We start from the raw sequence: 57,671 nt of genomic DNA, 5'->3' as shown, positions 1-57,671 counted from the left end.
GTCGCTCGACGCTGCGATCCACTCCTTTGCCGGCGATCCGCTCACCGACATCCTGCGGCTCACCCAGGCCACCTCGGTCATGGCCGGGGGCATCGCCGCCGGTGGCCGCTGGGCCGTCCACTTCCCGCCGCCCGGCGAGATGAAGATCTCGCTCGTCGCCAAGGGCGGCTGCTGGTTCCGCCTGGACGGCCACAAGAAGGCGATCCGCGGCGAGGCGGGGGACGCGGTGCTCCTGCCCGGGCGAAAAGGGTTCCTCGTCGGCAGCGACCTCTCGGCCGCACCCCTGGACGTGAGGTGCCTGCTGGCCCAGAAGCGCCACCTCTTCTCCACCATCGGTGACGGCTCCGAGGTGCTGCTCCTCGCCGGCGGCGTGACCCTCGATCCGCGCCACGCCGACCTCGTGCAGGGCGCGCTTCCCCCGTTTCTGCACGTGCGCGCGACCGCACCCGAGGCAGCCCCCATCCGCTGGCTCATCGAGCAGCTGCTGGCGGAGCAGACCGCGCGCGGCGCGCCGGGCGCCTTCCTCTCGGCGTCGATGCTGGCGCAGCTGCTGTTCGTCCAGATCCTGCGCGCCCACCTGGCCACGGCGCCGCGCCTGCCCGCGGGCTGGCTGCGGGCCCTCCGCGACGAGCGGCTGGCGGCGGCGCTGCGCCTCCTCCACGGCGAGCCGGCGCGCGACTGGAAGCTCGAGGAGCTGGCCCGCGCCGCGGCCATGTCGCGCACCACCTTCGCCGTGCGCTTCAAGGAGGCCGCAGGGATGGCGCCGCTCCAGTACCTCACGGCGTGGCGCATCCGGCTGGCGGAGCGGCGGCTGCGGGACGAGACCGCGCCGATCTCGCAGATCGCCGCCGCGCTCGGCTACTCGTCGGAGAGCGCCTTCAGCCACGCTTTCAAGCGCGTCACCGGCAAGCGGCCGCGGGACTACCGCAACGAAGCGCGCGGCTGACGCTCGTCCGATCGTTCCGTACGCTCGCGACAGTCATCGGCACGCTCGCGCATGGTGCGTTCGACATGCCCTCGCTATCGATGAGGACATGCGAACCGTGCTCGTCCTCGGCGGCACCGGGCTCACCGGCCGCCGCCTCGTCGAAGCGCTGCTCCAGGAAGGGTTCCTGGTCCGCTGCGCCGTGCGCAACCTCGACGCCGCCCGCGCCAGACTACCCGCCGCCGCCGAGCTCGTGCGCGGCGACATCGCCGACCGCGCCTCCATCGAGGAAGCGGTTCGCGGTTGCGAGGCCGTGTTCAACTGCGTGCACACGCTCTCGCCGCAGAAGGGCGCCGCGCCCGGCGAGACCTTCGTGGACACCGAGCTGCGCGGCCTGGAGAACGTGGTGGCAGCCTGCCGGATCCACGGCGCGCGGCGCGTGCTCTACGTGACCTTCCTGGGCATCACGCCCGACACGCGCTCGATCTGGGCACGCGGTCGCTGGAAGGCCGAGCAGATGCTGCTCGGCAGCGGGCTCGACGTGACCATCCTCCGGCCGGGGCAGATCGTCGGACGCGGCGGCTTCGGCTTCGACACCACGCTGGCCAACGCGCGGCGGCGCGTGGCGCTGATCCTCGGCGGCGGCCGGAACCGCATGCAGAACATCGCGCTCGACGATCTCGTCCATTACCTCGTGCGCAGCCTGGACGAGCCGCGCACCTTCGGCCGGGCCTTCGACGTGGGCGGCGACGAGGCGTTCACCACCGACGAGATGGTCGACGTGGCGGCCCGCGTGCTCGGCCGGCGCCCGCCGTGGAAGCTGCACCTCCTGCCCTGGCTGCTGGCGCCGTTTGCCGGGCTCTTCGAGCGCCTGGCTGGCCTGCCCCGCGGCGCCTTCGCCGACCTGCTGCTGGGCCTGGACGCCGACCTCGTCGGCGATGTGGGGCCGATCCGCGCCATCATCCCGCTCACACCCATGCCCTACGCGCAGGCCGTCGAGCGGGCGCTCGCCGACTGAGCACCTGCACGGGCGACCGGGGCGGCGTACCACGCGATATGCGGCTTCGCGACCGACCACGCCGGCAGGTTCGTCTATCCGGCGTCAACGTGGCTTGCGCTTGGTCCGGTCGTGTCGCGACGGGATCTCGTCCCTCCGTACGCCCGGGGGGGAAGCCGGGCCGTTTTGGACGAGCTCTTTTGGGCTGTGGAGTGAAGGCTGCCTCATCGTCGATGCATGGATAAGTCGCTAATTATTATCGCGCACTCCAGCCACGTCATGCGCGGTCAGGATCGCGCCACCCCCCGGGAACCTCCTGTCCACGCTCCCGGCCCCACGCCCGCTGGCACACGACGCCAGGGCCGGCTCCCGGGAATCACTGCGCAGCCGGCCGGAACCGTGTAGGATGGCGCTGTACTCAGAAAGCGGGTGAATTTGAGCTTTTCCGATTTCTTCAAGTCGCCGTTCGGCCGTCGGTCCGACATTTCGTCGCTGCCCTCGCCGCCGCTGGCACCGGAGGAGGACGTCATCGCGCCGCCTTCTGAGGTCGATTTCGCGGCCATCCTGCTGGCTGCCGGCGTGACCCCGGAGCAGCGGAGCAAGATCCTGAAGGCGCAGGAGCTCCTGAGGACGCTGCCGAACGAAACCCCCGTTCCGGTGAAGCGGGACATCGTTGAAGCGGCATTCAGGGCCTTCGACGTCTCGACTCAGGAGATCGTGGCCGCAGCGTCGAAGCAGATCGAGGCGCTGCGGGCGTTCACGCGCACCGGCGAGGAGCACACGCAGCGGGTGCTCGCCGAAGGAAACCAGCAGATCACGCTGCTGGAGTCCAAGATCGCCGGTGTGAAGGCGTCGATGGACCGGGAGGTCGCCGCGCAGGCGTTGCGCACCAGATCCACGCTCGACCAGATCAACGAGGTGCAGCCGGTGCTGCAGTTCTTCGCACGGGATGGGATCGCCCCGAGCCCCCCGGAAGCCCACGCCACCGCGTCAGGGCCGGGGGAGGGGTCCCAGGGAGAAAGCGTGGACGTCCAGTTCGACGCGGGCCGGTGAGCCTTGTCGGGGCGCGCCCTCTCCTGCCCGCCGCCGGAGCGGACTCCACGGCGTCGCGCGTCGCGGGCCCCCGGCGCCAGCGTCGAGCCTCCTGGCCGCAGGGAGCGTGACGTAGGTCGGCTCGGCCTACCGCTGCCTCGAGAACAACGCGCTCCATGTAGGCGCGACGTCCGCGATGATCTCCATGAACCGCGGCGGGATGTCGGAGGCATCCGTCATCTGCTGGATCGTGAGCACCTCGGCGGTGCCGAGCCCGACGGGGCACCGCAGCGCCCACGCGATCGCCTCTTCCTTCGAGCTCACCTCGATCAGGTAGAAGCCACCGACCAGCTCCTTCGTCTCGACGAAGGGCCCATCGAGCACGACGCGCTTGCCCCCGGAAATGCCGACGCGCGCGCGGGCCCCACCGGGGTTGAGGCCCTCGGACGCGATCAGCACGCCGGCCTTCATCAGCTCCTCGTTGTACTTCATGTAGGCGGCGAAGAGCTCCTCGCCCGGTGCCCCCTCCGCCTCTGCGTTCGCGTCGCTGTTCCCCGGCGCTGCTGTCTCGCTGGTCCCCGGTGCTGCGGTGATGATGAAGCGCATCGTCGTGTCTCCTTCTCTCGTCGTGCGGGCGCCCGGCCGGTCCCGACCGGCTGAGCCCTAGCTCTACCGTCACGACGAACGAGGGGACGCGCGAGCGACACGCCGGGCGATCTTTTTTCCTCGCCGCCAAGTATCGAGAACACAGGATTTATGTAGCCGAGCGCGCAACGAGGACGAACTCCGCCTACCGCGCGCTACTGCGCGCCCGCCCGTCCGGGTCTTGCGCTGCTACCCGCGCCCCCGGGCGCATCGAGAGCGCATAGGTCACCCCGCGCTCCAGCGTCGCCCGCGTCACGATCCCTCCCAGATCGGCGCCCAGCTCCACGAGCGCCTGCGCCACGCTCGGCCGGATCCCGGTGAGCACCACTTCGGCCCCGAGAAATCGCGCGCTCCGCGCCGCCCGGATCAGCGCGTCCGTCACCTCCGGCCCTGCCTGCGGCACCGCCGTCACGTCGAGGATCGTGATCCGGGCTTGCTGGCGGGAGATCCCCTCCAGCAGCGTCTCGGTGAACTGAGCGCCCCGCTCGCGCGTCAGGTCCCCGACCAGCGGCGCCACGAGCACCCCGTCCGCGATCTCATCATCCCTCAGAAGCCCGTCAATCTTGCTTAGCAAATCTCGCGTGACCCGCTGTCCCGGTGAAATGCTTGCCCTCGCCCGCGGCGCCTCCCTCCCGCGCAGCCCACCTTGCACCAGCTACACGATCGTGTAGCCGGGTCGCTCCGCCGAGAGCACGCGGGTCGACGACCCGCGCCGCCCCTCCCGCTGCCGAGGACGCGCAGGGAGCGGGCGCATGCGGCGAGAGGATCTCGTAGAGCCACGCGCTCTGCGTGCCCTCCCCCAGCACCGCGTTTCTGTCGCCAGGGATCGTCGTGAGGCGCTCCATGAGAGCTTGTCCGTTGGTCTCCACGATGTACGTCCCCAGCCGCTTGCCGCTCTCGCTGCGCACGGCAAACGTCGTGCTGGTCCTCGGCGCTCTTCTCGAAAACGCCGCCCCGCGCGAGGCGTAAGCCGCGTGTCCGTTGTCACCGGGTCGGGTCAGCGTAGCATTGCCGTCGCAGCGCGCCGCCTCGGCCCGCTGCGTTCGAAAAGGGGAACATCGTATGCACATGCAACTGGCTCACACTTGTTTTCGCGTGCTGTCGGTCGCTTCGGTCGTCGCCCTCCTGGGGTGCAACGTCGAGGTCGAGAGCCCGGATCAGGGCAACGGCGACGTCGACGGGGGCGAGGACGAGGCGATCGGCACCGCCGAGCAGGCGTTTGCCGCGTTCGGGTACAGCAGCGCCACCGCGACGTCGGGCAACGCCTTCCAGAACCTCGGCACCTGGAGCGGGAACGCGGCCTACATCATGGGCGTGACCGGAAACCTCCGGGACGGTGGCAACGTCGCGATGTACAGCTGGCTCGGCACGGCGCGCGTGTTCGCGCACGCCGACTCGGGTGTGTCGGTTCGTGCCTACGGTGGGCTCGCCAACCCCGGCACCATGATCACGCAAGTCGGTTACTCCAACAACAGCTATACCACGACCAATCCCAGGGTGTTCCTCGCGTCGACCAGCAACAACCGACGCTGCTTCCTGACGCAGGTCATCAACTACGAGGGCGGCGACAACTTCGCCGACGCGTCGGACTACATCGGCGTGGAGAAAGACGGCGGCTCTTGGTACCTCCACGGGCAGGGGAAGGTCGCCGGCTACGCGAGCTGTGTACAGGTGACGGACTACCTCGGCGAGGCTTACCACGGCATCCAGCCAGGGTCGGTGGACCTCGGCCCCGCGGTAAACGGCAAGACGTGCTGGCTCAAGGGGATTGGCGGCATTCTCCGCGGCGGCGTCTCCACCGGCGTGGTCGTCCAGTACGACGCCGCCCAGTCCAGGTGGGAGATGAACGTCTCCACGAACACGCAGGGCTTCGTGGAGTGCAGCATCTGATCGGCCGAGGTCCGGCGCCGGCGATCCTCTCGAGGACCGTCCCGCGCTCGGCTTCGTTGGCCGCTCGCGCGCAGGCGGTCGCCTTCTTGCGCTTTCGCGCCGGGAGCGCACGGCCGCTCCGAGGAGTCTGAATTTCAGATAGCAGCTCCTGAGCTGCGGCCCGCGGTCACGACCCGACGCCTCGCGCGTTGGGGCGAATGGACAGGAGGTACCGATGGACGAGCCCTGTGGACGCGATCTGGCGAACAACGCGGCGGTTGCCGAGCGGCTGGCGGAGCTGTTCCGACACGTGGCCGACAACCTGGAAGCCCACGCGCGCTGGGTGGGCAGCGCCACGCCCGAGGCCCGCCTCGAACACGACGCGATGCGCCGGGTGGCCGCCGGCTACCGCGAGATCGGCGAGGCGGCGGGCCGCGCCGCGGAGACGATGCGGGCTGCGGGCGATTTGCCCGCCGCCCCCCACGACCTCGCGCGCTTCGACCGCGGCGCCTTCGAGGCGTGGATCGCCTCATCGTCGATGGTTGGAAAACTTTTTCTTCTGATACGGCGCCACTTTTTCAGGAGGAAGGTCGATCGTGTAAGGGGTTCTAAGTTCATCAACGTGTGCAACGTAGCTGTACGGTGGACGGCCGCCACGACGAGATTGACTTCCAGATCGCTCTCCGATTCTATGGATCCCATCATGCGCCTATCCTTCCGCTGCCTTGGGATCCTCGCGTCCAGTCTTTGCTCCGGCTGTTTCATCGACGGTGGGCAGCCTGGGACCGAGGCCACTGACCACGTGGGCGGGCATTACGAGTCCGGCGAAGATGCGGCTCCAGAGGAAGAGACGACGCCCACCCCCCCACAGGAGGGTGAGACAGATACGAGCGAGTCGAACGATGAGGCTGACTCGCCTCCGATGGAGACGGAGGGTCAGGCGGGCGGTCCGATAGAGCCGGAGGGTGAGGCCGAAGGTCCGATAGAGGATGGTCCGACAGAGCCGGAGGGTGAGGCCGACGGTCCGATCGCGCCGTTGCAACTCGACCGGCCGACAGCAGTGCACGACCCGGGGACGTGTTTACCCTCCACGGTCCAGGAGGGTGACGATTTTTGTTCGGCGCGCCAGGTGTGCACCGGCAACACGATCGCGGCGAGCTGCACGACTACCGGTGGGGTTGCCAGCTGTGTTTGTCAAGATAGCTTTGGCGGGCTTGCCTTCTCGCTTCCGGGCCTGTCTGCCGGGGTATGCGGCTCGATCCTCGAGGCATGCAAGGTGGGGGATATCGTCTACGGCGAGCCCGTGTGCGCCGAGCCGATCACGCGGGTCTTTGACCGTGTTTGCCAGACCGACCGTAGGTGTGAGATCCCGCTGATGGTGGGAGCGATCGGCGCTTTTGCCTACGACGACCAGCAATCTTTCTGCACCATCAGCAGCGCTGGTGGGATGAACTGCACCTCTTCCACCGCGACCCGTTATTCATCGTACCACCTCGCGGAGAACGACCTGCAAGCGGGCTGCGAGCAAGCCCTCGCGGTATGTGCCTCTGGAGGCGACCCGTCGCCCTTCACCGAATCTCCGAGCTGTGCGTCGAGTGACCAGGGGCGAGCCGAGGATTCCTGCATCATCGCTACGTCCTGCATTTACTCGGCAGACCTCGGGGAAGGTGTCACCCAGACCGCGGCGGCTGGTTACGTCATCAACTGCGGCGCAGACACCGGAGGTAGCGCTTGGGGATGCAGGTGTACGGACAACCGAAACAGCGTGTATTTCGACATTCCCAGCAATGCGTCCGGCTCGGAGATCTGCACGAACCTGGCAGAGCCGTGCAAGTCGCTTCATCCCGAGACGGTCTTTCGCGATGCCACATGCAGCCGGGTTCCCCGAACTGCGAGCCGTGGCGTCTGCTATGCCGAGCTCGATTGCCAGCGGCCGTTCAGCCTGGGAGGGCTGGATGTCGTGTTGCACGCGCCGTTGGGCATCAGCTGCAAGCAGGCAGATCCGGCGTTGGGGTGGCAGTGCGAGTGCAGCGCAGCGGACCATCACGTCATCACGGTCGACGCCGAAGACGCGCTGGGCGCCTGTGACACCGCCGCCGCGCCGTGCCAAGAACTGGCAGAGCTGAGCGCGACCTCTGCAACCGCTGAGTGACGCGTCCGGCGTCAGGGATGCACCGCTGGCCCGCCACCCGCGCGATAGCAGCCGATCGGCGACCGGATCCTCGAAGCCCGGGACATCGGTCAGGCCCCTGAGAGACCCCCTCATTTCGTGGAAATTTCTGGCAGTGCGTGTATTTGAGGGAGGGTGGTCGAGGGTCACATGAAAAAACATCAGCACGTCGTCGGTAACAGGAAACACGCCGCGGTCTTCGTCACGCTCGCCCTTACCGCTGGCGCGGTCGCCTTCGGCTGCGACGGGAGCGACTCTCCCGAAGAGCCCACGGGCGGCGCGGGGGGAACGTCGAGCTCGGGCGGAACGGGGAATGGCTCTGCAGGAACGGGCGGCTCCCCCTCCACGCAGGGATCCCCTTGCCCGGAGCCGACGGGAGCTGGCACCGTCCACGACACGTTCCTCATCGAAGCGGACGAGACCTGGACGGCCGAGGCGAGCCCGCATCACGTCCCCTCGAGCATCGCCATCCGCGGAGCAACCGTGACGGTCGAGGCATGCGCGGTCGTCGTCATCGGTGAAGACCAGACCATCGAGATTGGCGATTCGTCCGGCGAGCCCGCCGCGCTGCGCGCCGCGGGAGAGGTCGACGCAGGCACCCTTCGCCCCGCCACCTTCACCTCGGAGAGCGAGGGCTCCTACTTCGGCAGCCTCTGGGTCGACGTGACGGGGGCGCTCGAGCTCGAGAATACCGTCATTGTCAGAGGCGGCAGCGTGAATACGGGGACCACGAACGGTGCCATCGTCGCCATCGGCCCTCTCGGCCTGCCAGCGAACGACAGCGTGCACCTGGTCGACGTCACCCTCTCGGACTCGGCCGGGATCGGCGTCCATCTGGGCGACTTCACGGCATTCTCGGCGGCCTCGGATGGCCTCGTCATCGAGGGTGCCGGCGCCGTGGCGCCGGTCGGCAACGAGGACACCCTCTACCCTCTGGCGGTGACCACGGCGGCGCTGAGCTCGATCCCGCGCGGAGACTACGTGAACAACGCGCGCGACGCGATCCTGGTCGACGCGGCCGATCGGTATCCCGCCGACGTCGCGCTCCGAGATCGCGGCGTGCCTTATGTCTCCTCAGGCGACTTCCACCTCGAGCCTGACGACGCGAACGCCCTCGATTTCACGATCGAAGCGGGGGTCACCGTGGCATTCCCGGCCGATTCGCGTCTGGCGCTCGGCTCGCCCTCGGGCCCCGTGCACGTCGTCGCGCAGGGTACGGCGGCCAAGCCCATCGTCTTCACCTCGGCGAACGACACGAAGGCCGCCGGTGATTGGGTGGGCGTCGATTGGGGGGGCGCGCCGGCAGGCGGCAACGTGCTCGACTTCGTGCGGATCGAGTACGCGGGCGCTCCTTCGCAGATCTCGAGCTTCGGATGCGGCCCGGGCGCCAACGACGCGGCGCTCATCCTCACCGGCTGGCGCCCCGACGGCGCCTTCATCGAGAACTCGAGCTTCGTCGAATCGGCGGGGGGCGGCATCGTGAGCGGGTGGGACTCGGACCAGGCGGGTCCCGATCTCACGTCGAACAACGTATTCGAGGGCCTCGCAGGGTGCAGCGTCACTCAGCCGAAGGTCAGCGGGGCTTGCCCCGGCGGCGACGCCACGCCGGACTGTTATTGACGCCTTGGGCAGAAGTCCGATTTCATCATGGAAACACGAATATGGGTCGAGCCATTCACCGCGCGGCGGGAAGCGCCGGCGGCCTGGCGCCGAACCGGACGCGACGTGGCGCGGGCGGCTGTTCCTTTCGCCGCGCCGGGCGCTGGCCGGCGCGGCGCGACCTACTTGGTCGCCTGGGCCGCCGGCTCGACGACGCAGCGGATGCCGAGGAACCCGCAGCGGTACGTCGCCTCGAAGCCGCCCGGCCGCGCGGTCCTGACGAGCGGCGCGATGCCGTCGCGCCAGCTGCCGCCGCGGGCGATGCGCATCTTGCCCTTGCCGTCGTTGGCGTTGGTCGTCCACTCGAAGACGTTGCCCGCCAGGTCCTGGATGCCCTGCGGGCTGGCGCCGGCAGGGAAGCTCCCCACGTCGCACGCGGTCTTGCGGACGGTGCCGCCGCCGGACCAGCAGAGCTGATCCTTCGGCGCCTCCTCGCCCCACGGATACGGCCGCGCCTCCTCGCCGCCGCGGGCCGCCCACTCCCACTCGTCGTCGCGCGGCAGCCGCTTGCCCTGCGCCGCGCAGTAGGCCTGGGCCTGCGAGAAGTCGACGCAGACCATCGGCTGCTTCTCCTTGCCGGCCACGCCGTAGGTCGACGCCTCCTTGGCGCAATTGGCCAACGTATCCGTGCACTTGCCATCCTTGACGCACGCCGCGAAGGCCTCCGCGGTGACCTCGGTCCTGTCGACGCAGAGGTCACCCACGGTGGCCTTCACCTTGAGCGGGCCCATCACGAAGCTGCCGCCCGGGACCCGGGCCATGCCGTCGGGGCAGCCGTCCGATGGCCTCGCCGCCTCGGCGGGCGCGGCGGGCGGCTCGGCGCCGGGCTGCCCGGCGGTCGCCTGCGCCGAGGTCGCCGTCGGCTCGGGCTGGGGCGACGCCGGGGCGAGCGCCGCCCCGGTCGGGGCGGGGCCCGTGGCCGCAGGCTGCGCAGCGGGCGCCTGATCGGCGGGCGGGCCGCCGGGGGCCGCGGGGGCGGCGCCGCACGCGACGACGAGGACGCCGCTCGCAGCGGCAAGGAGGAACAGCGAGGAGATGGCGCGGAGCGTGGTGTGGGATCGCATGGTGTCTCAGGAGGCGGTCACGGTCGGCGCCGGCTCGTCTTCCAGCCATTGCTCCTGGATGACGATCGCCGGCAACAAGGTGAACGGCCCGTCGTAGCCCGGGCCGAACGTCAGGATCTGGATCACCCGCCGATCGCCGCGGCGGATCGGGAACATCACCTCGCCCCCGCGCGGGAGCTCGCTGCCGCCGCGGGGCGGATCGATCCAGAAGGCCACGCCCTCGGTCTTCCCGCCGAGCAGCGAGATGGCCGAGACGGTGAGCTCCGGGCAGCGGATGCGCAGCCACTCCCTCGCCCTGTACGCGCGGCAGCCCGCGGCCGCGGGGCCGGCGCGGGAGAGGCGGACGCGGGGCGCCGCCTTCCACTCGGCGGCCGTGGGCTGCCTGGACGGCTCGGGCGGGAAGGGCGCGGCGTCGAGGGGCAGCTCGTCGCCGGCATCGGTCGCGGCGGCGTCGGTCGCGCCGGCGTCGGCCGTGGCGCTCGCCGCGGCCTTGGACGCGCCGCCGGGCTGCGCGGCGCCCGCCGCGGTCTTGGACGCGCCGTCAGGCTGCGAGGCGCTCACCTCGGCCCTGGGCGTGCCGCCTGGCTGCGCGCCGGGCGCCCCCGACGCCGCGGCCACGACGGAGGCCACGCCAGCGACCATCAAGGCGAGCAGCATGGAGCGCGGCCTCATAACGTCTCCAGGAACGCCACGAGCGCCGCCCTGTCCTCGGGCGACAGGTGGCTTGTCTTGCCCATCCAGTCGGCGTTCTGCTCGATGAGCTCTGCCAGCGTGCCGGCGCGCCCGTCGTGCAGGTAGGGCGGCCGGCCTCCGACGAAGCGCAGCGACGGCGTCTTGTACTCGGGGCGCGGATCCTCGTCGTAGCCCGGCGGCGGCGGTCGCTTCGGCATCGGGTACGCCGTGCGATCGGTGAAATCGCTCGTGGGGACGTGGCAGCGGGAGCACTTCGCCTCGTCGCTGTGGAAGATGTCCCGGCCGCGCTTCACGCGCTCGTCCGGCGCCTTTTCGGCGCCTGGCGGCGTGACGAGGCCCCGGCGGAGGAACATCGCGAGATAGGTCGCCCGCGCCGCGAGGCTGGTCGGCGTATGGTCGATCGGCAGCCCGCCCCAGCGGTGCAGCCCCATGCCCGTCTGGAGCCTGCTCACGAGGTCCTCGCTCTCGCCGTGCCAGCCGTACGGCCCGGCCGCGCCCACGTTGCCGGCGAGCATCGGGGTGCGCCGCGGGACCCCTCGCTTCCTGGCGACCTCGGGGATGTTCTCCGGCCGCCCGACGAAGTTCGCGTGCTCGCCGTCGGCGGTGCTGAAGGTGGCCTCGCGCCAGACGTACCCGTCGTCGCGCCCGTCGGGGTGGCATCCCGCGCAGCCCAGGTTGCCGCTCACCGTGGCGTCGAGCGCGCTGTAGAAGAGCCGGCGGCCCTTCGCGACCTCCGGCCCGAGCGGATCGTCGGCGAGGTGCACGAGCGCCGACGGCCCTTCCGCCGCGCCCGCGGCGGCCGACGCCGGCGCGGGGCCGGCCGAGCCCGCCGGGCCCGCCGCTCCCACGGGCGCGACGGTCGAGCCCGCCGCCGCGTCGTGCAGCCGGAGCGCCGCCACGTCGCCTGTCGATCGGCAGAAGACCCACGCCGTCGCCTCGTCCGCGGAGAGCGCGAGGCCTGTCGGCGCGCCGCACGTGCCGGCCACGCGGATGTGCGGATCGTAGCGGCCGCCGACCGGGTAGCTCTTCACGATCGCGAGCGTCGGATCCACCGCGGTCGCGTCCACCTCGAGCACGAGATCGTCGCCCTCGCCCGCGACGAGCAGCGTGCGCGCGCGCTTGCGGTACGCCATGGCGCGCGGCTGGGTGACGGGCGTGACGCCCGCGCCGGGCAGGGTGATCACGCTCTCCGGGGTGATCACCTGCTCCGCGAACGCCGACCGGAGCACCGGCAGGTTGCCGTGGTGCGGCGGGGCGAGCGGCTCGTCCCGGCCGGTGATCAGCACGTCCACCGTCGCGGCGCCGAACCACGCGGCGTGGCCCATGGCGCCGAGCGCGTGCCGCGCCGCGAACAGGCGCCGCCCGTCCTCCGAGAGCGAGAGCGCATACCCCAGCGACGCGGCGAGCCGCTCGCCCGACGGCGCGCGCAGCGGCGAGGCGGGCAGGGCGACGCGCCGGACCTTCGGCGCCCCGCCGAGATCGTCGATCCTCGTGAGATCGGCGCCGACGAGGTGGCTCACGTACGCGGCGCTGCCGTCGGGCAGCACCGCCACGCCCCGCGGCTCGCGCGCCACGTCGACGGTCCACCGCGTCTGCCCGGCCTCGAGGTCGACGGCCGAGACCTTGTGGGTCCACGCCGAGGTCACGATCGCGGTCTTCTCGTCGGACGTGACAGCGATGCCCCACGCGTCGGCGGGCAGCGGTACGCGGCCCACCTCGACGAGGCCGGCCGCAGGATCCGGCCGGAAGATCAGCAGCAGCCCCGGGTCGCGGACGGTGGCGAGCACGCGCGCGTCGTGCTCGCCGCGCCCCCCGAGCGCGAGCACCTGCGCGGGCCTGCCCGGCGCGGGCACCCCTGCGCCGGGCCGGGCGGGGTCGAGCGGCAGCGGCACGACGCGCACGACGCCGTGGTCCTCGTCGGCCACATAGAGCACGTCCTCGCGCGCGGCGCGGGACAGGGCGCCGCCCTCGCGGACCGGCGCGCGCAGCGGCGCGGCCGCGGCCGGAGGCAGGGGAGCGGCCGGAGCGCCCGCGCCGCTGGCGCCGCTGACGCCGCTGACCGAGGAGCTCGCGCTGCCGGCCGGGCCAGGCCCCGCGTCCGTGCCGGGCGCGGGGCCGCGGGAACAGGCGCTCGCGGCGAGCGCGAGGAGCGCGGCGAGGTGGCGTGTCGCGGGGAGGGTCGGCAAGGGATCGCCGGATGTTCGCGCGCCCTCGCGCCCCCGGTCAACGGCCGCGCTGCGGGAGGGCGCGACGGCGCTGCTCCCTCATGCTCCTCCGGTTCCGGTTCCGGTTCCGGTTCCGGTTCTGGTTCCGGTTCCGGTTCCGGTCATGGAGTCATGCGGTCATGCCGTCATCCGGGGGCGCCCGCCGCGCCCAGATCAGGTCGCGGCTCCGGCATCCGAGCGCGGCTCGGCGTCGCGCCACACGAGCGCGCGCCACGCGCCCCGCTCGAAGATCTCCGGTCGACGGTCGGTAAGGAGCGGCGCATAACGCGCCACGAGCTCCGGAACGTCGGTGGACACGAGCCCCGAGAGGATCAACGTCCCGCGGGGAGCCAGGCGCGCCACGATCCGAGGGGCGAGCGCCGTGAGGACGTCGCGGAGGATGTTGGCCACGACGATGTCGAACGTCCCGTCCGGCCACGTCGCCGAGAAGCTCACGCGCGCTTCCACCCCGCTCCGCCGCGCGTTGTCCGCCGCGATCGCGTTCGCGGCGGCGTCGATGTCGACGCCGATCGCCTCGCCGCCGAGCTTCGCGGCGCCGATCGAGAGGATCCCCGTCCCGCTCCCCACGTCGAAGAGGCGAAAGCCGCTGCGTGGCGCGAACGACGCGAGCGCCTGGAGGCACATCCGCGTGCTCTCGTGCCGGCCGTCGCCGAACGCGTGGCTCGGGCCGAGGACGATGGTGCGGTCGTCGACCTCCGCGCCCCGTGGATCGGTGATCACGCGAAAGCGAGGCGGCACGTCAACGAGGCTCGAACGGTCGCTCATGCGTCGTCGAAGTCTGCCACCGCGGCGGCCCGGGTGTCAGCTCCCCGGTGTCGATGCCCTCGGCGGTCGCCCGCATCACCTCGGCGACGCCCACCCCCACCACCGGCGCCCCCGCCCGCCTCCGGGCGGTAGGGCCCATCGAGCGCGGCGAGGGACGTACACCCGCACGCTGAAACCGACGACGAAGGCGACGCGACGAACGAAACGAACATGACGGACGCAACGAACGTAACGAACGCAACGAACGCAACGAACGCAACGAACGCAACGAACGTGATGAACGTGATGAACGTGAAGTGAATGAAGAAAAATATCCTATAGAAACTTCATAGAAACACGCGCCCATGCATCGTCCTTGGCAAATCCTGGGCCCATGTATGGTTGAGACCATCCAGGGCGCACGCCCGCGGCGAGAGCGCGCTCACCCTGCCGATCTCGCCGCGGAGCTGGCCTAGCTCACCCTCGAACGAACAGGCGGTTTCACGGACGGCGCCTCGGAGCGCAGCCCGTCCAGTCTGCCCCGACCGGCGGGCGTGTCCCTCTCCATGCGTCCGAGGCTCCACGGTCATCCCAGCAAAGGATCTTTGCAATGAAGAGACGAGAACCTGCGAGCGAGGCCCCGAGCGCCACGCCCCTTCACCGCCGGCGCTTCCTCGGCGGTGCGCTCGCGCTCGGGGGAGCCGCGCTCCTCCCCGCTTGCGAATCGCGGTCCGAGGCGTCGGCGAAGCCCGCGGCGAACGCCGCGCCCCTCATCCCGGACGCCGCCAGGCCCGAGGTGCCCGATCTGCGCTTCGGCATCATCGCGCTGACCGACTGCTCTCCTCTCGTGATCGCCCACGAGAAGGGGTTCTTCAAGAAGTACGGCATCAACGCGACCATCGTGAAGGGCGCGAGCTGGGCCGCGATCCGCGACTCGCTCACGAACGGGGATCTGCAGGCGACGCACATGCTCTTCGGCATGCCCGTCGCCTCGACGATGGGGCTCCTCGGATCGCCGAAGATGCCGATGGTCATCCCGTGGCTGCTCAACCGCAACGGCCAGGCGATCACGATGAAGAGCGACCTCCGGGGCAAGGTGGCCGGCGATCCCAGGGCGCTCAAGCCGTTCGTCGAGGAGGCGAAGGAGAAGGGGGCGCCCATGACCTTCGCGATGACGTTCCCGCCTGGAACGCACGCCATGTGGACCCGCTATTACCTGGGCGCGGGCGGCGTCCACCCGGACAAGGACATCGCGCTCGTGACCATCCCGCCCGCCCAGATGGTCGCCAACATGAAGGTGGGCAAGATGGACGGCTTCTGCGTCGGCGAGCCGTGGAACGCCAGGGCGATCTCCGACCAGATCGGCTACACGGCCATCACCACGCAGGAGCTCTGGAGGGACCACCCCGAGAAGGTGTGCGCGTTCACCGCGGAGTTCGCCGACAAGAACCCGAAGACGGTGAAGGCGGTGATCAAGGCGCTCCACGAGGCGAGCGTCTGGCTGGACAAGCTCGACAACCGCCCCGAGCAGGCGGACATCGTGTCGAGGCCCACGTACATCAACTGTCCGCCGGAGCTCATCCTCGGCCGGCTGCAGGGCCGCTACGACTACGGCGACGGGCGCAAGAACGAGGACAAGGACTACATGATCTTCAGCGAGCGGGGCTGCAACTACCCGCAGCCCAAGTACGCTCTCTGGTGGCTCAGCCAGTTCCGTCGGTGGGGCATGGTGGAGGGGAAGCCGGACTACGAGGGCGTCGTCAAGCAGGTCATGCGCCCCGATCTCTACGAGGAGGCGATGAAGGAGCTCGGGGTCGCGCACGGCGGCCGGAGCGACGCGCCCGAGACGCTGTTCGACGGCGTGACGTTCGATCCGAAGGACCCGGAGAAGTACGCGACGTCGTTCCCGGTCCACGCCCTGAGGGGATGAACCGACATCGCCATCGCCGCGCCGGCGAGAGGCGCGGCGGCGGAAGCGGAAGAAGCGGAAGAGGAGTGCTGCATGAGCGAGGCGAAGGCGATCTCTCCGAGGATTCGAGTCGACCACATGATCCTCCCCTTCTTCGGGGTGGCGTGCGTGATCGGGCTGTGGGCCGCCGCGAGCAGCCTGTGGACCCAGGCGCTGCCCTCTCCGCTCAAGACATGGGAGGTGAGCAGGCCTTACATCTTCGAGCCGTTCGAGAAGCGGGGAGAGCTCGACCAGGGCATCCTGCGCTTCACCTGGTACTCGCTCCAGCGGGTCGCCAAGGGCTACACGCTGGCGATCCTGCTCGGGACGCCGATCGGCTTCTTCCTGGGCGCGTCGAGGCTGTTCAGGTCGAGCTTCGATCCCATCATCCAGATCCTCCGCCCGGTCTCGCCCCTCGCGTGGCTCCCGCTCGGCCTCGTGCTCTTCCAGAAGCCCGACCCTGCCGGCGTCTTCACCATCGCGATGTGCTCGATGTGGCCGACGGTCCTGAACACCGCGCTCGGGGTGCGATCGATCCCGCAGGACTACATGAACGTCGCCCGGGTGCTCCGGCTGTCGCGCATGAAGACGCTGTTCAAGGTGCAGCTCCCCGCGGCGCTCCCCTACATGTTCACGGGCTTCCGGCTCAGCCTGGGAATCGCCTGGCTGGTCATCGTCGCCGTGGAGATGCTGACCGGCTCGCCCGGGGTCGGCGGCTTCCTCTGGCAGGAGTACAACAGCCTCATCTACGAGCACATCATCCTGTGCATCATCACCATCGGGGTCGTCGGCTTCCTCCTGGACGCCCTGATGAGCCTCGTCGAGCGCCGGCTCAAGCTGGCGGGAGCGTGACGTCCATGCCGCTGGTCGAGCTCTGCAACGTCGGGAAGAGCTACGGTGGCGGGGCCACCCGCACCGAGGTGCTCAGGGACATCCACCTGGAGATCGAGAAGGGAGAGTTCGTCGCCGTCGTCGGCTATTCGGGCGCCGGCAAGACGACGCTCATGTCCCTCATCGCCGGGCTCCTCAGGCCGGACACCGGGGAGGTCAAGCTGAACGGGAAGGTCGTCGAGGGGCCGGGCCCCGACCGCGGCGTCATCTTCCAGAACTATTCTCTCCTGCCCTGGCTCACGGTCTACGAGAACGTCTACCTGGCCGTGGACCAGATCTTCGGCTCCTGGTCCACAGAGAAGAAGCGGGAGCACACCGAGCGCTACATCGCCATGGTGAAGCTCACCGAGGCCCGCGAGAAGAAGCCGGCGCAGCTCTCCGGCGGCATGCGCCAGCGGGTCTCGGTGGCGCGGGCGCTCGCCATGGATCCGGAGGTCCTCCTGATGGACGAGCCGTTCGGGGCGCTGGACGCGCTCACGCGCGCGACGCTCCAGGACGAGCTCGCGCGGATCTGGCGCGCCACCCGGAAGACCGTGCTCCTCATCACGAACGACGTCGACGAGGGCATCCTCCTCGCCGACCGGATCCTCCCGCTCAGCAAGGGCCCCCGGGCCACGCTGGGGCCAGGGATCACCGTCGATCTCGAGCGCCCTCGGGATCGCAAGGCCCTCAACCACGACCCGCGGTTCAAGGAGATCCGCGGCGCGGTGATCGGCTACCTGCTCGGCCCGGGCGCCGGGCCCAAGGCGGGCGAGGGCGCGCCCGATGCAGCGCGGAGCGCGGAGGCGGTCGCATGAAGAAGTACCTCGAGATCTGGAACGTCACGAAGACCTTTCCCACGCCGAAGGGCCCGTCGGTCGTCGTCAGGAACTTCGATCTGAACCTGAGGAAGGGAGAGTTCCTGTCCCTCATCGGCCACTCCGGGTGCGGCAAGTCCACCGTGCTGTCGATGGTCGCGGGCCTCTCCGAGATCACGAGCGGCGGCATCGTCCTCGCGGGCAGGCAGATCCAGGGGCCGGGCCCGGACCGCGGGGTCGTGTTCCAGTCGCCCTGCCTCCTGCACTGGATGACGGCGCTCGAGAACGTCCTGCTCGGGGTCGAGCAGGTCCACCGGCAGAAGAGCAGGAACGACTGCATCGAGATCGCGACGCACTACCTCGAGCTCGTGGGGCTCGAGGAGTCCATGCACAAGAAGCCGCGCGAGCTGTCGTCGGGGATGCAGCAGCGGGTCGGGCTGGCGCGCGCCTTCGCCCTGTCGCCCAAGATGCTCCTTCTGGACGAGCCCTTCGGCATGCTCGACTCGCTCACCCGGTTCGAGCTCCAGGAGGTGCTCATGAACCTGTGGGCAGAGGACCAGAAGACGGCGCTGATGGTCACGCACGACGTCGACGAGGCCCTGTTCCTGTCGGACCGCATCGCGATGATGACGAACGGCCCGGGGGCGCGGGTCGGCGAGATCCTCGAGGTCCCGTTCCCGCACCCGCGGGACCGTCAGGAGGTGCTGGAGGACCCGATGTACTATCCCCTTCGAGAGCGGCTGATCACCTTCCTCGAGGGCCAGGCCCACAAGGAGAAGCCCGCCGAGGAGAGCGCCCGAGAGTCCGTCCCGGAGGGCGCCGTGAAGACGGGGCGGTTCTGGAGCGCGCTCTGGAAGGGGACGAGGACATCCGCGTAGAGCGGGGGAGAAGGGAGCGGACGGCCGCCGCCGGGCTGCCCCCATGAACGTGCCTCTCCAAACAGCCTGCATGTCCTCTCCTCTCGAGGACCGTACAGCGTCGCTTCCTCCGTCGAGGGCTCTTTGCGACGAACCTCACCAAAGCGCGGAGCGCGGTCTCGCTGACCGCTCTGGGCAGAGCTCATCACGGCCAGGCGAGCGCTAGCTCTGCGCTGCGCGCACAGGTGCGCGTAGCGCTTACGAAGCTCACCACCTCCGACAAAAATGGAGGGAGAGGGGCATGCCCTGAAACAAAAGCCATACGGACAACTTGGAGTTGCGCGAATGTATCCTTTCTCCGACTGCGTCGGTTGCGGCAAGCGATCAAGCGAGGAAAGTGCATGCGTGTATCTCGAATCTTCGCGGCTGTCGGCATCGTATGGCTCTCTGGTGCCTGCGGCTCGTCCGGGGGCACCGGCTCGGGAGGCGAAGGTGGCGCCGCCACCACGTCAGGGCCCTCCAGCGGCGCGGCCGGGGGCAGCTCCTCGGCCGGTGGCTCCGGAGGGGCCAACGCTGGCGGCGGCGGGACGACTGGAACGGGCGGCGCCAGCGCGACGGCCAGCGCTGGAGAAGGTGGCGCGGGCGCGGGCACTGGCGTTGGTGGCGCGGGTGCCGGCGGTGCGGGCGGCGCGCTCGCCAGCGGTACGGGCGCCGGCGGTACGGACGGCGTCGGCGGCGCGGGCGGCCCTGACACGGGGGTCGAGGTGCCGACCTGCGCGCCTTTCGGGTCCACGTGCGCGCGCTCCGGAGATTGCTGTTCCGGCATCTGCGACACCGCGACGAGCACCTGCGCCTCGCCGCTCAGCGTCTGCCTCGGGACAGGCGCCGCTTGCGAGGAATCCTCGGAGTGCTGTAGCCTCAACTGCGCTTCGGGCAGGTGCAGCGCGACCGCCTGCCTCCCCGACGGATCCGACTGCACGGCAGGCGGCGCCGCGTGCTGCAGCGGCATGTGCGCCGGCGGGACGTGCAGCGACGTCAACGGCGCCACCGCATGCAAGACGGGCGGCAACCCGTGCACCGAGGACAGCCAGTGTTGCTCCCAGCTCTGCGGGCGAGACAACCGCTGCGTCCTCTACTCCTCGTTCTGTGTGCAGCGCAACGACGTCTGCAAGGGCGACAGCGACTGCTGTACCGGCGTATGCGTGAAGCGGAACACCTCCGATCCCGCGGGGTACTGCGGCGCGGAGCCGTCGACGGCGAGCCGCTGTAACAGCGGCGGCATCGACGGCGCGGTCTGCGACAGCTGCGGCTTCTGCTGCAGCCGCGTGTGCGCGCCGTACGGCCCCACCGGGATCGCCGTCTGCCAGCCGCCGAGCGGCTGCCGCGTGAACGGCGCCCTGTGCCAGCGCAACGAGGACTGCTGCGGCGGCGATCCCACCGCCGCTCTGCCGGGCGCGGGCAACGTCGTCTGCGACAAGTCGGGGGATCCGGACGGGGAGATCGGCCGCTGCCGCAACCCGAACGGCTGCACGCCCCAGGGCGGCGTCTGTCACTTCAAGGACAGCTATTGCTCGGATACCTCCACCAGCGCTCCCAACAACTGCTGCAACTACCTGGGGAACGCCAGCAACTGCCGCCTCGACGCCCTCGGCGTGCCTCGGTGCAACGCGCTCACGGCCTGCCGCCAGGCAGGCGAGGACTGCGCCTCCGCCGACGATTGCTGCGACGGCGCCCCCTGCGTGCGGAATAGCGAAACAGGCAAGCTCCAGTGTTACGACACGCCCGGAGGGACGACGCCCCAGTGTGTCACGGCGGGCGGACCCTGCACGAACAACGGCGACTGCTGCGTCGGAACGACGTGCGAGTACGAGCCGGGCTCCCTGTCGGGCACGTGCACGACAGACTCCCCGTCAGGCGCGACCGGGAGCTCGAGCGCGACCGGCGGAACGGGCGGCGCAGGCGGCGCAGGCGGCGCAGGCGGCGGCGGTGGCTCGGACGGGGCGGGCGGCACCCCGCCGCGATGCGCCGAGTACGGGCAGCTCTGCGGCGCGACGTCCGACTGCTGCAACGCCGGAACCGTGCAGTGTTACAGCGGCATCTGCCGCATTCCTCCGGGCTGACGCCGCGCGCTGGCGTTGACTCGTGTCGATTCACTCGTGTCGAGGAGAATGGCTATGATCGGCAAGAACCGCGGGAACCACGCCCGCTCCTTGTTCCTGGCATCGCTCTGGTGCCTCGGCTGGGCGCTCGCGCCGGGATGCTCGGTATCGGGTGGCGGAACGGGCGCGGGCAGCGGCGGCTCCGGAGACGGCGGCGCCGGCGGGACGGACTTCGGTGGAACGAGCGGGGAGCCCTCGCTCGGAGGCGGCTTCATCGCTTCCGGGCCGGGCGCCAGCTCGGGCGGGGGGGAGGACGGCGGCGACTGCGGCGGCCAGCAGGTCGACGCTCAGCCGCGGCAGGTTCACCTCGTGATCGTGCTCGATCGCTCCGACAGCATGACCAAGGACTGGGAAGGGAGCGACCGCTGGACGATGATGAAGGGCGCCCTCGGCACCGCGCTCGACGTGATCCAGGACAGGATGTCCGTCGGGCTTCAGCTCTTTCCCTCCGACGAGCACTGCGGCATGCCGGCGGGGGAGGACCTGAGCGTGGCCGTTGCGCCGGGCGCGACCTCCGTCCCCGCCATCAAGACCCTCCTGGACGGCACGGACCCCGGCGGCGCGACGCCGACCGCGGACGCCCTCGCGCGCGCCCTCGGGTACCTCACCGTGGGAGCTGGCGGCACCCTCGAAGGCGACAAGTACGTCCTCCTGGCGACCGACGGCGGTCCCAACTGCAACCAGGATCCGGCCATGACCTGCGAGGCCGCGACCTGCACCACGAACATGGATGGGGACTGCCCTTCGGGCGTGCCGAACTGCTGCGTCGCCGGCTTGACGGACGTGTGCCTGGACGACGTGCGCACGGTGCAGCGGGTGAAGGACCTGCGCGCGGCCGGCATCAAGACCTTCGTCGTCGGCATCCCCGGCGCGACGGCCTATGCCCATGTGCTGGACCAGCTCGCCGTCGAGGGCGACACGGCCACGTCGGAGACCTCGCCCCGTTATTTCGAGGTGGTGGACGCGGCGAGCCTCGGCGATACGCTGACAGGCATCACGAGGGATCTCGTGAGGACCTGCGCGCTCTCGCTGGAGACCGAGCCGCCGGACCGCGCGAAGGTGAACGTCTTCATCGACGACGAGGTGCTGCCGAAGCCGGGCGACGACGGCTGGGACTACGACGATTCGACGACCCCGCCCACCATCGTGATCAAGGGCGCCACGTGTGAGCACGTGAAGTCCATGGGGGCAGAGAGCGTCCGTGTCGAGTTCGGTTGTCCCACCGTCGAGGTGCCGCAATGACCTGCGCCTGTGACGCGCCCTCCCGGCGCGCCGCTTGATCGACGTCCTCCAGCCCTCCGAGAGCCAGCCCACATCGCATGAAGCGCCGCGCTAGCGCGCCGCACTGCCGCGCTCGGTGACGGGCGCGAACGCCGAACTCCGTCCAAGTTGGATGTCTAGCGCACAAATATTGAAAAATATCACCACGGACGAATCGATGTTCCGATTTCGGTGGTGACTCGGGGGCAGCGATCTAGACATAATCCGCCCATGGTGCGCTTGTGCGAGAACACCGTCCGTCCTGCCTGCTTGACGCGAGCAGCGACGGCGGTCCGGCCGAGCGCCCCGGCGAGGTGAGATGCTCTCCGCGACCTGTTCCGTGAGCCAGCCGATCTACGTCGACTCGAGCATCGAGGTGTTCGAAGGGACCTGGGGTGACGAGCGCAAGCCTGCTGTCTTCAAGGTCCTGAAGAGCGAGTTCCCGAGCGCGCGTGAGCTCGCGGCGCTCCGGCACGAGTACAACGTGCTCTGCGCGCTCGACGTCGAGGGCGTCGTCAAGGCCTACGGGCTCGAGAAGCACAGGAACGGCCTCGCGCTCGTGCTCGAGCGGCCGAGCAGGACGACGCTCCACGACCTCCTGCGCGCCGGCCGGCTGGAGCTCAAGGCGGCGTTGACGATCGCCCGCTCGGCGGCCCGGGTCCTCGACGAGTTCCACCGCCACAAGGTGATTCACAAGGACATCAAGCCGCACAACCTCCTCGTCGACCCGGACACGCTCGAGGTCCATTTCGTCGGCTTCGGCATCGCGACGCTCCTCCCGCAGGAGACGCAGCAGGCGATAAGCCCCGAGGCGCTCGAGGGGACGCTCGCGTACATGTCACCGGAGCAGACCGGCCGGATGAACCGCGTGATCGACCGCCGCACCGACCTCTACTCGTTCGGCGTGACCCTCTATCAGATGCTCACCGGCGTCCTGCCGTTCACCGGCAGCGACCCGCTCGATCTCATCCATGGCCACATCGCGCGGACGCCGGTGCCGCCGCCCGAGCAAGTCCCGGGCGTGCCCGACGCGGTGTCCCGGATCGTGATGAAGCTCCTCGAGAAGAACGCGGAGGACCGGTACCAGAGCGCCTTCGGGCTCTTCGCCGATCTCGACGCGTGCCTCCGCCAGCTCTCGAGCTCCGGCGCTGTGGCGCCCTTCGCGCTCGGCCTGCGCGACATCCCCGATACGCTGCGCATCCCGCAGAAGCTCTACGGCCGCGCCGAGGAGGAGCGCGCGCTGCTCGCCGCCTTCGAGCGCGCCGCCGGCGGGGAGGGCGAGCTCCTGCTCGTGTCGGGGTACTCGGGGATGGGCAAGTCGGCCCTGGTGAACGAGATGCGCAGGGCCATCGCCCAGCGAGGCGGCTACTTCACCGCGGGCAAGTTCGAGCAGCTGAACCGCGGGGCGCCGTACGCCTCGCTCGCGCGCGCCTTCCGGGAGCTCCTCCGGCACATCCTCACCGAGCGACCGGAGCAGCTCGCGCGCTGGAGCGCGGCGCTCGGCCGCGCGGTCGGGAGCACCGGCCAGCTCCTCGTCGACCTCATCCCGGAGCTCGAGTGGATCATCGGCCAGCAGCCCCCGGTCCAGCAGCTCCCGCCGGCGGAGGCGCAGGGCCGCTTCCACGCGATCTTCAAGGCGTTCGTCGGCGTCTTCGCGACCGCCGAGCACCCGCTCGTCCTCTTCCTGGACGACCTGCAGTGGGCCGACCCGGCCTCGCTCAAGCTGCTCCAGGTCCTGGCCGCCGATCCAGGGCGCGGCCACCTGCTCCTCCTCGGCGCCTTCCGCGACAACGAGGTGTACGCGGCCCACCCGCTCCGCGTCGCGCTCGACGAGATCGAGAAGGCGGGCGCGCCGCTCCGCGAGCTCAAGCTGCGGCCGCTCGCCCTCGCCGACGTGATCGCGCTGCTCTCGGACGCGCTCTCCGCGGCCCGCGCGGACGTCGAGCCGCTCGCCCGCGTGGTGTTCGACCGGACCCAGAGCAACCCGTTCTTCGTGCGGCAGTTCCTGGGCTCGCTCCACGCGGAGGGCCTGCTCCGCTTCGAGAAGGGCGCCTGGACATGGGATCTCGACGGCATCCGGCGGCGCACGGTCACCGACAACGTCGTCGACTTCATGGCGCGCAAGATCGAGGAGCTCGAGCCCGAGCTCGTCCGCGTCCTCCGGCTCGCGGCCTGCATCGGGCACGAGTTCGACCTGCGCACCCTCGCGGTCATCAGCGAGCGGCCGGCGCACGAGACCGTGGCCGCGCTGTGGAAGATCCTGCAAGAGGGCCTGATCGCGCCCGTGGACGCCGACTACCGCCTCGCGCACGCGACCGACGACGAGGCGCGGACCGGCGTCGACTGGCGCGTCACCTACCGCTTCCTGCACGATCGCGTCCAGCAGGCGGCGTACTCGCTCATCAGCGAGGATCGCAAGCGCGAGGTCCACCTCAGGATCGCGCGGCTCATGCTCGCCAGCTGCGAGGGCGCCGCGCGGGACGAGGCGCTCTTCGACATCGTGAACCACGTCAACATCGCGGCGCCCATCGTGACCTCGGCCGCGGAGCAGGCCACGGCCGCGGCGCTGAACCTCGCCGCCGGCAGGAGGGCCAAGGCCGCCACCGCCTACGAGGCGGCGGCCGGCTATCTCCGCGCGGGGCTCGGGTTTCTGCCCCACGGCGGTTTCGACGACCACTACGAGCTCGCCCTCGCGCTCCACAGGGAGCGCGCCGAGGTCGAGTCGCTGTGCGGCGCCTTCGAGGAGGCCGAGCGGCTCTGCACCGCGGCGCTCGCGCGCGCCCGGACGGCCATGGACAAGGTCGCTGTCCTCCTCGTCCAGGCGAACCAGTACCTGCTCCAGTGGCGCAATCACGAGGCGACCCTGGTCCAGAAGGCCGGCCTCCGGCTGCTCGGCTGTCCGATCCCCGAGGCCCGGGAGGAGGTCGCCGCGCTGCTCGAGCAGGAGCTCCGGGCGGTGCCCGTCCTCCTCGGCGGGCGCAGCATCGAGGAGCTCGCCCGCGCCCCGAGGACGACGAGCCCCGAGCACCCCGTGACGCTGGAGCTGCTCGTGAACCTGTTCTTCGGGGCCTACAACTCGAGCGACCAGACGCTCGCGAACCTCGCCATCGTGAAGATGGTGACGCTCTCGCTGCAGCACGGGAACAGCGATATGTCCGCGTTCGGATACGTCGCGTACGGCATGGTGGTCGGCCCGCTGCTCGGCGAGTACGAGACGGCGTACCGGTTCGGCAAGATGGCCGTCGAGCTCGCAGACCAGCTCGACAACCTCGTGCTCCGGGCCAAGACCTACCACATCTTCTCCGCGGACGTGCACAGCTGGACGCAGCCCCTGCGGAAGGCGGACCCCTATTACGACCGGGTCTACGACCTCGGGCTCCAGGCCGGCGACTGGACGGCCATGGGGTACATGATCAGCCAGAGCGGCTCGGACCGGCTCACTTACGGGATGAACCTCGTGGAGCTCTCGCAGCTCACCGAGACGCACCTCGCGTTCCTGCGGCGCGCCCGCAGCCACGACATCATCGATATCCTCCTCGCGGGCGTGATCCAGCCCCTCCGGTGCCTGCAAGGGCTGACGAGGGGCCGGCTCAGCTTCGACGACGACGGGTTCGACGAGGCGTCCTACGCGGCGAAGCACGGCGGCTCGCCCTACCACATGGGGTGGTTGGTTTACGCCAAGATCCGGAATGCCTACCTGTTCGGCGACAGGGCGAGCTTCGCCGATCTGATGCCGAAGCTCGCCGTGATCGAGAGCGCCTTGCCGACGCACGCCAAGGTGCCCGAGGCGACGTTCTACGCGGGCCTCATGCGGATCGCCGCGTGGGAGAGCGCCGAGGGCGCGGCGCGGCGGGAGCACGAGGAGCAGCTGCTGCGGCTCCTCGGGCGGATGAAGCGCTGGGCCGACGCCGGGCCGGACAACGTGCTTCACAAGCACCTGCTCCTGCTCGCCGAGCAGGCCCGCGTCGAGGGGCGGAGGGCCGAGGCGATGGACCTGTACGAGCGGGGCATCGAGGCCGCGCGGCAGGCCGACTACATCAACAACCAGGCGCTCGGCAACGAGCTTTACGGCAGGTTCTGGCTCGCCCAGGGCAGGGCCGAGTTCGCGCACATCTTCCTGCGCAGGGCGGTTTACCTGTACGACCGCTGGGGGGCGACCGAGAAGGCCAAGGCGCTGCGCGAGGAGCTCGCGCCGGCCGACCCCTCGGCCCTGGGCCAGCCTCTTCCGCTCTCGCCGACCGGCACAGCGCTCCAGGGCCTCGTCGCGGGGGAGAGCTTCGATCTCGCCACGGTCCTCAGCACAGCCCAGGCCATCTCGAGCGCGATCGTGCTCGACAAGGTGATCGAGCAGGTCCTGCGCAGCGTGATCAAGAGCGCCGGGGCGAGCCGGGGGTTCCTCATCCTCGCGCGCGGCGAGGTGCTGACGGTCGAGGCGATGATCGCGGTCGGCCCCGACACGGTGAGCCTGGGCCTCTCGATGCCCCTGGAGGCGCGCCTCGATCTGGCCCGCTCGGTCGTGCATTACGTGGCGCGCTCGCGCGAGGCGCTCGTGATCGGGCGCGCGGACGACGACCCGCGCCTCGCCGGCGATCCGCACGTGATCGCGCGCCGGCCGAAATCGATCCTGGGCTTGCCGCTCCTGCACCAGGGCCGGCTGAGCGGGGTGCTGTACCTGGAGAACCACCTCGCGGAGCACGCGTTCACCGCCGATCGCACCGAGCTCTTGCGCCTCCTGTCCTCGCAGGCGGCGGTGGCGCTCGAGAACGCGCTGCTCTACGCGGACCTCACGGCCGTGAGCGCCGAGCTCCGTGAGGCCAACGAGCGGCTGGAGCAGGAGGTGAGGGAGCGGACCGAGGAGCTCTCTCTGGCCAACGTGCGCCTCTCCGCGCAGAGCGCCGAGCTCCGGGACGCCAACCTGCGCCTGTTGCACGAGCTCGGCGAGCGCGAGCGCGCCGAGGCGGCCCGGGCCGAGCTGCAAGAGGAGGTGATCCGGTTCCAGCGGGCGAAGATCTCCGAGCTGTCGACCCCGCTCGTGCCCATCACGAGCGACGTCATGGTCATGCCGCTCATCGGCACGCTGGACGAGGAGCGCGCGCACGACGTGCTCGAGACCCTGCTCGACGGCGCGACGAGGAGCGGCACCCGCACCGTCATCATCGATGTCACGGGGATCAAGGGGGTCGATCAACGCGTGGCGAACGCCCTGCTCAAGGCGGCGAACGCGCTCCGGCTGCTCGGGGTCCAGGCGGTGCTGACGGGCATCCGCGGCGAGGTCGCGCAGGCGCTCCTCCGGCTCGACATCGACATGTCGCGCATCGTGATCCGGGGGACGCTGCAGAGCGGGATCGCGTACGCCGTCGGCCGATCGGGCGGCATGAGCGTGCCGGGCACGCCGCGCTAGGGGGGGCGAGAGGCGCGCGGCGATCCGCGCGTCGAATCGTGTAGACACGTCTGGAGCGGATCGCGCATCATGAGCTGGCCAGTTGACCGGGGGGTCCTGCTCTGTCGTGGCCCGCGCGGCGGCACGAGGCGCAGGGGCCCGTCGCGCGAGGCGGCTCTTGTCGGGTGGACGGGCGGAGGGGAGAGCGCATGTTGAAGAGCATCGGTCGGTTCATCGTCGGGGTCTGCGTGGCGGCGGGGCTCACGACCCTGGGCTGCGACAATGGCGGCGCGCCGGCGGCGGGGGGGGGCAAGCCGAAGCTCGCCTACATCACGAACGGCGTCGCCCCGTTCTGGACCATCGCCGAGAAGGGCGTCATCGACGGCGCGAAGGAGCATAACGTCGAGGTGAGCGTCGTGATGCCGAGCGACGTGAACGACCAGCTGCACCGGGTCGAGGATCTCCTGATCCGCGGCGTCGACGGCATCGCGATCAGCCCGATCGACGCGGAGAACCAGGTCCCGCTGCTCAACAAGGCGGCCGCGAAGACGAAGCTCATCACGCAGGACTCGGACGCTCCGAAGAGCGATCGCATCGTGTACATCGGCATCGACAACTACGTCGCTGGCCGGATGGCGGGGCAGCTCGTGAAGGAGGCGATCCCCGGCGGCGGCAAGGTGGCCATCCTGGTCGGGCGGCTCGAGGGCGACAACGCCCGCAAGCGCCGTCAAGGCGTGCTCGACGAGCTGCTCGATCGCCAGGACAACAGCGCCGGGAACGACCCGCTCAACCAGGAGCTGAAGGGGGCGAAATACACCATCGTCGCGACCCTGACCGACCAGATCGACGCCGCCAAGGCGAAGAGCAACGCCGAAGACATGATGTCGGCGCACCCGGACCTCGTGGGCCTGATCGGCCTGAACGCGTACCACACGCCGGCCCTGCTCGAGGCGGTGAAGCAGGCGGGGAAGATGAGCTCGATCCAGGTCGTCGGCTTCGACGAGCAGGACGCGACGCTGCGCGCGATCCAGGACGGCGAGGTGGTCGGCACGGTGGTGCAGAATCCGTACATGTACGGCAAGGAGTCGGTGCGCGTGCTCGCGGCGCTCGTGCGGGGGGATAGCTCCGTCGTGCCTCAGGACAAGTTCATCTCCCTGCCGGCCCGGCAGATCCGCAAGAGCAACCTGGACGAGTTCTGGGCCGATCTGAAGCAGAAGGCGGGCAAGCAACAGTGAGCCCGGCGTCGGGCAGCGCGGCGCCCGCGCGGCGCGCGCCCCGGGCCGGCGACGCTCGACGCGCCGACGCGCCGACGCGAATGACAGCCTCCTCGCCTGAACCGGACGCGACGCCGCTGCTCGAGGTGCGCGGTCTGACCAAGCGCTTCCCCGGCGTGCTCGCGCTCGGCGGCGTGCGCCTCGCGCTCGGCCGAGGCGAGGTGCTCGGCATCGTCGGCGAGAACGGCGCTGGCAAGAGCACCCTCATGAAGATCCTCGCCGGCGTCGAGGCGCCCGACGCCGGCGAGATGCTCTTCGACGGGCGCCCTGTCGCGCTCGGCTCCGTCAGGGAGGCGCTCTCCCGCGGGATCGCGCTCATCCACCAGGAGCTCAACCTGGCGGACAACCTCGATGTCGCGGCCAACATCTATCTCGGCCGGGAGCCGCGGCGGGGCGGCTTCATCGACGAGGGCAGGATGGAGCGGGAGGCGCGGGCGATCATGGCGCGGGTCGGCCTCGCGTGCTCGCCGCGCGCGCTCGTCGGCGGCCTGTCGCTCGGGCAGCGTCACCTGGTCGAGATCGCGAAGGCGCTCTCGGCCAACGCGCGGGTGCTCATCATGGATGAGCCCACGTCGTGCCTGTGCCCGCACGAGGCGGAGGCGCTCTTCCAGGTGGTGAGGGAGCTCCGCGCGGGCGGGATCAGCGTCGTGTACATCTCTCACCGCCTCGGCGAGGTGAGGGCGCTCTGCGATCGCGTGCTCGTGCTGCGCGACGGCGAGAACGCGGGCGAGCTCTTGCGCGAGGAAATGAGCCACGAGCGCATCGTGAGGCTGATGGTGGGCCGCGATCTCTCGCAGTTCTATCCGCACGTCCCGAACCCGCCCGGCGAGCCGGTGCTCGAGGTCTCCGGCCTCCGGACGCCGAGGCACCCCGAGCGAGCGCTCTCCTTCACGGTGCGCGCCGGGGAGATCGTCGGCGTGGCCGGGCTCCTCGGCGCGGGGCGCACGTCGCTGCTCCGGACGCTGTTCGGCGTCACGCCGGCGGCCGGAGGCGCCGTCCGCGTGGCCGGGCGGGCGATCTCGCCGCGCGCCCCGCGAGACGCCATCGCCGCCGGGATAGGCCTGGTCCCGGAGGACCGCCAGCAACAGGGCATCATCCTGGAGATGGCGATCCGGGCGAACGTGAGCCTCCCGAGCCTCGGCACGGCGCAGCGCTACGGCGTCCTCGACCGCGCGGGCGAGCGCCGGATGTCGGCGCAGATGATCCGGGAGCTCGGCGTGCGGACGCCGAGCGACGTGCAGCCGGCGCAGCACCTGTCCGGCGGCAACCAGCAGAAGGTCGTCATCGCAAAGTGGCTCTCGATGTCGCCGCGCGTGCTGCTCCTGGACGAGCCGACCCGCGGCATTGACGTCGGCGCAAAGCACGAGATATACCAGCTGATGGAGCGACTGGCAGCGAGCGGCATGGCCACCCTCTTCGTCTCCAGCGACATGGAAGAGGTGATAGGCATGTCCGACCGTGCGCTGGTGATGCACGAGGGGCGCATCGCCGGCGAGCTCGGCCGCGCCGAGCTGAGCGAGGAGGCGATCATGCAGCTCGCGACCGGCAGCGACGCCGCGGCGTGACGCGGCGTGACGCGGCGTGAACACGAACCATCGAGGCCAGAGAGCATGTCTGTGACGACGACACATGACCTCGGGGCGCGCGGCGCCGCGCCGGCTGCGCTGCTCGTGCCCACCACGCGGCGGAAGGTGCTCGGCGTCTTCTGGCTCCTCCTCGCGGTGTCGCTCGGCACCGCGCTCATGAACGGGAGGTTCCTCCTCGCGGAGAACCTCGAGAACCTGATCCGGAGGACGGCGCTGTTCGGCATCCTCAGCATCGGGGCGGGCTTCGTGATCATCACGGGCGGCATCGATCTGTCGATCGGCTCGGTCGTGGCGCTCGCCGGCTGCATGCTGCCGTGGCTCCTCTCGGTGCAGCACTGGCCGGCCTCGCTGGCGGTGCCCGTGCTGCTCGGCATCTCCCTCTGCATCGGGCTCGCGCACGGGCTGCTCATCACGAAGCTCCGGCTCCAGCCGTTCGTGGTCACGCTCTGCGGGCTCCTGCTCTACCGGGGCACCGCGCGCGGGATCTCCGGCGATCAGACGCAGGGGTTCGGCGTCGGGTTCGAGTCGCTGCGCTACCTGTCGGTCGGCAGCCCGCTCTCGGTCCCCGTGCCGTTCCTCTCGTGGATCTCCGAGGGGCGCTTCAGCCCCTACGCGGTGCACCCGTTCACCGGCGTGAAGACGCGGCTCGCGCCGATCACGTGGATCGACATTCCGATGCCGTTCCTCTTGTTCCTCGCGATCGCGGTGGCGGCGTCGATCTTCCTGAACCGCACCGTCTACGGCCGCTACCTGATGGCGCTGGGCCGCAACGAGCAGGCGGCCCGCTACAGCGGGGTCGACACCGACAGGATGACGATCCTCGCGTATGTCCTCTGCTCGGTGCTCGCCTGCTTCGGGGGCATGCTGTTCGCGCTGGAGGTCAACTCGGCCCAGCCGGTCGATTTCGGCAATTTCTACGAGCTGTATGCGATCGCCGCGGCCGTGCTGGGCGGCTTCAGCCTGCGCGGCGGCGAGGGCGCGGTCCTGGGCGTCATCCTGGGCACCGCCCTCATGCAGGTGCTGCGCAACGCCATCAACATGCTGGGCGTCCCGACCCAGATCGAGTTCGCGGTCATCGGCGCCGTCATCCTGATCGGCGTCATCGCGGACGAGGTGGTCAGGCGCTACGCGGCGGCGAGGCGCAAGGTGGTTGGCGCGTGAGCTGATGAGCTCGCGGCGGCGAGGCCGACGCCGCGCTCCGCCGAGCCCGCGACGGGAGCTGCGCTGTTCGCGTCGATCGCCCCACCGCGTGATGGTTTCGGTGCTCGTGGATCCGCGTCGACACGGCGCATAGAGCGCAGCGTCGCTGTCCTTGCCAGGAGCTCGGCATGGCGGCGCGCAGGTGCGCGCAAGCGCGCGAAGATCGCGTGCTACGCTGCACCATTGCTGGCGTCCCACGCGGAGCCGGAGCGACGTGAGCGCAGGGGGCCCGGCCCGCGATCCGCACGCACCACGTAAAAACATCAACCAAGTCGCTAGCTTACGGTAGCCGTGGAGCGGTCTTCACGCGACGGCCACCCGATGGAAGGGGAATGGCGTGATGCTGAAGCACATTTCTTGTGACACTGCAATTGTTTGCCTGACACTCGGGCTCGCGGGCTGCGCGCTCGACACGGATGCAGAGGAGCCGATGGCCGGGGAGTCCGCGGTCCCGTTCCCGTTCGGCGCCGCCGACAGGGCACCGTCGAAGGCAGAGGCCCTGAAGGCGCTCGGCGCCGGCATTGCCGCCAAGGGGGTCGGGGTACCCTCTGTGTGGGGACCTGCGGAGAAGTCCTTCCTCGGCACCTCGACGACCGCGGCCTCGCGGGTCTACTTCACCGGTCATCGCGGCATCGTGTCCGAGGTGTTCTATCCGGTGCTCGACACAGTGAACACCGTCGATCTGCAGTTCCTGGTGGGGGACACGGCGAAGACCTTCGTCGACGAGGAGAAGCAGCAGAGCTTCACCGTGACCCAGCCGGACAAGCGGTCCATGCGCTGGCAGGCGACGACGACGAACAGCGCCCACAGCTGGCGGATCACCAAGACCGTCTTCACCGATCCGGGGCGCCACGCGTTGATCCAGCGCGTCCGGTTCGACGCCCTGGGCGGCAGGAACGTCACCCAGTTCAACCTCTACCTGCTCCACAACCCGGCGATGGACAACTCCGGGGCCGGCGACACGTCGAGGACCGTGGAGGCAGGGGGGCGCACGCTGCTCGTCGCCTCGGAGAACAGCCGCGCCTCGGCGCTCGCCGCGTCGCGCCCATGGAAGGTGGTGAGCGGCGCGCCGATGGTGTCGAGCGGCTTCGTCGGCGAGTCGGACGGCTGGACCGACCTCCTCGGCGGGAACGTCGACAGGACCATGACCTGGCGAAACGACCTGGCGAGCGGCGGCAATGTGGCGCAGATGGGCTGGATCGACCTCGGCGCGAGCGCCGTCACCAGCGTCTCGTTCGACGTCGTGCTCGGCTTCGGCGCGACCGAGGCCGAGGCGGCCTCCACCGCGAACGCGACGCTCGGCGGCAACCCGAGCACGCTGCAAACCACCTACGACAACGGGTGGAAGACCTACGCCGCCGGGCTCAGCAGCCAGAGCGCCACCGCCGACGACCAGTATTACCTCGCGGCGATGTCGCTCAAGGCGATCCAGGACAAGTCGAACGGCGCCATGATCGCGGGGATGGGCACGCCATGGGGCGAGACCAACGGCGACGGCAATAGCGGCGGCTACCACCTGGTCTGGCCGCGCGATCTGTTCAAGTTCGCCAGCGCGCTGGTGACGGCCGGCGACACCGCGAGCGGGACCGCGGTGGTCAACTACCTGTTCAACACCCTGCAGCAGTCGAGCGACTGCGGCGCCGCCGAGTACGACGCGCCGGGCTGCCCGCAGGGCTACAGCCGCGTCGGCCGCTTCCCGCAGAACGCCTGGGTCAGCGGCTGGCAGTACTGGCAAGGCACGCAGATGGATGAGCAGGCGATGCCGATCCTCCTCGCGTGGCGGCTCGGACCTTCCGTCTACAACCCGCTGTGGACGAAGATCAAGAGGACCGCCGACTACATCGTCAACACCGGCCCATGGACCCAGCAGGAGCGCTGGGAGGAGAACGCCGGGTACTCGCCGTCGACCATCGCGGCGGAGATCGCGGGCCTCGTCTGCGCCGCGACGATCGCCCGCGCGAACGGCGACACCGCCAGCGCGGCGCGCTACATGGCCGCCGCCGACTATTGGCAGCAGAGCGTCGACCGCTGGACGTTCACGACCACGGGGTACCACGGCGACGGCCGGTATTACATCCGCATCAACCCCTCCGCGCGGGGCAACACGGGCAGCGGGCCGCAGGTGTACAACCCGGTGTCCGGGCCGGACGCGGCGGTCACCTTCACGATCGGCAACGGCGGCGGCACGCACGACCAGCGGTACATCGTCGACGGCGGGTTCCTCGAGCTCGTGCGGATGGGGGTGAAGCGGGCCGACGATCCCTCGATCGTCGCGACGCTGCCCGAGTACGACGCCATCCTGAAGCGGACCATCGCCGGCAAGGGCGACGCGTGGTTCCGCTACAACTACGATGGATACGGCGAGAAGAACGACGGCGGCAACTTCGACGGAAACGGCGGCCGGGGCCGGCTGTGGCCCATCTTCACGGCCGAGCGCGGCATGTTCAAGATCGCCAGCACGGGTGTCGGCGCCGACGGCAACCCCTACCTGACCGCGGTGAAGGCGCTCTCGACGCCGCAGGGCTTCATCCCGGAGCAGGTGTGGAGCGAGACGACGGACGTCACCGGCTGGTCCGTCCAGAAGCCGGCGAACGTCGCGGCGGGCACCCCGACGCGGTCGATGAGCCCCCTGAACTGGGCGATGGGAGAGTACATCAGCCTGGTGGCGTCGATCCGGGCGGGCAGGGTCGTCGATATCCCCTCGGTGGTCTGCGGCCGCTACAACGCGTGTGTGGTGCCGCCCGCGTCCGGCGAGGTCGGCGTCGCTGTCAACGTCACCGCGACCACCGTGGTCGGCCAGCACATGTACGTCACTGGCAACACCGCGGCGCTCGGCAGCTGGAACACCGATCTCGGCGTCCCGGTCGATCCGCGCAGTTACCCCGTGTGGACGAACCGCGTCAACCTGCCGGCCAGCAGCGCGCTCCAGTACAAGTACTATCGCAAGAACGCCGACGGCACCGTGACCTGGGAGACCCTCCCGGGCGGCGGCAACCGCACGATGAGCACGCCCGCGTCCGGCGGGGCGCTCACGCTCAACGACACCGTGAGCTGGTAAGTGGTCATCAGCCAAGCGCGGCGCGCGGGCGAGCCTACGCTGTGGGGCGCTCGGGCGCGCCGGCGCGCCCGGCCTTCAGCGGGAGCGTGAAGAACACCCGCGTTCCCCGGCCGAGCTCGCTCTCCACGCGGATCGTGCCGCCGTGGCGCTCGACGAGGTTCTTGCAGATCGACAGGCCGAGCCCCGTGCTCTTCTCGCCGCCGGTCGACCGGGTGCTCGTCCTCCGGAACTTGCGGAACAGGCCGCTGATCTCGTCCGGGCGAATGCCCAGGCCCTGATCCTCGATCATCACCTCGACCGCCTGACCGAGCCTCCGCGCGCGCACCGTCACCGTCGTGCCCGGATGAGAGAACTTGAACGCGTTGCTGAGCAGGTTGCTCAGGACCTGCTCGATCCGCGCGACGTCGCAGCAGACGAGCGGGAGATCCGCGGGCAGGTCGACGTGCACCGCGATCCCCTTCCGGCCGGCGCCGTGCTCGTTCAGGGAGACCGCCGCCATGAGGATGCCTCGCAGGTCGGCCTCCTGCAGGCGAAGCCCGCCGTTTTCGTGCTCCAGCGTCGTGATGTCGAGCAGGTCCTCGAGCAGCTGCAGCGCGAACTCGGCGTTGTCCTGGATCTTCACGGCGTAGCGCCGCGTGTCCTCGGGCCCCACGCCGGCGCCGGCCAGCTGCATCTTCGAGAACCACTGGATCGCCGCGATCGGATTGCGCAGATCGTGCGCGGCGATGCCCATGAGCTCATGGGTCCTCTGGGTCACCTCGGCGAGGTGCTGGTTCTCGAGGTGGAGCGCGTCGGCGCTCGCCTTGAGGCTCGAGAGGAGCCGCTGGCAGCGGCTGATGCGCTCGTGCTGCGCGAACGCGTCGCTCACGACGCCGGCGAGCTCCGGCGGATCCCATGGCTTGGAGATGAACCGGTACACGCCGCCCTCGTTGATGGCCTGGATGGCGGCGCTCGTGTCCGCGTAGGCGGTCATGAGGAGGCGGACGGTCTCCGGGAATTCGGCCCTGAGCCTCGCGTAGAACTCCGTGCCCGTCGTGCCAGGCATCCGCTGGTCGCTGAGGACGACAGAAATGGGCCGCTCGCGCAAGATCGCGTGGCCCTGCTCGGCGCTCTCCGCGATGAGGACATCGTAGTCACGCCGGAGCTCGCGGCGGAGCGCCTTCAAGGTCTCGGGCTCGTCGTCGACGATGAGCAGCGCGCGCCGCTCGCCGGAGGCGCGCGTCATCGGTCGGGCTCCTTCGGCAGCGTGATCGTGAAGGTGCTGCCCTCCCCGGGGGTCGATCGGACGGTGATCGTGCCGCCGTGCCGATCGACGACGATCTTGTGCGAGATGGTCAGGCCCAGCCCCGTGCCCTGCCCGACAGGCTTGGTCGTGAAGAACGGATCGAAGATCCGGCCGAGGACATCACAGGGTATCCCGGCGCCGTTGTCCTCGAACTCCAGGACGACCCGGCGCGCTTCGTCGCGCTCGCGGATCACGATGCGACCGTTCCCCCGGCCCCGGCACTCGACCGCCTGGGCCGCGTTGATGAGCAGGTTCAGGAACACCTGGCTGAGCTCCGCCGGCTTGCAGCGCAGCTTCGGCAGCTCGGCCCACTCGACCGTCACCTGGACGCCGCCGTCCTTCAGCGCCGGGCCCGCGATCGCGAGGGTGCTCTCCAGGCACTCCTTCAGGTCACAGCGCTCCTCCTCCGCCCGGTCGATCCGCGTGAAGGTCCTGAGGTCCTCGACGATCTTCTGCACGCGCGCGAGGCCGCCCAGCGTGCCTTTCACGAGATCCCCCGTGTCCTCGCGCAGAAAGTCGGGCTCGACCTCGGCGCGGAGCGCCTCGGCGAGGCCCTTCACGTCGTCCGAGCCCGCGCTGACGGCGGCCCGCTCGAGCGCCTCGTAAGCGGCGAACAGCCGATCGAGCGACTCTGCCAGGGTGTGCACGTTGCTGCGGACGAAGGCGAGCGGGTTGTTGATCTCGTGGGCCACGCCGGCGGCGAGCTTGCCGAGCGCGTTCATCTTCTCGGAGTGGACGAGCATCGATTGCGTGGCGCGCAGCTGCTCGAGCGACCGCTCGAGCTCCTTCTGCTCGGACACGAGCCGCCGCTGGAGGCTCGTGATCCGCGAGTTGAGCGCGGACACCTCGGCGACGACGCGCTCGAGCTCGATGACGTCGAACTCGGCGAGGAGCAGCAGGTCGTGGCCGAGCCGCCAGACCTCTCCCCGGAGGCTGTGCGCGACGGACCGGAGATCCCCGAAGTGCAGCAGGCCGCGGTAGATCGGCTCCTCGGCGCCGCGCCCGGCCGCGGCGAGCTGCGCGAAGCTCGGGCTGACGAGGCGAGCCTCGGCGCGACCCGGCCCGCCCGCCCCCCCGAGCAGCCGGCGCATGCCGTGGTTGGTGAGCCGCGGCGCGCCGTCCGGCGCGAACACGCCGATCGCGAGCGCGGTCGAGGCCATGAGGAAAGCGGCGGCGAGCTCTGCGACCGGATCGCCGAGCTCGTGTCCGGGCGGCGGGGCCACGAGCGGCGCGCCCTCGTTTTCTCCTGCGCTTTGCGTGCTGCGCGGTTCCATCGGCGTCATCGGAATCCGAGCCTCTCCCTCGCTCGCGGCGGAGGCGATCTGTCTTTGGCAGGCCGGCGCGGAGCTCGCTGTGCGAAACGCACCCCGCGGGGCCGGCGGTCGAAGGCGCGGAGCGGCGTCATGCGCTCCGCGCCGCGAGGAGCTGCTCCGCCGTGCGGACGGCCCGCTCTGCGCTCGGCGCCGAGCCGTCGGCCCCGAGCTGCCTCCAGAGGTCCTCGACGACGCGGAACGGCTGGCCGCCGACCAGGACGACGACGCCCCTGCACCGATCGTCGCCGCGCGCCGCGGTGATCACCTGGCGGACGCTCGACAGCTGATCGCTGAGCGCGGCCGAGACCGCGAGGACGTCGGCCTTCCGCTGGACGACCTCCTGGATCACGTGCTCGGCGGGCGTGCTGGCCCCGAGATAGAAGGTGTCCCACCCCGCCATTTCGAAGAAATCGGCGACGAAGCGCGCGCCGAGCTCGTGGAGGTTCCCGTCCACGGCGGTGGCCACGAGGCGACGGCCGGCGCGATCGGCGCTGACGACGAGCGGATAGAGCTGGCCGAGGATCATCTGCGTGACCGCCGTGCAGTAGTGCTCGCCGGCGATGCTGAGCTGACGGAGCTGCCAGCGCCGGCCCACCTCGTACTGGCACGGCTCCAGCACGTGAGCATAGATGTCCTTGATCGGCGCGCCAGCGTCGAGCGCCTCCCGGATGACCCGCACCGCTCGCCTCCGGTCCCGCTCGAGCAGCGCGTCGAGGTAGCTGCACGCGACGGCGCCGAGCGGCGCCTCCGGGCGGACGAAGCTGGGATTCTCGGCGCGCATCGAGGTGAGCCGCTCGAGCGCCGCCGCCAGGTACCGCCGCGGCGCCTCGGCGAGGCGCTCCGGCAGCGTGAGCTCGAGGACGTCGCCGAGCGCGCGGAGGTAGCCCACGAGCTCGGCGGGGTCGAGGCCGTGCTGCACCAGCCGCGTCTGTGCCCACTCCGCATAGGCGCTGAAGAGCTCCGGCGACCCGTGGTCGAGCGCCGCGGCGAGCTGCGCGACGTGGCGCCTGGCGTCGTCGAGGCAGAGGGCGCGCTTCGCGCCGGCGGCGAGCGCGTCCGCCGGGCGCCGCATGAAGCTGAGCGCGACGCTCATCGGCGCGACGCGCGCCGCCGAGCGCTCGACGGCCTCCGCCGCCGAGCCGGCCTCGCCGGCGGCGCACGGGGGCTCGGGGATGGCCGCCAGCGCGGCCGGCGTCACGAGGGGCGAGGCCCAGAGGCGCTCCCGGCCCGCGGCGAGCGCGTCCTGCGCCAGCGAGGAGAGCGCCGGATCGAGCTGCTCGCCGATGCTCTCGCTCAGCGCGTCGAGCGCGGCGCCGAGCGCGCGCCGGGGCACCCCGAGCGCCTCGAGGAACACCGCCGTGAACGCGCAGTACTCGCAGAGCTGCCGGGCGCCCTCCGCGCGGAGCGCCGCCGCGAGGGCGTCGATGTGCGCCGCGAGGTCCACGTGGCAGCGCGAGAGCGCCTCGCGCTCGCCGCGCGCTCCGAAGGCGCGCGGCGCGACGGACGCGGCCTCGAGGCGGGCGAGCGCGGCGTCCCTCAACGATTCACGGCGAACGACGAGCTCATCGGCCGCCCTGTCACGCTCTGTGGTCACCATGCCCGCAGTTGTGGTGACGCGCCATCGTCGCCGCACGCGCGATATCGCACGGGCCCGCCCGACGCCCCTCCGGCGGGCGGACGCCGCCGGAGCGTCGTCGCGCGCCGCGGGTCGAGGGCGAGCGGACCCGGCAGGCTTGAGCCGGCGCCGTGCTTCGAGCTACCGTCTCTCCCGCGTCTCAAGAGAGCGTCGTCGCCCGGCGCGGGAGCTGAAGAACGATGTCAATCTCGTTGGTGCGGAACGCCTACGGCAAATCGAGGGTACGGCTCGTGAAGGTCCGCCGCGCGGGCGCGCGGCACGAGCTCACCGACGTCCAGGTCGATGTCCAGCTGGAGGGCGAGTTCGACGACGCTTACACGAAGGGTGACAACAGCAAGGTGCTGCCCACGGACACGATGAAGAACACCGTGTACGCGCTCGCCAAGGGCCACCCGGTCGAGCCGATCGAGGACTTCGGCGTCCTGCTCGCCGAACACTTCCTCGGCAAGCCGCACGCCCGGCGGGCGAGGGTCGCCATCGCGGAGAACGTCTGGTCTCGCGTCGACGCGGGCGGCTCGCCGCACCCTCACGCCTTCCTCCGCGCGGCAGCGGAGCGGCGGACCGCGGAGATCTCCGCGGCTCCCGGCGCGGTCGAGATCACGTCCGGCATCGCGGATCTCCTCGTCCTCAAGACCGCCGGCTCGGCGTTCTCGGGCTTCCCGCGCGACGAGTACACGACGCTCAAGGAGACCGGGGACCGCATCCTCTCGACGCTCATGGTGGCTCGCTGGCGCGCGGCCGGCCGCGACCCGGCGCCGACGGCGACGTGGGAGCGCGCCCGCCGCGCCCTGATCGAGACGTTCGCAGAGCGACACAGCCTCTCGGTGCAGCACACCATTCATGACCTGGGGGAGGCGGTGCTCGCCGCCTGTCCTGCCATCGACGAGGTGAGCCTCTCGCTCCCCAACAAGCACTGCCTGCTCGTCGATCTCGCACCCTTCGGGCTCACCAACGACAACGAGATCTTCGTCCCGGTCGACGAGCCGCACGGGCTCATCGAGGCCACGATGAAACGAGGGAGCTGACCGCCGGGCGTGGCCGTTTTTCTCGACATTCCGACGAGGTGCCCGGTACAGTGCGGCGCATGGACCAGGTGGCCGGCCCGGACGAGCTCGAGATCGCGACGAGCTACATGAACGCGGTCCTCAACGGACCGTTCATCGCCGTGGAGTGCACGGGCGACGTCGGGGCTCTCGAGATCGCCGCGTGGAGCGCCGGGGCGGAGCGGCTGCTGGGTTATACCGGGGACGAGGTGATTGGTCGCCGCCTCGCGGACACGGCGTTAAGCAGCGCCGACGCCGACCTCTGGCGACGCCTCTGCGACGGGCAGGGCGGCGCGCAGGTCTCCGCCGAGCACCGGCGGAAGGACGGGCGGGTCGTCGCGTGTGCGTGGGTGCACGAGCCGATGCGCGGCGCCGACGGCCAGGTGGTGCGCAGGCTCTTCATCGGGCAGGACGTGACCGACCGCGGCCGCCTGGCGGACGCGTCGCGGGACGACTCGATCATCCTGCGCGCCATCCTCGATCACGTCCCGATAGCCGCGTGCAAGTACGATCGCGATGGGGTGTTCACCCATCATGACGGCAAGGGGCTCGAGAACTCGGGCGTGGAGCCCGGGGCGCTCATCGGCAAGAACGTCTTCGACCTCTACGAGTCCAACCCGGAGGCCGTGGACGGGATGCGGCGCGTGTTTGCGGGAGAGGTCGTGGACAATCAGGTCGAGGCCCACGGCATCACCTGGCGGTCCTGGCTGCTCCCCATCTTCGACGAGCGCGGCGCGCAGAACGGCGCGGTGTCCGTGACGTTCGACATCACGGACGTGAAGCGCAAGGAGGTCGAGCTCCAGGCGAGGCTCGACATGATCCAGGCCCAGCAGCAGGTGATTCGCGCGCTCTCGACGCCCATCATCGAGGTCTGGGATCGCGTGCTGACGCTCCCGATGGTCGGCGTCGTCGACAGCGTGAGGACCTCCGAGGTGATGGACAGCCTCCTCGACGCGATCTCGACCAAGGGGGCGCGCTTCGCGATCCTCGATCTGACCGGGGTCGACGCCGTCGACACGAAGACGGCGAGCTACCTCATCGAGATGGTCCGCGCGATACGGCTCCTCGGCGCGGAGGGCGTGATCACGGGTATCCGCTCGAACGTGGCGCAGACGATGATCGCGCTCGGGGTCGATCTCTCGGGGATCATCACGATGGGCAACCTCCGCGCCGGCCTCAAGCTCTGCATCCAGCGGATGAACCGCGCCGACGCCGCCGCGGCCGACGGCGCGCGGCGGGCCGAGCCACGTTGATCGGAGCGTCGAGGGCTTGATCGAGCTCGGCGCCGGACCGATCAATTGACAGGAGGCGGCGCGCCGCCTGATCGAGCTCCGAGCACCTCGACCGCGCCCTCCGACGACAGCAAGATCTGCGGGTTGGCCTGCGCCGGCGAGATCACGTTGAGCACGCCCCTCGCGCGCACGCGCAGGCCTGGTTTGATGAGCTTGTTGCGCGCGTCCACAGGGGCGCCGGGGTGCGCCGCCCAGCCCCGCGCGAGCTTGTCGCGGATCGCCTTGAAGAGCTCCGGATCGGTGAAATTGACGAGCGTATACTCGCGCTCCACGCGATCCCTGTCGACGACGCGCAGCGCCCAGATGTCGAATTTGATTTGCGGGCTCTTCGGGAAGAGCACGAGATCGCCCTCCAGCTCGATCGGATGGCCATGACCGGCCTGCACGCGCTCCAGCACCTCGATCGGCGTCGAGACGGCCGGATCGAGCCGCAGGTGGATCGGGCGATCGGGGTGCTCGGCGATCACGTAATGCAACCGGATCTTGTCATTGCGCCACAGGTCCCGGACGTGCTCCGGGCGGGTGACGAAGACCGGCACCACCTTGTCTGCGAGCTCGACCACGAGGACCTTGCCGTCGGCGTCGACGCCGTGCACACGACCCACGAGCTCGCGCCCCCCGAGGAGCGCGGCGTGCGTGGTCGTGTCGTGCGCATACGATGGCGCGTCCACGCCGGAGGAAAACCGCGTGATCACCTCGATGCGGCGCACGCGGACATGGCGCTGGGGGCCCTTCTTCTCGAGGCTGCCGAACACGCGCAGCCGGTCATGCCGCTGGAGCCCGCCGAGCTCCCGCGCGACCTCCGGCGACCCCGGGATCATCGGAAAGTCAGCGTAACGGAAGAAATCGTGCGGGAGCCGGTAGGTGAATACGAAGAGACCGGACGCAGGCGCCGCGCCGTGCATCCATCCATCGAGCCCGTGGCCGGCGAGCGCCGCGGCGATACCGGCATCATCGTCCGGGTCAACCACGGCCGACGGATCGCGCGGGGTCGGCGTCGCGTGATGGATCGGAGTGGCGCGCGCGGGCAGCGCGGCCGGAGCCCGTGTCGGCGGGGGATGGCAGCCGGACGGAACGACCAGGAGGGCGAGCAGCCAGCCGAGCACCGCGACCACGCGTTGACCCATGCGCCAGCATAGCAGGTGCGGAGTCGAACCTGCACGGAGGCCGTCGAGCGCCTGAGCGGCGCTATCGCGCGCTCCGGTCGAATCGCGCCCGCAACGCGATCCACACGAACGTTGGAGGCTCCTGTGGACGCCCTGGAGCGGCCTCTCGCGCTGGAGCTGGCCAGGGTGCCGTAGTCGGACGTCGCCACGCGCAGCGGAGACGGTTCGTCCTCGCGCATCTGGCGGATCATGGGATCGAAGACCGCGCGCAGCGCCGGCAGAGCGCTCCACGTCGGGCTGGAGCGCGAGCGCCATGGGCGTCGCAGCTCGCGCGCTTCGGCTCGCGCCCGCGTCCGATCCACCTGACCCCCGTTCACGGCGATCACGCCGCCGGCCTCGGCGAGCTCCCCCGCGGGGTGGAGATCGTGACTGGCAAGGGCGAGCTCATCCGTGCCCACCCGAGCCTGCGCGTCGTCCACGGGCACGAGGCGCCCCAGGTGATCTGCGATGTCTCCCCCGCGCCGTGACGCCGCGAGGCGCGCGGCGCGCGTGACGTCGCTGATCAAAATTGGAGAGCGTTCGGCGGTTCGTGATCAATACGCGCCGGAGCGGGAATTCTTCCAATGACTACTCGTGTGCGCGGCGTGGGTGGCCTGGAGAGGTGCGACGGAGTCGCGCTCTCGCCTCGCTATTTAGGCCGCAGTGCGCCCGGTTCTGCTGCTCTAACGCGGCGCGTACCGCGTCAAGTGACGGCCAGTCGGTCCATAATATGACGGGAGTGGAGTCTTCGGGCAGTATCAGACTTCGCCAGCGGATGGTCCGTTGTTGACCGCTGTCCGGCAATTGAACGTGGATTTCGCGCCCACGGGGCACGAGTGGGCCGACGGCGACGCGCGAGCGGCGTTCCACCGACGAATGCGACGTCGATTACAATCGGGCGCGCTCAGCGCGCCGCGAAGGCACACGTCCCCCTTACCCCCACCATGAATTCGGCTGGTTCCGGGCTCAATTGAGCCGGCGAGCGAGCTGCGAGCGCTCCGGCACGTGCAGCTTCGTGCCCCGACTCGAGCGGGCCAACCTTCCAGGGACGAGGATCAGCGCGCGCCGCAGCCACGGCGTTCGCCAGCTCGCGAGGTGCGGAACATGGTCGAGCACATACCGGCGCATCAGGTTGGCGGTCAGCAGCTTCAGCAGCAGCGCGGCATGATTGGCGTTGAAGCTCTGGCTCGGCACGCGACCGCATCCCCAGCCGTGCTTGAGATCGCCGATGAGCGGCTCGATGCCCGCGCGCAGGTCATACCGCGCCGCGACGTCTTCGGGCGCTTCGACCGGCTCGTTGGTCAAGAAGACCTGCACCGTGTAGTCGAGGCCTTCCCAGAGGTAGATCTGCTTGCCGTTGTCCCGATCGCGTGTGCGTACGGCGATCACGCGGACTCCATTCGGCCAACCGCTGCGCCGGAAGGGGACCTCGGTCACCTGCCGTCGAGGACGACCGTCGGCATCCCGGTCGACGGTACGCCATCCGGTGGCGTACGCGACCCTGCCCACCAGATCGGGGCTCATCCGCGCCTTGGTCAGGAAGAAGCATCCCTTCGCGGCGACGGCGTGCATCAAGGCGCTGCAATCCCCCGCGCCGTCGATCCGCACGTAGATGGCCGCGCTCGGCGCTGCGGCGCGCGCCCGGTCAATGCACTCCTCGACGAAGGGCACATCGACTTCGCCGAAGCTCGTGTCGCCCGGTCGCAGCTTGGCCCCGACGATGGCCTCGACCTCGGCGATGCGCGCCAGGATCGGATGATAGCTCGGCCTTCCGCGATAGCGTGGGTTCGGGCCCGGCAGTGCCCCCTCTTGCATCCCGAAGAGCGGCTCCACGGTCGTGTCGACGTCGATGTGCACGAACCGGTGCTTTCGGCGAGCAACGAGGGCGAGCCCGTGGTCGACGACCATGCTGTGCAGCGCGTCGAGCGCCTCCTCATCGAACCGGCACAGGTCCCGGTAGACGGTGTCGATGCTCGGGACGACGCCGCCTGCGAGACGCACGAAGAGCGGATCGACGGCGAGCGCCTCGAGGCCGAAGACGCGCTCCTCGCCGGCGAGCGCGCTGTCCATCAGCAGGCGCATCTGCGCAGCCATCGGGTAGATGACCGTGCGGCCGGTCTTCAGCCGGGAGAACCTGCGGCTCAGGGCCGCGTCGATGCCGAGCTCGCGGATGAAGGCGCCGAAGGGGCCAAGCCCTGCGACGCCCGTCAGGTTCTTCTCCGTGGGCTCGACGTGAATCCCGGCAGGATCTGGCCGCCGGATTCGCCCCGGGTGCCACCCGTCGCCTTTCCTCTTGAACCCGAACTCGCGTCGACGCACCTTGGAGGTGCTCGGCGTGTGCCTTCGTTTGGTCATAGCAACCCGGACGGGTCGCCACGCCGAGCCTTTCTTTCAAGGACTTCCGTTTACGACGACGGATTTCTCACGCCTCAGATCGGCTTCGTAGGCGCGAAATCCACGTTGAACGTGGGCGTCTGGCGCCGTGAATTGATGGGAGCAGCGCTTGACGTCTGGCGAGGCTTCAACGTAGGTTGTGACCGACGGTAGGAGGTCACGGTATGGCTGACTTAGGATATCGTCGCTGGCGAGCCGGTCACGCGCTCATGGCGACGCTCGCGCTGACGGCCGTTGCCGGGTGCGGTAACGGGCAGATCGGAGCGGCGGGCTCCGGCTCCGGCTCCGGCTCCGGGGAGGACGGCTCGACGTCCGGACAGGGGGATCCCCCGGTCTGCGGCGCCGAGCGGATCCTCGCGCCGCAGCGGCGTTTGACGCGATTCGAATACAACAACACGGTCCGAGATCTCCTCGGAACGTCCCTCACCCCTGCCGATCAATTCCCCCCGGATGAGATCGCCGGCGGCTTCAACAACAACGCGACGGTGCTGACGGTGTCTGCGCTGCACGCGGAGAAATACCTCCTGGCTGCCGAGGCGCTCGCGACCGAGGCCGTCGCGGGCGATCTGTCGAAGCTCGTGCCGTGTGATCCGGCCGCGGTCGAGGGGCAAGTCACCCAGGAGGAGGCGTGCGCGCGGCGATTCGTCCAGGACTTCGGCCGTCGCGCGTACCGCCGACCGCTCGAGACGTCGGACGTCGACCGGCTGATGCGCGCCTACGCCGCGGGGCGCACCGACGGGTCGTTCCGTGAGGGCATCGAGGTCGTCATCCGGGCCGCGCTGCAGTCGCCGAAATTCCTGTTCCGCCTGGAGCTGCGTCACGATCTCGATGCCTCCTCGTCGCGGGTGCGACTCGACCCGTACGAGATGGCGTCGCGCCTGTCGTACCTCGTCTGGGCGTCCGGCCCCGACGACGAGCTGCTCGATGCCGCCGAGGCGGGCCTGCTCGATACCCGCGAGCAGCTCGCCGAGCGAACCCGCCAGATGCTGGAGCACCCGCGGGCACGCCGGGCCATCACGGAGTTCTACAAGCAATGGCTCAACCTCGGGAAGCTCGGGACCATCGTCAAGGAGGAGAGCAAGTTCCCCGGGTACGACGACGAGCTCGTCGCGGGGATCAGCGCGGAGACTCCCGCGTTCGTCGAGCACGTGCTGTGGTCCGGGGACCACAAGCTCTCGAGCCTGCTCACGCTGCCCGTCGGCTTTGCCACCGAGTCCGTCGCCGAGCTCTATGGCGTGACGGTCCCGCCCGGCTCGACCACACCCCAGCTCGTGGAGCTCCCGCCGGACCAGCGCGCGGGGGTGCTCACGCAGCCCGCGTTCCTGGCCGTCCACGCGCACCCCGATCAGACCTCTCCGGTGCTGCGCGGCAAGGCCATCCGCGCGAAGTTCATGTGCCAGGACCCGCCGCCTCCTCCTAACGACGTCGACCTCACGCCGCCCACCGGCGACGAGGGCGTCACCGCTCGTCAGCGGTTCAACCAGCATGCCTCCAACGCCAGGTGCGCCGGCTGCCATCAGCTGATGGATCCGATCGGCTTCGCGTTCGAGAACTTCGATGCCGTGGGCGCGTACCGCACCGAGGAGGGGGGGCAGGTCATCGACGTCTCCGGCGAGATGGTCCTGTCCGATGACATGGACGGCTCGTTCGTCGGCGTTCGCCAGCTGGCGGAGAAGCTCGCCGGGAGCGCGCAGGTCCGCGAGTGCCTCGCGACGCAATGGTTCCGCTACACGGCGGGCCGCTTCGAGAACGTCGACGACGAGTGCTCGCTCGACGGGCTGCGCGCAGGGTTCCACGGCTCGGAGGGCGATCTCGTGGAGCTCATCGTGGCGACGACGCAGACCGACGCGTTCCTGTACCGCAGCGCGATCGCAGAGGAGGAGTGACATGAGACCGCGAATGATCTCTCGACGGCGGATGCTCCAGGGCGCGCTGGCCGCGACGGCGACGATTCCGCTGCTGAACTCCGAGCTGGCCCGCGGGCAAGAGGCCGCCGCGCCCAAGCGCTTCGTGGTGTTCTATACGCCGAACGGCACCATGGAGTCGAAATGGATGCCCACGGGGACCGAGACCAACTTCACGCTGAGCCCGCTGCTCCAGCCGCTCTCGCCGTTCAAGTCGAAGATTATCCCGCTGCGCGGGGTCAACATGAACGTCGTGGTCAACTCCAACATCGGCTCCGAGCACGCTCGGGGCATCGGGGGGCTGCTGACGGGGCGGGCGCTGCTCAAGGGCAACTTCAAGAGCTTCATGTCCACCAACGCCGGCTGGTCGTCGGGGATCTCGCTCGATCAGCACATCGCGAACAAGCTGAAGCCCCAGACGCTGTTCCGGACCCTGGAGCTCGGCGTCCAGGTCCGTGACGCGGAGGTGCGCGGTCGGCTCAGCTACGCCGGGCCGGACCAGCCCATCCCCCCCCGCGAGGACCCTTACGATACGTTCCAGCAGCTCTTCGGGGCCTCGGTGCCTGGCCAGGGCCAGGGCCAGGGCGGGTCCACCGCGCTGGATCGGCTCCGCGCGCAGCGGCGGACCGTGTTCGATCTCCTCCGCGAGGACATCGCCGACGTGCGGCCTCGCATCGGCAAGGAAGATCGCCTCAAGCTCGACTCGCACCTGCAGTCGATCCGGGACATCGAGGCGCGCCTGGCCGGCGGCGGCTCCTCGACCGGCGGGGGCGGCACCCCGACCACGAGCTGCCAGGCCCCGGCGCTGGGCGACCGCATCGACCTCTCGAAGGACGACAACATGCCCGCCATCGGCAAGCTCCAGATGGACATGATGGCCGCGGCGCTCGCGTGCGACCTCACCCGGATCGCCACGATCCAGTGGTCGTACGCCGAGAGCGAGCACCTCTACCCGTTCCTCGGTCTCACGCAGAATCACCATGCCATCTCCCACGAGTGGAACGCGGCGGGTGACGAGAAGTACATGAAGATCCACACGTGGCTCGCGGAGCAGCTCGCCTACCTGCTCGGGAAGCTCGACTCGTACGCGGAGGGGGATCGCACGCTCCTCGACAACACCGTCGTCCTGTGGGTCACCGAGATCGGCGAGTCGAGGCAGCACGCGCTCACGAACATCCCGTTCTTGCTCGCCGGCAGCGCGGGCGGGGTCTTCCGCACCGGCCGCTTCGTGGACTATCTGGCGAACGGCGGCTCTGCCCGCCAGCACAACGATCTTCTCGTCACGATCGCGAACGCGATGGGGACCGACGACAAGACCTTCGGCGACCCCCAGTACAGCACCGGCGCGCTTCCCTCGCTCACCTGAGTCCCGCCTGCCAGAGCTCGCCGCGGCCCCCGGCGCGGCCCACGCGCCGGCGGGGCCGCCGCCGATCACCAGCACGTCGGCGAAGTCGTCGAATGGCCCGCGCAGGTCGTGCGTTCTCGGCGCCCTTGGCGGCTTGGCGGTTCGCTTTCCCGGCCGACTTCCCGCAGTAGAGCTACCACCGCTGGGCCACGCAGCGCCGCCCCGCGCGGAGCGGCGGCGATCCCCGCGGCGAGGGCCTGATCGGGCCACGAGCGCGCGGCCGAGATCTCCCCCGGGACGCAGGCTGGCAGATCGCACGAGAGCGGATCAAATCACCCAGGCCGCTGCGCGCGAGAAGGACTTGACTCGTCCGGTTGAAGGCACCGAGATCTCGCTCTTTCTGGAGGGCGTCATGCGTTTCGGTTCCTTGTCTCCGGTGATGGGCCTGCTGGTCGTGGGGCTCGGCGTCGCGTCTTGCGCTTCCGGCTCGGAAGAGCTCCCTGGGCGCTCATCGGAGGGCAGCGGCGCGTCGGTCGGCGGCGGCGGGGCGCCCGGCGCGTCGGTCGGCGCGTCGTCCGGCGGCGGCGGGGCGCCCGGCGCGTCGGTCGGCGCGTCGTCCGGCGGCGGCGGGGCGCCCGGCACTTCCAGCGCTTCGGCGGGCGGGGCGCCCGGCGCCTCCGGCGCGTCGGTCGGCGCGTCGTCCGGCGGCGGCGGGGCGCCTGGCGAGGGTGGGGGACCGGAGCTGCCGCCGGCGGTCGGCCCCCTGGTCAACGGGATCCAGTGGGCCGACACCTCGGGCAAGCCCATCCAGGCGCACGGGGGAGGGGTGATCCGGGTGGGCGACCATTACTACTGGTTCGGGGAGAACCGGAACCCGGACGGGACGTTCTATGCCGTCTCCTGCTATCGCTCGACCGATCTGCGGCGCTGGGAGTTCAGGAACCATGTCCTGACGATGGACTCGGACAAGGACCTCGATCCGGCCAACATCGAGCGCCCGAAGGTGGTCTACAACGCGTCCACGGACAGATTCGTGATGTGGATGCACTGGGAAAACGGGGTGAACTACGGCGAGGCCCGCGCCGCGGTCGCGAGCTCGAGCACCGTGGACGGCGACTACACGTATCACGGCAGCTTCCGGCCGCTCGCCGGCAGCGGGGTGACCGATCACGGCAAGCCCGGGTACATGTCCCGCGACTGCGGGCTCTTCGTCGATGACGACGCCAAGGCCTATTTCATCTCCGCCACGAACGAGAACTACGATCTCAACCTCTACGAGCTGGCCCCCGACTACCTGTCCATCGCCCGCCTCTCCGCCACGCTCTTCCCCGGCGGGCACCGGGAGGCGCCGGCGCTGTTCAAGCGGAACGGCACCTATTTCCTGCTGACCTCCGGCGCCACGGGCTGGTCGCCCAACCAGGCCAAGTACGCGACGTCCCGCTCTCTCGACAGGGGCTGGTCGGCGATGACCAACGTCGGTGACGGCACGACCTACCACTCCCAGTCGACTTACGTGCTCCCGGTCCAGGGCAGCTCCGGGACGGCCTACCTGTACATGGGAGACCGGTGGGCAGGGGCCTGGAGCGGACCGGTCAACAACTCGACGTACGTCTGGCAGCCGATCTCCTTCCCGTCGGACACCACCATGAGCATGCGCTGGAACAACACGCTGACCATCGACACGTCGGCGGGCGCCGTCGCCGGCGCGACGAACAATTTCAAGCTCGTCAACAAGAAGAGCGGCAAGGTGATGGATGTCGTCGGCGCGTCGGGCGAGGACGGGGCGGACGTCGTCCAGAACGCGGACAGGGGAGGAGAGAGCCAGAAATGGAGCTTCAACTACAATGGATCGGGCTACTTCCGGCTGACCAACGTCAAGAGCGGCAAGGTGCTCGATGTCCCTGACGAGTCGACGAGCGACGGGGTCGCGCTGGTGCAATGGGAGAACCATGACGGCGACAACCAGGCGTGGCTGTTCATCGATCTGGGCGGCGGTGATTTCCAGATCAGGAACAAGAAGAGCGGCAAGCTGATCGGGGTCTACCAGGGCTCCGCCGAGGACGCCGTCGCGATCGAGCAGCGGGGGGGCGGCGGCGGCGAGGAGCAGCGATGGCAGATCGTCGTCGCCGAGTGATGGGTGGATGACGGGCGGGGCGGCCGCGAGGGCGGGGCCGCGACGCGGCCGGCGACGATGAGCGCGGCGGCCCGGCCCGATCGAGGTCGACCGGGCCGGGAGGGAGGCTCGCGGCGCGCTACGACCGCGCGCGCCGCCGCCGCCCGAGCACGAGGCCCGCGACCGCCGCCGCGAGCGCGGCGGCGCTGCCCGCGGAGCCCGCCGGGCCAGAGGCGCTGCACCCGGCCGCGGCGGGCGCGATGTTGCCGTCCGTGTCCGCGTCGGCCGACGCCGGCAGCGCGTCCGGCTCGTGCAGATCGCGAGCCCACATGGGCTCATCGAGCACCTCGTCCACGGCGAACGCGGTGGACAGCACCTCGCGCCCGCCGCCCAGGCCCTCTTCCGGCGCGAACTCCGCGCTCCCCGGCGCGGCGAGCTGCGCGACGGCGCCCTGCTCGCTCGAGACCTGGAAGATCGTATTGCCGATGGTCACATACCAGCTCCCATCGAGCCAGCGACCGTGCCCGAGCGACGAGCCGACGGCCTCGGGCGCGCCCCCCGCCCGGCCCAGATAGCGCTTGCCGCCGTTCAGGAAGAGGACCTCGCCGGCGTCGCTGATGCCGTCGTGGCCGACCCGGAGCTTCACCTGATCGAACTGGCTCGACGTCGTGAAATCGCTGATCTGATGCTGCTCGCCGTCGGGGGTCCGCAGCCAGACCTGGTTGACGGCGCCGTCGCTCTTCAGGAAGGCGGCGTGGCCCGCGTGAACCAGCAGCCCGGCCGAGGTGCCGGTGATCGAGTCGCCCAGGAACACCTCCTCTCCCTCCGCCGTGTACAGGTAGCTCGAGCTCGTCATGCCGTCCCACCACCGGCCGGCGACGTTCGTCCCGTCGGTGATCGGCCGCTGCAGGTTCCCCTCGTGATCGCCGAGGCGCACCCCGCTCGGCCCGACGATGGCGGAATCCTCGTAGGTGCCGAAATAGACGCCGCCGGAAGGCGTGATGTCGGCCTGGAACGGCGACCTGCTCCCGTCGATGCGCCAGAGGGTCCTGCTCGTCCCCGCCGACAGCGAGGTCGCGACGGCCCAGTCGTCGCTGTACGTCGTCCACACGATGTTGTCGCCGTTCACCGCGTCGAGGCGCGCCCCGCTCGTGATGGTGCGCCGGGCGCCGTCGACCCAGGCGAGGATGTGGCCCGTCGTCGACTGGTGCACGGACCCGGACGGCGTGAGCGCCCCGTAGACCTCGCTGAACGGCAGATCTCCTTGCGGGATGGTCGCGATCCAGGTCACCTGCTGCGTGGCGCGGTCGAAGATCCCGAGGCGCTGGTACAGGTCCCGGAAGAGGATCCGCGCGGCGTCGAAATCGAGGATGGTGCCGGGCGCGCGCTGGACGGCGGTGAGCCTCGGGCTCCGCTCGACGTAGATGGGGCCGATGGTCTTCGTGATGGTGGGTCCGATGTAGTCGTCCACCTCGATCGTGAGCGTGTACGTTCTACCCGACGGGATCATGCGGCCGTCGTACATCCCCTCCAGTACGTAGAGGCGCCCCGGCACAGGCTGCGGGACGGGAAACCCCGGCTCGGCGAGGAGCTCGTAGCTTCCGTTGTCGGTCTGGAACCTCGCCCGGAGGCTCTTGCACGCGTACGGCGGCGTCGGGATGCACTTCGCGGCGAAGCGCCAGCCGTCGGTGAGGGTGTCGTGCATGACCGCGTTCCATCCAAGCGTCGGCGGCGCGTACCGGTGTACGGTGCCCTGCGCGCTCGCCACCTCGCCAAGCGTGCTGTACGCGTGGACCGTCACGATGTGGGGCCCATAGGCGAGCTCGCCCGCGAGCTCGCCGAGGTCGAACGCTCCCTGGAAATGCCCCCCTTCCGTCGGCGTGAGCTCGATGGTGAGCCCTTCGAACTCCGCCTCGACATAGTAGATGTCCTCGGGGGACGACGCCGTCGCGTGCACCGGGATCGTGCTGCTCTCGATGATCTCATTGGTCGGCGCGATGAGCCCGACGGTGACGGCGGCATCGGCGGCGTGGGCCGAGAGGGACAGGGCAAAGGCAATGGCTGTGCCAATATGCTGGCGATAAGCTCTCATGGATCCTCCGTATTTTGAACGCTTCGGTGCATCCGCCGCTCCGATCATTCACTCACCGGGTAGCCGCCCCGCGAGCGGGCGTGAAGCGGAGCGACGCGCTGGCGCCCGGGCCGAGCGCTTCGCTGGCGCGACGAGCCGGCTGCTCGGGATAACAGCGCGACGAGCGCGCTGCTCGTCGGCTTCTTGCTTTACCGCGTTGGGCTGCAAAGGTGACAAGAACGCGCCGTTTTTGCTGTGTCCGCCGGCACATGCCCGCGCGTGCCGGTCTACGGCCGACCGAACGAGCGGAGCCGGAGGGAGTTGGTGAGCACCGACACGCTCGACAGCGACATCGCCGCGCTCGCGAGGACAGGCGACAGGAGCCATCCGGTGAACGGATAAAGCAGGCCCGCCGCGATCGGGATGCCGATCACGTTGTAGATGAACGCCCAGAACAGGTTCTGCCGGATCGTCCGCAGGGTGGCGCGGGCGAGCCCGAGCGCCACCGGCAGGCCCGCGATCCCGCCGCGGATCAGCGCCACGTCCGCGGAAGCGACGGCGATGTCGGTGCCGGTGCCCAGGGCGATCCCCACGTCCGCGCTGGCGAGCGCGGGCGCGTCGTTGATGCCGTCGCCGACCATGGCCACCCTGCGGCCGGCGGCCCGCTGCTCGCGGACGATCCTCGCCTTGTCCTCGGGCCTCACCTCCGCGAACACGGCGCGGATGCCGAGCTCATCGGCGACGGCGCGCGCGGCGCCCGCCCGATCGCCGGTCACCATCGCCACCTCGACGCCGAGCTCGGCCATGGCCGCGACGGCGCGGCGCGCCTCCTCGGTGGGCCGATCGGCGACCGCGACGAGGCCCGCGAGCCGCCCATCGACGGCCACGAACGACGGCGTGCGGCCCAGCGCGGCCAGGCGATCGGCCTCGGCCTCCAGCACGGCCGTGTCGACGCCCGCCCGCTTCAGCCACGCCGCGGTCCCGATGCGGACGAGGCGCCCCGAGACGCGCGCCTCGATGCCGTGGCCGATCTCCGCGCGGAACGCCGAGGCCGGCGCCATGCCGACCCCGCGGCCGCGGGCGCCCTCGACGATCGCCCGCGCGACCGGGTGCTCGCTCTCGCGCTCGGCGGCCGCCACGAGGCCGAGGAGCGCCGCCTCGCCGTGGCCCGTGAGGTCCACGACGTCGGTGAGCTCGGGCCGACCCGAGGTCAGGGTCCCGGTCTTGTCGAGCAGCACCGTGTCGACGCGGCTCGCCGCCTCGAGCGCCGCGCCGCCCTTGACGAGGACGCCGAGCTCCGCGCCGCGCCCTGTCCCGACGGCCACGGCGGCCGGCGTCGCCAGCCCGAGCGCGCACGGGCAGGCGATCACGAGCACGGCGACGAACCGCTCGACCGCCGTGGCGAGCCCGGCGCCGGTCGGGTCGATCGCGAGCCACGCGGCGAAGGCGAGCGACGCGAAGCCGAGGACGACGGGCACGAAGACGCCGCTCACCACGTCGGCGAGGCGCGCGATCGGCGCGCGCGACCCCTGCGCCTGCTCGACGGCCTCGACGATGCGCGCGAGCGCGGTGTCCGCGCCGGTCTTCGTGACGCGGAAGACGAGGGCGCCGCTCTGGTTGAGCGTCCCGCCGAGCACGGCCGAGCCCGCCGTCTTGTCGACGGGCATGCTCTCGCCGGTGAGCATCGCCTCGTCGACAGCGGACGCGCCGTCGACCACCTCGCCGTCGGTCGCGATGCGCTCGCCGGGCCGCACCCGCACGAGGTCGCCCGGGGCGAGCGAGGACGCGGGCACCTCGTCCTCGGCGTCGCCGCGGACGCGCCAGGCGGTCTTCGGCTGGAGCGCCACGAGCCCGCGCACGGCGTCGGCGAGCCGCTTCCGCGCGCGCGTCTCGAGGAGCTTGCCGAGCAGCACGAAGGTGACGATCGCGGCCGCGGCCTCGAAGTAGACGGGCGGCGCGTGGCCGTGCTCGGCGTGCGGGAAGAGGCCGGGGGCCGCGACCGCGGCGGTCGAGTAGAGCCAGGCGGCGCCGGTCCCGAGGCTCACGAGGGTGTTCATGTCCGTGGCGCGGTGCCGGAGCGCGCTCCAGGCGAGGCGAAAGAACCGGCGCCCCGGCCCGAAGACCACGATCGTCGCGAGCGCGAGCGAGAGCCAGCGCGCCGAGGCGCCTTCGAACGCCGGGATCGCGCCGTGGGACATGGCCACGGCGAGCAGCGGCGCGGTGAGGAGCGCGGCGATCGCGACGTCGCGCCGGAGCGTCCGCTGCTCCTTCTGCTCGGCCGCGTCCATGGCGGCGGCGCGCTCGGCCGCGCTCGACTGCGGGTGCTGCGGTGGGGCGTCCGCCGTCGCCGCCGGGCGCTCGGGCGCCGTGGAGGCCGCGTGGACGCCGGCGATCGGCGGGCTCGCGGGGACGCCGTCGGCCTGCGGGGCTGCGGGAAGGCCGGTGATCGGCGCGGCTTCAGGGACGCTCGCCGCCGGGGGGACCTCGGGCACCTCGTACCCCGCCTCCACGATGGCGCTGGCGAGCGCGGCCGGCGTGGTCGCCTGCGCGTCGTAGGTGATCGTCGCGCGCCGGGTCACCAGGTTCACGGCCGCATCCTGGACGCCGGGCGCGGCGCGCAGCGCCTTCTCGACGCGGCGCACGCACGCCGCGCAGGTCATGCCCTGCACCGGAAGCTCCGTCCGGGCGCCCTGCGCGGCGGGCGCGGCCTTCGCGCTGGTCGGCTGGACGGGCTGGGGAATCGTCGCCATGGCTTCTCCTTACACGAGCTCGTGGCTCGCCTCCTGTCGCCTGCGCAGACGCGCCGTCGCTCCGGTGATTTCGGTCTACCCCGGCGGGCCCGGGTGCGCTCCGGCGTCCGCCGGCGCGGAGCGGCGCCCGCGGCGCCCGCGCCCCGCCGAGCGGACGCGAGCCGCGGGAGGTGGTACGTCCGCGGGCGCGCCATGGAGCAGGTCCTTCCGATCCTCGGGGTGAGCGTGCTCGTGTTCGTGTCCACGAACATCGATGACATCCTCCTTCTCTCGGCGTTCTTCGCGCATCCCGGCTTCGCCCCTGCTCAGGTGGTGGCCGGCCAGTTCCTCGGCATCGCGGCGCTCGTGATCGCGAGCGCCGCGTGCGCGCTGCTCGCGGTCCGCGTGCCGGACGGATGGATCGGCCTGCTCGGCCTGGCTCCCCTGGCGCTCGGCCTGAGAGGCCTCTGGGCGCTCTGGCGGGGCTCCAGGGCCAGGGAAGCAGGCGTGGCGAGCGGAGCGGACGAAGCAGACGCAGCGGAGAGCGCGCGCGGGCGCCATGGCAGCAGCGCGTCGCGCTTCAAGGTGATCGCCGTGGCGAGCGTGACCCTCGCGAACGGCGGGGACAACCTCGGCGTTTATATCCCGCTGTTCTCCAGCTCCCCTGCGCACATCCCGCTTCACGCGGCCGTGTTCGCGGTCATGACCGGCGCCTGGTGCGCGCTCGGGCACCGCCTTGTCAACCACCCGATCCTGGGCGCGCGCATCCGGCGTTTCGGCCGTGCGGCGCTGCCGTTCGTCTTGATCGGCCTCGGGCTGTGGATCCTGTCCGGCGCCCTCGTGCTTGTCCGTGCGGGGTAGCCGCCCGGGGGGCGCCGTGAGCTCACCTTGGTGAGAGGCGCCAGTTCCACCCACGCGGAGTCCGGCCAGCGATCCGGAGAGAGAGAGTTCAACGCAAAGGCGCAAAGGCGCAAAATAGAATGAACTTTGTGCAGGTCTGCGTCTTTGCGCTCTTGGCGTCTTTGCGTTGAATTCTCTCTTCGCTCGCGAGACAGATCCCTGGCAGGACGGGTCCGTGGGGCCGAACCGTTGCGCCGGCTCATGGGCCCGCGGCGGCGCGCGCGAGCCGCGTCACCAGCGGCCGCGCACCACGACGCCGCCACCGGCCTGGCCCGCCGTCAGCTCCCAGCTCACCTCGGGCGACGGCTGGCGGCGCGGGGATGGCTCCAGGAGGAAGAGCAGCGCCGACGCGCCGGCGAGCGCCACGCCGGCGCCGAAGCCGACCGTGCTCACCAGCCCGAGCTGCTTCGCGCGGTTGCCAGCGTCGAGCCCGTCGGGCTTGCATCGCGCCCGGCCTGGGCTCACGTCCCTGCAGTTGTCGGCCGCGACGCCGCTCGCGTCGAGCGCCATCCACCCGGTCACCGATCCGACGATCAGCCCGGCCACGCCGAGCCCACCCGCCACATAGGTGACCACCCGCAGGCCGCTGGGCCCCTGATCCTGCGCCGGTGCTGGCGCCGGCGGTCCGGCGGGCGGCGGCTTGACGCCCGCCGGAAGCTTCACCTCGAGCACGATCGCCCTCGACTCCGACCGGCCGATCGTGAATCGCGCCTCGGTCACGGCCCCTCCCGGCGCCTGCGTCGTCACGACGTGCTCTCCGGGATCGACGGGGAGCGCGACGCCGAGCGAGGGGTGCTCCAGCGCCATGCCGTCGCACTGCACGCGCGTCCCCGCCGGCGCGCCCGGCGGCAGCGACAGCGTGAGCTGTGGCACGAGCGGCGCGAGCGCGCTGCGCTGCCCGAGCGCGATCTTGTGTCGCACCGACTGCTTGACTCGATCGGCCTCACTCATGCGATCGACCATCGCGAGATAGTCGTTGTAGCGCGCGACCGCGGTCGCGATACGCCCCCATTTGGCCTCGCACTCGGCGAGCGTGAATAGCCGCCCCGGGCGAGGATCGAGACGATGGCTTTCGGCGAGGGCAGGGCAGCCGGTCTCGTACCGGCCTGCCAGCATGTCGGCGAGCCCGCGGTCGAAGTGCGATTCCGCGACGGCGAGCGCCTGCGCGCTGGCCGGCGCCGCGACGGCGACGCCCAGCACGCCAAGGCAGATGGACCGGAACCAGGAGGAGCGCATGAGTGAGCCGCCAAATACCATCGTTCCCGCTCGCTCCTGGCAAAGAGGTGTCCGCCCTGCCATCGTGCTCAGTCCGGCTTGTACAGCAGCTCAGGGCTCGGCGCTGCGGCCGACGGGGCCGGCGCGAGCCTGCGCCGTGAGCCGCGCGCTGGCGGCGGCGGCCGCAGCGCCGCCCCCGTCGCGGGGGCGAGCGCGCGGCCGCCCTTGCCCAGCGGCACGGAGCCCGCAGGAGCGGGCGTCGCGACGCCCGGCGCCGTGGCTGTCGCCGAGGCGTCGGGGAGAGGCGGCGCCGGATGGACTTCAGGGGGCGCGGAGGCGGGCGAGCGCGCGTCCCCCGCGGTCTGCGCGGGCTCCGCGCTCGCGCCGGCGGGGAGCGCGCCGCGCCTCAGCGAGGCGAAGGCGCCAACGCCGCCGCCGAGGAGGACGAGCACCGCGACGGTGATCGCGGCTCGACTCCGTTGCTTCGTGGGGGGCAGCGCGGTCACCACGGCCGCGGTCGGGAGCTGGACGCCGCTCGGCGGCGACGATGAGCGGGAGCTCGGGGGCCCACGTCCGCTCGGCGTCTCCGCGGGGAGCAGGCGCGACGATCGCGCTGGCGCGGCGGGCAGGTCGAAGACCTCGGCGAGCGCCTCGACCGCGGCCGAAGCGGTGGCGAAGCGCGCCCCGGGGGCGCGGGCCGTCACCTTGGTGAACCACGCGTCGAAGGCGGGAGGCAGCTTCACCCCCTCGGCGTCCGCGCGCGCGGACGCGGGCTCCTGCGGGCCGTTCACGGCGAGCGCCGCGAAAGCGAGCGCATTGTCGTACTTCCGCCTGTCGTTCAGCCAGTACGCCT

At 70.6% G+C, this 57,671-nt stretch carries 38 protein-coding genes (2 of these 38 cut by a window edge); 23 read left to right on the top strand and 15 right to left on the bottom strand.

Features of this window, described 5'->3' with window-relative positions; all coding sequences use genetic code 11:
* The 3 genes from WMF27_RS20270 to WMF27_RS20260 form a co-directional block, all read left to right on the top strand.
* Nucleotides 1–946, top strand: partial view of a cupin domain-containing protein gene (locus WMF27_RS20270; protein ID WP_437767248.1) — the 3' portion only. Its footprint begins 2 nt before the window's first position; 946 of the gene's 948 nt are visible here — the last part of the coding sequence; only part of the start codon is in view: it crosses the left edge, with 1 base visible at nucleotide 1; its stop codon occupies nucleotides 944–946.
* An 88-nt stretch (nucleotides 947–1,034) separates the two neighbouring features.
* On the top strand, nucleotides 1,035–1,943 hold the full coding sequence (locus WMF27_RS20265; RefSeq protein ID WP_437767249.1) for an SDR family oxidoreductase: 909 nt from the start codon (nucleotides 1,035–1,037) through the stop codon (nucleotides 1,941–1,943).
* A gap of 414 nt (nucleotides 1,944–2,357) precedes the next feature.
* Nucleotides 2,358–2,975, top strand: coding sequence for a hypothetical protein (locus tag WMF27_RS20260; RefSeq protein WP_437767250.1), 618 nt, complete (start codon nucleotides 2,358–2,360; stop codon nucleotides 2,973–2,975).
* Nucleotides 2,976–3,101: 126 nt separating this feature from the next.
* Here WMF27_RS20260 and WMF27_RS20255 read toward each other — a convergent pair whose 3' ends face one another.
* Together WMF27_RS20255 and WMF27_RS20250 are read right to left on the bottom strand one after the other, a co-directional pair.
* Nucleotides 3,102–3,560 (bottom strand): YciI family protein, encoded by a 459-nt coding sequence (locus WMF27_RS20255; protein ID WP_437767251.1) that lies wholly within the window; start codon nucleotides 3,558–3,560, stop codon nucleotides 3,102–3,104.
* Nucleotides 3,561–3,744: 184 nt separating this feature from the next.
* A complete protein-coding gene (locus tag WMF27_RS20250; protein WP_437767252.1) occupies nucleotides 3,745–4,173 on the bottom strand; it encodes an STAS domain-containing protein in 429 nt (142 codons plus the stop codon).
* Between the two features lie 494 nt (nucleotides 4,174–4,667).
* Here WMF27_RS20250 and WMF27_RS20245 point away from each other — a divergent pair, with 494 nt between their 5' ends.
* From WMF27_RS20245 to WMF27_RS20235, 3 genes are all read left to right on the top strand, one after another.
* Complete coding sequence (locus WMF27_RS20245) at nucleotides 4,668–5,489, top strand: hypothetical protein (RefSeq protein WP_437944402.1); 822 nt, start codon at nucleotides 4,668–4,670, stop codon at nucleotides 5,487–5,489.
* Between the two features lie 214 nt (nucleotides 5,490–5,703).
* Nucleotides 5,704–7,620 carry a hypothetical protein gene (locus tag WMF27_RS20240; RefSeq protein ID WP_437944401.1) on the top strand — a complete coding sequence of 639 codons (1,917 nt, stop codon included), beginning with the start codon at nucleotides 5,704–5,706 and terminating at the stop codon, nucleotides 7,618–7,620.
* A 168-nt stretch (nucleotides 7,621–7,788) separates the two neighbouring features.
* Nucleotides 7,789–9,258 (top strand): hypothetical protein, encoded by a 1,470-nt coding sequence (locus WMF27_RS20235; protein WP_437767255.1) that lies wholly within the window; start codon nucleotides 7,789–7,791, stop codon nucleotides 9,256–9,258.
* A gap of 161 nt (nucleotides 9,259–9,419) precedes the next feature.
* On the opposite strand, the gene WMF27_RS20230 is transcribed toward WMF27_RS20235, so the two are convergent.
* The 4 genes from WMF27_RS20230 to WMF27_RS20215 all read right to left on the bottom strand — a co-directional run bounded on the left by WMF27_RS20230 (nucleotide 9,420) and on the right by WMF27_RS20215 (nucleotide 14,044).
* The gene (locus WMF27_RS20230) at nucleotides 9,420–10,361 is read right to left on the bottom strand and encodes a formylglycine-generating enzyme family protein (RefSeq protein ID WP_437767256.1); all 942 of its coding nucleotides are present in this window, start codon (nucleotides 10,359–10,361) and stop codon (nucleotides 9,420–9,422) included.
* Nucleotides 10,362–10,367: 6 nt separating this feature from the next.
* Nucleotides 10,368–11,018 (bottom strand): hypothetical protein, encoded by a 651-nt coding sequence (locus WMF27_RS20225; RefSeq protein ID WP_437767257.1) that lies wholly within the window; start codon nucleotides 11,016–11,018, stop codon nucleotides 10,368–10,370.
* Between the two features lie 11 nt (nucleotides 11,019–11,029).
* The gene (locus WMF27_RS20220; RefSeq protein ID WP_437767258.1) at nucleotides 11,030–13,240 is read right to left on the bottom strand and encodes a hypothetical protein; all 2,211 of its coding nucleotides are present in this window, start codon (nucleotides 13,238–13,240) and stop codon (nucleotides 11,030–11,032) included.
* Between the two features lie 192 nt (nucleotides 13,241–13,432).
* Nucleotides 13,433–14,044: a 50S ribosomal protein L11 methyltransferase gene (locus tag WMF27_RS20215; RefSeq protein ID WP_437767259.1), complete on the bottom strand. Its 612-nt coding sequence runs from the start codon at nucleotides 14,042–14,044 to the stop codon at nucleotides 13,433–13,435.
* A gap of 589 nt (nucleotides 14,045–14,633) precedes the next feature.
* Between WMF27_RS20215 and WMF27_RS20210 the strand changes: the two genes are divergently transcribed.
* From WMF27_RS20210 to WMF27_RS20160, 11 genes are all read left to right on the top strand, one after another.
* Entirely contained in the window at nucleotides 14,634–15,953 is a 1,320-nt protein-coding gene (locus WMF27_RS20210; protein WP_437767260.1) for a CmpA/NrtA family ABC transporter substrate-binding protein, read from the top strand.
* A gap of 72 nt (nucleotides 15,954–16,025) precedes the next feature.
* Nucleotides 16,026–16,823: a nitrate ABC transporter permease gene (gene ntrB, locus WMF27_RS20205; RefSeq protein ID WP_437767261.1), complete on the top strand. Its 798-nt coding sequence runs from the start codon at nucleotides 16,026–16,028 to the stop codon at nucleotides 16,821–16,823.
* 5 nt (nucleotides 16,824–16,828) lie between these two features.
* A complete protein-coding gene (locus tag WMF27_RS20200; RefSeq protein ID WP_437767262.1) occupies nucleotides 16,829–17,659 on the top strand; it encodes an ABC transporter ATP-binding protein in 831 nt (276 codons plus the stop codon).
* A complete protein-coding gene (locus WMF27_RS20195) occupies nucleotides 17,656–18,537 on the top strand; it encodes an ABC transporter ATP-binding protein (RefSeq protein WP_437767263.1) in 882 nt (293 codons plus the stop codon). The genes WMF27_RS20200 and WMF27_RS20195 overlap by 4 nt, the downstream gene beginning before the upstream one ends.
* Before the next feature lie 380 nt (nucleotides 18,538–18,917).
* Nucleotides 18,918–20,636, top strand: a complete 1,719-nt coding sequence (locus WMF27_RS20190; RefSeq protein WP_437767264.1) for a hypothetical protein — start codon at nucleotides 18,918–18,920, stop codon at nucleotides 20,634–20,636.
* Between the two features lie 54 nt (nucleotides 20,637–20,690).
* The gene (locus tag WMF27_RS20185; protein WP_437767265.1) at nucleotides 20,691–21,917 is read left to right on the top strand and encodes a vWA domain-containing protein; all 1,227 of its coding nucleotides are present in this window, start codon (nucleotides 20,691–20,693) and stop codon (nucleotides 21,915–21,917) included.
* A 358-nt stretch (nucleotides 21,918–22,275) separates the two neighbouring features.
* Nucleotides 22,276–27,336: an AAA family ATPase gene (locus WMF27_RS20180; RefSeq protein ID WP_437767266.1), complete on the top strand. Its 5,061-nt coding sequence runs from the start codon at nucleotides 22,276–22,278 to the stop codon at nucleotides 27,334–27,336.
* A gap of 188 nt (nucleotides 27,337–27,524) precedes the next feature.
* A complete protein-coding gene (locus WMF27_RS20175; RefSeq protein ID WP_437767267.1) occupies nucleotides 27,525–28,550 on the top strand; it encodes a sugar-binding protein in 1,026 nt (341 codons plus the stop codon).
* 80 nt (nucleotides 28,551–28,630) lie between these two features.
* Complete coding sequence (locus WMF27_RS20170) at nucleotides 28,631–30,154, top strand: sugar ABC transporter ATP-binding protein (RefSeq protein WP_437767268.1); 1,524 nt, start codon at nucleotides 28,631–28,633, stop codon at nucleotides 30,152–30,154.
* A gap of 45 nt (nucleotides 30,155–30,199) precedes the next feature.
* The gene (locus WMF27_RS20165; protein ID WP_437767269.1) at nucleotides 30,200–31,336 is read left to right on the top strand and encodes an ABC transporter permease; all 1,137 of its coding nucleotides are present in this window, start codon (nucleotides 30,200–30,202) and stop codon (nucleotides 31,334–31,336) included.
* Between the two features lie 469 nt (nucleotides 31,337–31,805).
* The gene (locus tag WMF27_RS20160; RefSeq protein ID WP_437769829.1) at nucleotides 31,806–34,433 is read left to right on the top strand and encodes a glycoside hydrolase family 15 protein; all 2,628 of its coding nucleotides are present in this window, start codon (nucleotides 31,806–31,808) and stop codon (nucleotides 34,431–34,433) included.
* 34 nt (nucleotides 34,434–34,467) lie between these two features.
* Here WMF27_RS20160 and WMF27_RS20155 read toward each other — a convergent pair whose 3' ends face one another.
* The 3 genes from WMF27_RS20155 to WMF27_RS20145 form a co-directional block, all read right to left on the bottom strand.
* Nucleotides 34,468–35,658 carry an ATP-binding protein gene (locus WMF27_RS20155; RefSeq protein WP_437767270.1) on the bottom strand — a complete coding sequence of 397 codons (1,191 nt, stop codon included), beginning with the start codon at nucleotides 35,656–35,658 and terminating at the stop codon, nucleotides 34,468–34,470.
* A complete protein-coding gene (locus tag WMF27_RS20150; RefSeq protein WP_437767271.1) occupies nucleotides 35,655–37,001 on the bottom strand; it encodes a sensor histidine kinase in 1,347 nt (448 codons plus the stop codon). Before WMF27_RS20150 ends, WMF27_RS20155 begins: the two co-directional genes overlap by 4 nt.
* Before the next feature lie 118 nt (nucleotides 37,002–37,119).
* Nucleotides 37,120–38,628 carry a cobalamin-dependent protein gene (locus WMF27_RS20145; protein ID WP_437767272.1) on the bottom strand — a complete coding sequence of 503 codons (1,509 nt, stop codon included), beginning with the start codon at nucleotides 38,626–38,628 and terminating at the stop codon, nucleotides 37,120–37,122.
* A 218-nt stretch (nucleotides 38,629–38,846) separates the two neighbouring features.
* Between WMF27_RS20145 and pucL the strand changes: the two genes are divergently transcribed.
* The gene (gene pucL, locus WMF27_RS20140) at nucleotides 38,847–39,692 is read left to right on the top strand and encodes a factor-independent urate hydroxylase (protein WP_437767273.1); all 846 of its coding nucleotides are present in this window, start codon (nucleotides 38,847–38,849) and stop codon (nucleotides 39,690–39,692) included.
* A 59-nt stretch (nucleotides 39,693–39,751) separates the two neighbouring features.
* On the top strand, nucleotides 39,752–40,963 hold the full coding sequence (locus tag WMF27_RS20135) for a PAS domain S-box protein (RefSeq protein ID WP_437767274.1): 1,212 nt from the start codon (nucleotides 39,752–39,754) through the stop codon (nucleotides 40,961–40,963).
* 41 nt (nucleotides 40,964–41,004) lie between these two features.
* Here the strand turns inward: WMF27_RS20135 and WMF27_RS20130 are convergent, their stop codons facing one another.
* Both WMF27_RS20130 and WMF27_RS20125 read right to left on the bottom strand, forming a co-directional pair.
* The gene (locus WMF27_RS20130) at nucleotides 41,005–42,129 is read right to left on the bottom strand and encodes a hypothetical protein (protein ID WP_437767275.1); all 1,125 of its coding nucleotides are present in this window, start codon (nucleotides 42,127–42,129) and stop codon (nucleotides 41,005–41,007) included.
* A gap of 984 nt (nucleotides 42,130–43,113) precedes the next feature.
* Nucleotides 43,114–44,502 carry an IS1380 family transposase gene (locus WMF27_RS20125; protein ID WP_437763081.1) on the bottom strand — a complete coding sequence of 463 codons (1,389 nt, stop codon included), beginning with the start codon at nucleotides 44,500–44,502 and terminating at the stop codon, nucleotides 43,114–43,116.
* Nucleotides 44,503–44,705: 203 nt separating this feature from the next.
* On the opposite strand from WMF27_RS20125, the gene WMF27_RS20120 reads away from it, so the two are divergent.
* The 3 genes from WMF27_RS20120 (at nucleotide 44,706) to WMF27_RS20110 (ending at nucleotide 49,924) form a co-directional block, all read left to right on the top strand.
* Complete coding sequence (locus tag WMF27_RS20120) at nucleotides 44,706–46,427, top strand: DUF1592 domain-containing protein (RefSeq protein WP_437767276.1); 1,722 nt, start codon at nucleotides 44,706–44,708, stop codon at nucleotides 46,425–46,427.
* Between the two features lies 1 nt (nucleotide 46,428).
* Nucleotides 46,429–47,811, top strand: coding sequence for a DUF1552 domain-containing protein (locus tag WMF27_RS20115; RefSeq protein WP_437767277.1), 1,383 nt, complete (start codon nucleotides 46,429–46,431; stop codon nucleotides 47,809–47,811).
* A 391-nt stretch (nucleotides 47,812–48,202) separates the two neighbouring features.
* On the top strand, nucleotides 48,203–49,924 hold the full coding sequence (locus WMF27_RS20110; protein WP_437944399.1) for an RICIN domain-containing protein: 1,722 nt from the start codon (nucleotides 48,203–48,205) through the stop codon (nucleotides 49,922–49,924).
* A 118-nt stretch (nucleotides 49,925–50,042) separates the two neighbouring features.
* Here WMF27_RS20110 and WMF27_RS20105 read toward each other — a convergent pair whose 3' ends face one another.
* Both WMF27_RS20105 and WMF27_RS20100 read right to left on the bottom strand, forming a co-directional pair.
* Nucleotides 50,043–51,995, bottom strand: a complete 1,953-nt coding sequence (locus tag WMF27_RS20105) for an MYXO-CTERM sorting domain-containing protein (RefSeq protein ID WP_437944398.1) — start codon at nucleotides 51,993–51,995, stop codon at nucleotides 50,043–50,045.
* A 266-nt stretch (nucleotides 51,996–52,261) separates the two neighbouring features.
* Nucleotides 52,262–54,724 (bottom strand): heavy metal translocating P-type ATPase, encoded by a 2,463-nt coding sequence (locus tag WMF27_RS20100; RefSeq protein ID WP_437944397.1) that lies wholly within the window; start codon nucleotides 54,722–54,724, stop codon nucleotides 52,262–52,264.
* A 192-nt stretch (nucleotides 54,725–54,916) separates the two neighbouring features.
* Between WMF27_RS20100 and WMF27_RS20095 the strand changes: the two genes are divergently transcribed.
* Entirely contained in the window at nucleotides 54,917–55,564 is a 648-nt protein-coding gene (locus tag WMF27_RS20095) for a cadmium resistance transporter (protein WP_437767281.1), read from the top strand.
* A gap of 270 nt (nucleotides 55,565–55,834) precedes the next feature.
* Here the strand turns inward: WMF27_RS20095 and WMF27_RS20090 are convergent, their stop codons facing one another.
* Nucleotides 55,835–56,839 carry a hypothetical protein gene (locus WMF27_RS20090; protein WP_437767282.1) on the bottom strand — a complete coding sequence of 335 codons (1,005 nt, stop codon included), beginning with the start codon at nucleotides 56,837–56,839 and terminating at the stop codon, nucleotides 55,835–55,837.
* Between the two features lie 68 nt (nucleotides 56,840–56,907).
* Nucleotides 56,908–57,671, bottom strand: partial view of a protein kinase domain-containing protein gene (locus WMF27_RS20085; protein WP_437767283.1) — the 3' portion only. The gene runs 652 nt beyond the window's last position; the window shows 764 of its 1,416 coding nt (coding positions 653–1,416); its start codon lies beyond the right edge, outside the window; the stop codon is at nucleotides 56,908–56,910.

It is taken from the genome of Sorangium sp. So ce281 (assembly GCF_051527395.1).
Lineage (GTDB): Bacteria > Myxococcota_A > Polyangia > Polyangiales > Polyangiaceae > Sorangium > Sorangium cellulosum_B.
This window is presented reverse-complemented; position numbering and strand designations above follow the sequence as displayed.

What these genes read in the sequence shown, in the direction of transcription:
- WMF27_RS20265 (WP_437767249.1), top strand. Translation starts at nt 1,035, where the DNA reads ATGCGAACCGTGCTCGTCCTCGGCGGCACCGGGCTCACCGGCCGCCGC.
- WMF27_RS20255 (WP_437767251.1), bottom strand. Translation starts at nt 3,560, where the DNA reads ATGCGCTTCATCATCACCGCAGCACCGGGGACCAGCGAGACAGCAGCG.
- WMF27_RS20245 (WP_437944402.1), top strand. Translation starts at nt 4,668, where the DNA reads ATGCAACTGGCTCACACTTGTTTTCGCGTGCTGTCGGTCGCTTCGGTC.
- WMF27_RS20240 (WP_437944401.1), top strand. Translation starts at nt 5,704, where the DNA reads ATGGACGAGCCCTGTGGACGCGATCTGGCGAACAACGCGGCGGTTGCC.
- WMF27_RS20235 (WP_437767255.1), top strand. Translation starts at nt 7,789, where the DNA reads ATGAAAAAACATCAGCACGTCGTCGGTAACAGGAAACACGCCGCGGTC.
- WMF27_RS20230 (WP_437767256.1), bottom strand. Translation starts at nt 10,361, where the DNA reads ATGCGATCCCACACCACGCTCCGCGCCATCTCCTCGCTGTTCCTCCTT.
- WMF27_RS20225 (WP_437767257.1), bottom strand. Translation starts at nt 11,018, where the DNA reads ATGCTGCTCGCCTTGATGGTCGCTGGCGTGGCCTCCGTCGTGGCCGCG.
- WMF27_RS20215 (WP_437767259.1), bottom strand. Translation starts at nt 14,044, where the DNA reads ATGAGCGACCGTTCGAGCCTCGTTGACGTGCCGCCTCGCTTTCGCGTG.
- WMF27_RS20210 (WP_437767260.1), top strand. Translation starts at nt 14,634, where the DNA reads ATGAAGAGACGAGAACCTGCGAGCGAGGCCCCGAGCGCCACGCCCCTT.
- ntrB (WP_437767261.1), top strand. Translation starts at nt 16,026, where the DNA reads ATGAGCGAGGCGAAGGCGATCTCTCCGAGGATTCGAGTCGACCACATG.
- WMF27_RS20200 (WP_437767262.1), top strand. Translation starts at nt 16,829, where the DNA reads ATGCCGCTGGTCGAGCTCTGCAACGTCGGGAAGAGCTACGGTGGCGGG.
- WMF27_RS20195 (WP_437767263.1), top strand. Translation starts at nt 17,656, where the DNA reads ATGAAGAAGTACCTCGAGATCTGGAACGTCACGAAGACCTTTCCCACG.
- WMF27_RS20190 (WP_437767264.1), top strand. Translation starts at nt 18,918, where the DNA reads ATGCGTGTATCTCGAATCTTCGCGGCTGTCGGCATCGTATGGCTCTCT.
- WMF27_RS20185 (WP_437767265.1), top strand. Translation starts at nt 20,691, where the DNA reads ATGATCGGCAAGAACCGCGGGAACCACGCCCGCTCCTTGTTCCTGGCA.
- WMF27_RS20175 (WP_437767267.1), top strand. Translation starts at nt 27,525, where the DNA reads ATGTTGAAGAGCATCGGTCGGTTCATCGTCGGGGTCTGCGTGGCGGCG.
- WMF27_RS20170 (WP_437767268.1), top strand. Translation starts at nt 28,631, where the DNA reads ATGACAGCCTCCTCGCCTGAACCGGACGCGACGCCGCTGCTCGAGGTG.
- WMF27_RS20165 (WP_437767269.1), top strand. Translation starts at nt 30,200, where the DNA reads ATGTCTGTGACGACGACACATGACCTCGGGGCGCGCGGCGCCGCGCCG.
- WMF27_RS20160 (WP_437769829.1), top strand. Translation starts at nt 31,806, where the DNA reads ATGGCCGGGGAGTCCGCGGTCCCGTTCCCGTTCGGCGCCGCCGACAGG.
- WMF27_RS20155 (WP_437767270.1), bottom strand. Translation starts at nt 35,658, where the DNA reads ATGACGCGCGCCTCCGGCGAGCGGCGCGCGCTGCTCATCGTCGACGAC.
- WMF27_RS20150 (WP_437767271.1), bottom strand. Translation starts at nt 37,001, where the DNA reads ATGACGCCGATGGAACCGCGCAGCACGCAAAGCGCAGGAGAAAACGAG.
- WMF27_RS20145 (WP_437767272.1), bottom strand. Translation starts at nt 38,628, where the DNA reads ATGGTGACCACAGAGCGTGACAGGGCGGCCGATGAGCTCGTCGTTCGC.
- pucL (WP_437767273.1), top strand. Translation starts at nt 38,847, where the DNA reads ATGTCAATCTCGTTGGTGCGGAACGCCTACGGCAAATCGAGGGTACGG.
- WMF27_RS20135 (WP_437767274.1), top strand. Translation starts at nt 39,752, where the DNA reads ATGGACCAGGTGGCCGGCCCGGACGAGCTCGAGATCGCGACGAGCTAC.
- WMF27_RS20130 (WP_437767275.1), bottom strand. Translation starts at nt 42,129, where the DNA reads ATGGGTCAACGCGTGGTCGCGGTGCTCGGCTGGCTGCTCGCCCTCCTG.
- WMF27_RS20125 (WP_437763081.1), bottom strand. Translation starts at nt 44,502, where the DNA reads ATGACCAAACGAAGGCACACGCCGAGCACCTCCAAGGTGCGTCGACGC.
- WMF27_RS20120 (WP_437767276.1), top strand. Translation starts at nt 44,706, where the DNA reads ATGGCTGACTTAGGATATCGTCGCTGGCGAGCCGGTCACGCGCTCATG.
- WMF27_RS20115 (WP_437767277.1), top strand. Translation starts at nt 46,429, where the DNA reads ATGAGACCGCGAATGATCTCTCGACGGCGGATGCTCCAGGGCGCGCTG.
- WMF27_RS20110 (WP_437944399.1), top strand. Translation starts at nt 48,203, where the DNA reads ATGCGTTTCGGTTCCTTGTCTCCGGTGATGGGCCTGCTGGTCGTGGGG.
- WMF27_RS20105 (WP_437944398.1), bottom strand. Translation starts at nt 51,995, where the DNA reads ATGAGAGCTTATCGCCAGCATATTGGCACAGCCATTGCCTTTGCCCTG.
- WMF27_RS20100 (WP_437944397.1), bottom strand. Translation starts at nt 54,724, where the DNA reads ATGGCGACGATTCCCCAGCCCGTCCAGCCGACCAGCGCGAAGGCCGCG.
- WMF27_RS20095 (WP_437767281.1), top strand. Translation starts at nt 54,917, where the DNA reads ATGGAGCAGGTCCTTCCGATCCTCGGGGTGAGCGTGCTCGTGTTCGTG.
- WMF27_RS20090 (WP_437767282.1), bottom strand. Translation starts at nt 56,839, where the DNA reads ATGCGCTCCTCCTGGTTCCGGTCCATCTGCCTTGGCGTGCTGGGCGTC.